Raw genomic sequence first — 56727 nt, 5'->3', positions numbered from 1 at the left:
AATCCAGCCCGCCGGGTACCTGGTGGTGAGCTGAGCCCAGCGGCTCGGGCTCCGCGGGACAGACCACCGGTCCTCGACCGTGGTGATCGGCGGCAGCGTCCGCCAGCCGGGGAAGCAGTGGTCGTGCGCGTCCTCCACCGCCTCGTTGTCACCGTCCCCGAACCCGCCGCCGGAGTGCACGGGGCCTTCCCACTCGCACGCGAGACACCCGCCGCGGAACTCCTGCTCGTCCCCCCGTCGGCCGGTCGGCCGGCTGCGGGAGAGCAGGGTCGGGGTGTGGTGTACGGGCGGGTCCAGCTCGTGGCCAAGGTCGCAGTACGCGCCGCCTGGGTGGCCGGGCTGGATGTGCCACGCCTGCCCGGCGCTCGCGGGCGATTGGCGCGTCCGCGCGTTGCGCACCCGCCAGTAGTACGTCTGCCGTGCCCGTGCTCCAGTCGGCTCGGCGACGGTGGCGGTCATGACTTCCTGCTTCCGGCGGCGAGGACTTCGCGGAGCGGGTCAGCGAGTACGGCCTGTTCGTCGGGGGCGTCGAGGAACCGGGGTCCGTACGCGCGGCGCACGGCCCGGCGGGCGTCCTGGTGGCGGTCGAGCTCCGGGTAGTACGGCGACCGGTCGAGCACGTCATAGCCGTGCTGGGTGAGCACGTCGGCGATGAGCGACCGGACCTGTACGGGGTCGAGGGCGGAGAGGTCGGTTTCCCCCGGGGCCGCGAGGAGTACGCGGATCAGCTCGGCCGCGCTGAGCCGGGGGTGGAGGGGAACGCTGAGCCGGTGGACGCCGTCCCGGCTGGGGGTGGCGGCTCCTCGGCGGCTCGGTGTCCTGGTGGTGCTGCGGTCTTCTGTCGTCTCGTCCATCGTGTGGGCCTTCGATGACTCGGGATGCTGGCGGGCGGCGGGGTCAGAACAGGGCGTGTTCCGCGCGGGCAGCGGCGGCGCGGAACGCGCGGGCAGCGTCGGCGGCGGTACGTCCGGGCACGGCGCTCCACCGGTCGATGGCCTCGCGGTGCCGGGCCTTGGCGGCGGCGGGGTCGTCGGCGTCGACGGGGTGACCGGTGAGGGCTTCCGCGAGGATGCCGTACGCCTGGTCACGGGCACGGTCGATGCGATCCCAGTCATACGCCCGGCCGGCGGCTCCCCGGCCGTGGCCGGCGGCGACTTCGAGGGCGCCGCGCGGCCAGCACGGCAACGTGGCGGTGCGGCCGGGACCGTCGAACAGGCGCGGGCCCCGGTGGATGCCGACGTGTTCGATGTGGCGGGCGGCCCATTCCAGGATCGCGGCGGGCGTGTCCGCGATGACGATGCTCTCGGGGGTGTGGCGGGTCGGCACGGTGCTGTCCTTCGGGAGAGCCGGGGGCGGCGGCGCGCTGCCGCCGCCCCCGGTCGGGCTGCTAGTGGTAGGCGGGGATCAGTCGGCGGACCCTGTCCTCCCCGATGCACCCGCCCTTATGGCGGCGCGCGCTCGGCGGCTCCCCGTTGCGCCCGCGCAAGTGCGACCAGAACTTCAGGCCCTCCCAGCCACACAATTCACAGTGCAGGTACCAGTGGTTATCGCTGCCAGGGAACCCGGTGAGAACCGCCCGCCAGAAGTGGGCCGCGAGTCCCGCGAACGCGATCTCGGCGCCCTCGGTGTTGCGGTCATTGACCGGCATCCGCGGGTGCAGGAGGGGCACCGGCCCGACCAGCGGCGTGGGGGCCTCGGCGAGCACCTGGTCCAGGGGGACGGCGCCGATCCGACCGGCGGCGTACTCCTCTGCGAGATGGGCGGCGGCCATGTCGGTGCCGGGGACGCCCTTGGGCGGGCGACGGAGATTGTGTTCGCCCTCGGTGGTGAGGACGAGCCAGTCGCGGTGCCACCTGTAGGCGCGGCCGATGACCTGGTCTTCGCCGACGATCACGGGGTATCGGCACTGGATGTCGGGGGCGCCGATGCGGTACCTCGGAACGGTGGAGGTGCCCTCGGTCGGGGGGACGATGAGCTTGCCCGCGTCGCTGTCGGGGATGGTGATGGTTGCGGGTCGTTCGAGAAGTTGCGTGGTCATGGTGGTGCCCTGTTCTGGTGAGAGAGGGGCCCGCCCCGGCGCGCTCGGCCGCCGGGGCGGGCGGTGGGGGCGTGGCTACGCGGCCTCGGCGGCGGCCTGCGAGGCGGCGGCCCAATCACGGTGCGGGGTGACGCCCAGGTCCGAAAGGACCGGGTCGAGACTCCCGTTGTCGGGCACCCATTCCCAGTCGGCACCTTCGATGCCGGGTCGGTCGGTCCAGGTGAGCATGTAGGAGCGGCCGGAGGTGCGGGGGTCGCCGCATACGGCCTGTGCCTCGCGGCGGGTCATCGCCCACAGAGCGCGCTTGCGGGAGCGGCGGGAGTTCTTCGAGGCGATGAGCACCAGCACCATGCCCTCCTGCCGGTCCGCCCCTGCGGCGGGGGCTGACGCGGGGGTCGGCGTCCCTTCGGGGGCGTGGTGGCCGTGAGCCCAGCGGCGTACTTCCGCGTGCCACTGGCTGGAGTGGCACATCGGACCCGTCTCGGCCGCCGCTACCGGCTCCGCGATCGGCGGGGACTGTTCGGCCTGCTCCTGGGGTTCGTCAGCCTCGGCCTGGGTCGGCTGCTGCATCTCGTCGGCGCTCTTGCGCCCGGATACGTCGTCGTAAGGGGCGGTCCAGGTCCAGTCGTCGTGCCGGTTGCCCGTGGCGCGGACGATGCGCTTGCCGGTGCCGTTGTGGATGTGCGGGATGGTGACCGACTTCGGGTTGACCCGCAGGACCTCGTACCAGGTGCCTCGGTAGAGCACGAAGTCCCCACGCTTGAAGTCCGCCTTCGACCAGACCTTGAAGCCCCTGGCTTCGGCGTCCTTGATGACCGCCTCCCAGTGCTCGATCTCCTCAGTCAGCTCCTGGTGCTCGATCTCCAACTCCGGGTCCGCCGGGTTACGGGAGAACCCCTTGGCGGACTCGCCCCGCTGCCACTTCTCGACCGCGCGGAGATCGGCCCTGAGCTTGTCGAGACGGCGGAGCGTGCGGCCGGGGTCCTTGCGGAACCGCTCATAGTTGGCGGCGGCTTCCTCGCGGTCGGCCCAGTGCTGGGCGCGGTCGCGCTCGCTGATGCTCTTGCGCATCGCGTCGTCCATCCGTGCGTGATCACGGCGGGCGCGGCCCTCGGAATGGTGACCGACGAGGATGGGCTGACCAAAGGCGAACCGCTCGGATATCTCGTGGCTCGACTTCCACGCGGCCTCCGAGTTCCGGGCGGCGGTGTCGGCGTATCCGCCGAACCTCTCCGCCCGACCCTCGGCCTTCTCCTCGCGCTCCTTCTCGGCGTCGGAGAACGAACGGCGGTCAGCGTTGTCGATGGTCAGCGTGACCTCGAAGCCTGCGTCTCGGAGTCGCTGCGCGAGGAGTTCGAGCGAGGGGGCGTAGGTGGCGTGGTCGCGGCTGTGGGGGAGGTACCAGCAGCCAAGGTTCCTGCTCCAGCGGAAGGGCTGGCGCCGGGTGCGGCCGTACTCGCGGAGTCGCAGGATCTCGGCCGATCCATCTCCCCGGCTGGTCCCCTCGATCAGGGTTCCTTCTCGGCGGGTGTGGGTGATCTCGATAGTCACTGAACTGGTCTTTTCTGGTGAGAGTTTGTGGTCCGGCCGCAGGGCGGACCGTGTGTTGGCAGCGGCGCTGCACCACCGGCGCGGGCCGTGAGGGACGATCGGCTCGCGGGTCGTCGCGCCCTGCGCGACGACAGGGGCTGTCGCGCCCCCGCGGGGCGCGTCCGCTGCGGTCCGGTGCCCGTCGTCGGTCGGCGGAGCCGCCTGCGGCGGAGTCGGCCGGCGGCGGTGAACGCACCGGACCTGTCCTGCCGCCCCGAAGGGGTGTCCGCTTGGGCGCTGGGGGCCTGCCGGTCCGGAGGTGTTGCCCTCCCCCGGACCGGCGGGGCCTGGTGTCAGCTGCGGTGGAGCGTGTGCCGGGCGGCCTGGTCGGCGTCGGCCAGTCCAGTCCGCTCGCGCCATGCCTGGCGGACGGCGGCGCGCAGTTCGTTTCCGTCGTCGTAGGCGAACCGTCCCCGGCGCAGACCGCACACGATGTCGCGGAAAACGTCCTGGTTCATCGTGGTGAGCGTGTCGTCAAGCGGCGTCAGCTCGTGAGGGTGCATCGCCTGGACGCTGTCGCCGGGCTGCGGGGCTCCGAGGGTGAAGAACCAGACGACCGCCATGGTGGCCTTGTCCGCGAACTCCGGACCGCCGAAGGGGCCAACGACGACGGCGGGGCGGGTGTCGAGCTGGCGGGCCCGGAACCAAGGTCCGGCCAGTACGAGCGTGGCGGTGGGGAAGTCCTGGGCGGTGGGCTTCTGGTCGGTGGTGAGCATGTCGTGTCCTGTCTGGTGAGAGGTTCCGCCGGGGCCGGTGGGCCCCGGCGGGGTGCCGGTCGGGGGGTTGCCCTCCCCCTTGCGACACCATTAATTAAACCATGTTCCTAGGTCTGGGTCAACCGGTCACGGCAAGTTCGCGGCGGCGTTCGGCGGCCGTCGTGACGGCGCGGGCGATGGCGCGGCCGGTCTCGATGACCCGGACGGCGGACTCGTGCACCGGGGGCTTCTTGTCCTGGGTGACGATGCCCGCGAGCGGCGGCATGACGGCGGGGCCCGGAGTGATCCCGAGGATGAGCGCGGCGACGTGTGCGGCTGAGGCGACTTCGGCGGTGTGCTGGCCGGGAAGGGGGGCGTCTGCCTCGGTGATGCGTCGCCACGCGTGGCCGTACAGCAGGATGCGGACGGCGTTGTCGGGGGCTTCCTGGGTGAAGTCGAACCCTCCGGCCTGCTCCGGGTCCTCGTTGTACTGGTCGCGGTACTGGTTCACCAGGACATCGCGGATGACCTCGGCGGCGAACGGGGCTGCGGCGGGCGGCTCGTAGGCGTCGCCGTCCGTCTGGCTGATGTCGAAGACCGGCCCGGCCTTGAAGCCGGAGACCCTGCGCCCCTGCCTCTCGGCGGCCTCGCCTGCGGCCTCTCGCTGCCCGCCGTCAGGGGCTGCGGCCGTAGCCTCCTGGGCATCCTCAGTCCGGCGCTTGATCGGCGTCCAGACGCGGAGGGAGTTGGACCCCTTGGCCGGGAAGCGTCCGACCTTTCGCCAGTCTCCGGAGCTGAGTACGTGGGTGGCGTTGGGGTGCTGGGCGGCGATGGCGATGCAGTTGGTGGGGCTGCGGTCGTCGCGGTCCGGGTGGGTCAGGTTCGCGGCCGTGCGCATGACGGTGGCCCAGAATTCTTCGCTGGCGACCATCGCGCCGTATGCGCGATCCATGACGGCTTCGAGTTCACCGCGCATCTTGGCGGAGTAGGCCCGGCGCTCTTCGTCGGTCATCTTCGGCTTACGGGGCATGTCGCGGTCCTCCTGGTGAGAGATCGTCCGGGGCCGGCTGGCCCACGGGGCCGGTCGGGGGGTTGCCCTCCCCCTTCCGACACCATTAATTAAACCATGTTTCTGGGTGATCGGCAACCCTTAGATCCAGTACAACCCCGCTTCGTTGCTCACGGCCCGGTATGCGGCAATGACCTCGTCTTCTATTTGTGTCCAGCGTTCAAGAATATCGGGGGCGGTCTTCTTATCGCTGGCCGCGCGCCTGGCCCTGCGCCAGTCAATGGCGATTTTGAGTGTGCGGAGTTGCGAACGGGTCAGTTCCCATCGGCCAGAGTCCGGGAGCTGATCACCGTAAGCCATCGCCACGGCGTTGTTGATGTGTTCTGTACCGGACCACACATTGTGTGCGGACTGGAGCGCAAGGGCGCGTTTGAGGGTGCACCGGAGGTGTGGGGCCTGCACGATCCATTGCGGTTCGATGATGAATATGTCGGCGCTCATCGCGGGGCCTTTCTGACCGGGGCGGCGCGCTACGGAAGCGCGCCGCCCTGAAACGTTGGTAATTAGAGGGCGTATCCGTCGACGTATTCGCCGTACTCGTCTTCGGGAGTCTGGACGCTGGGAAGAAAACGGCTCACCGCGAACACGACGGCGTCGGCGATAATCCGGGGCACGTCGTTAAGTACGAGGCTCACCGCGTCGCCGTCGAGTCCGATACGGACCTCTCCCGGTTCAAGGTTCATGTAAACGAAAGCGGATGTGCCGTCGACTCGGGTCCGGGCTCCGGGGAGGCGGGCGGAGAGATCGCGTGCGGCCTCCTCGACATCCCGCCGCGTCTCGGCCTGTGCGCGGTTGTGATCGGTCACCCGCTCGTGAACGTCACGGTGCGTGGGGATGAGGTCGGCGGCGATCCGGGCCGCGATGTCTGCCGGGTCCTCCGTCATGGAGACTCGGACGGTGTCGCGCTCGCCCCTGCGGAACGGGTAGTCGGTGGCGGGGAACGCACCTCGGATGTGCAGGTGGCCGGGGTCATCGAAACGCTCGGAGAGGTGAAGCTGTCGGCCGTCCAGGTGGGTGAAGGTCGCGGCGTGGTCCAGCTCCTGGACGCCGTGGCGCGCGGGCTGCGGCCGCCAGTTCCCGCCGAGTTCGAGTGCGATCGGATGGGCCAGCTCTGCGACGGTGAGAGGGGTGTTCATTCGTTCGTTCTCCTGGTGAGAGAGGTTGTCGGCGGCCGGTCGGCCTGCCGTTCGCCGGTCGGGGGTTGCCCTCCCCTTCCGACATCACTAATTAAACCACGTTCTAGGGGTTGGGTCAACCTGGATAGAGGCTCTGACCTGGCCTTTTCTCCCCACCATCGGCCCGCACCCGCTCGGCCGGGCTCGGCCACAACGGGCCTGGGCGGGGTTCCCTCCTCGGTCGGACAGCTCCGCCGTACCAGGGTTCCGGGCGCGGTGTCCTGGCTCGCGAAGCGACCGCGCAGCGGCTCGGCCTGGACGCCGTGTCCGGGTTCCTGGTACGCCCCCTGGGGTGTCCGGCCGAGGAGGGAACCCCGCCTTCACCACCCGCACCACGACGGCGCGGCACCCGACCAACAAGCCCCCACCCCCTCCGAGAGAGGACCCGCCGGAGGCAGCCTTTCGCCTTGGCCGGCACACCGTTCACCACAAGGTGGACTGCACGGCGGACTTCCCGCTCGACCATGACCTTGTCGGGGTCGAGGGCTGCTCGGCCGGGATGGCTGCCGCGTTCGGCACCTTAACCGCGGGGCAGTAGCCGCCTTCGTCTTCCCATCGGTCGGCGGCTTCGCGCTCGGCGCGTTCGTACTGTTCGGCAAGGGTGACCGGCCTCCGGTAGAGCTTCCGTGCGCTGGAGTCGAGCGGCGGGAGCAGGCGGGCCGCGGCTTTCTGGTCGTCGCGGCGCTTGTGGCGTCGCCGGACTTTGGCGAACCGCGCCTCGTAGGCTTCCCGGTCGGTCCTGTGCAGACCGGCCGGGTGGAGTCGCGCGAGTTCTAGGGCGACCTGGCCCATCGGGCTGGGGATCAAGGTGCGGGTGCCGTCGTCCTGGCGGACGGCGACGAGGAATCGGGCAGCGAACAGGCCCTGCGTCCGTTCGCGGCTGATCCGGCGGCCGCCGTCCCAGACGCCGTGTCGTGCTGCTTGCCGGGCTCGCCCGCCCCGCCAGTACAGGCGGCCGGATTCGGCGGCCTCCATCACGCGGACGTGTCCCGCCGTCCATCCGAGTTCGGCAACATGCCCTCGGGCCAGATACCGGTTCCTAGCCGCGCGGTCCCGGTTCTCCCGGTCCATGCCGGTGGCCGCCCGCTCCTCGGCTTCCTGCTCAGCCTCCTGCTGACGGCGGGTGCTTTCCTGCTCGGCGTACTCGGCCACCGTCAGCTTCCGCTCCAGCTCGGCCCGCAGGTCGGCGGCCGTCGTCTCGATTCCGGCGGCCGACTGAGCACGCACGGCGTGTTCGACGGCCTGACGGGCGCAATACAACGGGGCGCCGCTCGGCATCGCGGGGTCGTCGGCGTACTGCTCCGCGCGGTCGGCGTGCCGCTCGGCCTCGACGGCTTCCTTGTGCGCGGCGTGCATGACCGCCTCCAGGCGGGTGGTGGCGCCCGTTCGGCTGTGGCACACGGCGGTCATGGCGTCATCGGCGGCGGTGGCCGCGAGGAGCGCGGCCTGTCTGGCGACCTGGATGCACGTCTGGGGAGACGGTTCTCCTGCCGTGGCGGTCTGCGGACGGACGGCGCAAGCGTTCTGGGGCATGGGAGTGTTCCTCGGGTGTCTCAGTGGTGCAGTCGGCGGCGTGCCGTGGCCACGTCGTAGCGGTGCCGCCCGTGATCGCGCGGAGCGCGATGGACAGTGCCGTCGTGCCCGCAGGGCACGTCCTTCGGCCCGGCGTCCGGACGGGGCAGGAGGGCCGCCCGCGGCCCGGATGCTCCGGCCGGCTGCGAGCCGGGCCAGGCTGAGCCGTCCCGGAGGGACGCCCTTCTCCGTACGGGGGGCCGCCGACGCGAGCGGGCCCGGACGGCGGTGGGCGGAGCGTGGGGTGGGCGGCTCGATGCCGTCCACCCCACGGCCCGGCGGCGGGGGCCCGGCCGGGCGGTGGCTCCCGCCCGGCCGGGCCTTCTACGCAGCGACCGGTTCGCGCTCAGCGACCCGGCACCGGGTGAGTACGGTCTGTGCGGTCTCGCCATAGATGCTGTGGTCCTTGACCGTGCCGGTCAGCTCGACCTCGTCGCCCTGGTCGGGAACGTCGGCGGCGCTGCTGAACCAGACGAACACGTTGCCCTGCGGGTCCTGGAACTTCACCAGTCGGCGACGCTGGGTGTGGTAGCCGTACGTCCGGCCCTCCAGCTCGATCACGGTGGTGACGGTGGCGGTGGTGGTGATGCGCTCGCCCACCGTGCCCTGCGGCTTGCTGTTCTGCGCGGCCCGCTCGGCGGCTTCCTTCTCCTGGTCGCGGTACCAACCCGCGATGGCGGACACGAGCGTCGGCAGGTGGCGCGGGTCGACGGTCTCGCCCTTCGCCAACTGGCCCACCTTGTGGCGGTAGTCGGAGAGGCTGCCGTATCCCTGGACGGCCCATGCCCGGACGGCGGCGGCGGTGCTCGCCGCGTCGGGGTCGGCGTCGATGGCGGCCCGCCACTCCATCGGGGCCTTGCGGTCGAAGAAGTACGCTTCGACGCCGTCGGCGGTCGGCTGGGTGTTCTTCCACTGCTCGGACCGGCTGTAGAACCGGCCTTCGGCCTTCACGATGGCGGCGGTCACCCGCAGCACCTCGGTCACGGGGACGCGGAGATCGGCCGGGATGCCGCCCCCCTCACCATCCCAATCGGAGTCCTTCAGCGTGCCGAACCTCCACAGGGCCTCAAGGCCCTTGATCGGCAGACCGGTGTACGGCTCCACGCACGTCGTGCCCAACTGCCGCATCTCGCCGTTCTCGTGGCGCGCGAGGTAGGTGGCGGTGCGGTGACGGGACACGGCGCACCCGTGGCAGAAATTCTCGATAGCGCGGTACTGGCGCGCGGCCTCGGCGTCCTGCTCGGGCAGACCGGGGAACAGGCTGGTGATCGTCTCGCCCTCCTCGTCGTGGTCCAAGCGGGCGATGACGGTCCAGCCGTGGTGACGGGGGATGTCACCGGAGATCGTCACGGTGACGGTGGGGCGCTTACCGATCAGGCGGCCGTCGATGTCGTGGTAGTCGGCCAGGAACGGCGCGGAGATGTCGAGTGCGTACGCGGTGAGGTGGTGGACGGCGGCGCGGGCATTGGTGGCCTCGACAAGCTGACGGACGCGGGACTGGGCCGTGGCGGGGATGGAAAACCGCATGGCTGCGCTGGTCATCGTGGGTGCTCCTGCTGGTGAGAGAGGAATCGAGGGCCCGGCCGCGCGGGTTGCCCTCCGCGTGCGGCCGGGTCGGGCCAGATGACGGCCCGTGGTCTCGGAGGGGGGTTGCCCTCCCCCTCCGACACCATTAATTAAACCATGTTTTGCGGTGTGGGGCAAACGTCCCGGACGGGGATGTCGAGTGCGGCGCGGTCGCGCAGGAACGCGGCGAACAAGGCGGCGGTGTAGCTGTCGGCGGTGCCGTACGTGCGGCGGCAGTCCAACGCGCCGATGCGTTCGCCCCGGTGGTGGACGGGGAACGGCTGACCGGGGCCGGGGATGGCGAGTGCGTACAGTCCGCGCGGGGTGTCCACGCGCAGGACGACGGCGGCGGTCTGGTGGTCGTAGGCGGCCGACCAGCGGGCGGGCCCGATGCCGAACTCCGCGAGTCCGCCCGCGATGGCGCGGGCCTGCATGAGGTCGGCGGTGGTGCCGGGGTCGGGCTCGGCGGGGGCGGGAACGCATCCGCAACCGTGGTCGTCGGTGGGGGTCTCGAACAGAGCTGTACGGGTCACTGTGGGGCTCCTGGGGTGGCCGGGGGCGGGAGGTTTCCCGCCCCCGGCGTCGGGCGGCTGAAGTGATTAGGCGGCGGCTTCGTCGCTGGCCGGTTCGTCGGCCTCCGCTTCTGCCTCGGCCTCCGGCTCGCTCGACTCCTCGTCGGTGCCGGGCTCCTGCTCGGTCTCCGGCTCGCTGCCGGACGTGATCGCGGCGCGGGCCTTCTTCTTCGCCGGGTCGTAAGGCTCCTCGTCCACGACCGACTGCTCAATGGGCGTGAGCGGGTACCCCAGAGACTCCAGGACCTTGAACCAGCGGGCGGTGGGCTTCCGCGTCCACGGGGCGTGCTGGTCGTCGGTCCGCCACGCGGACCGGTTCGCGCACTTCTCGCGGACTGCGGCGATGGCCGCGAACTGGAGCTGCGGGGCCCGGCGCGGGTCCTTGGCAGCGTGCCCGGCAAAGCTCGTCCGGTCCTTGGCCTGCTGGGTGTTCAGCCCCAGGAAGGCGGCCAGAATCTCGGTGGTCGGCTCCTTGTTCAGGTCGTCGCAGATGCCCCAAGTGCCGCTGAGAAGTGCCTCGTTAACGTGGCCGATCAGGGCGTTGGTGGTGCTCTTCGGAAGATTGCGCCGCTTGATCAGGTCCGTGATCCACTTCCGGCGCACGGCTTCGGCCGCGTCCCAGTCGATGTTGCCCTTCTTGACGGCGGCGCGGGCGGCGCGCTCGGCCTCCCTCTGGGCGGTGGTCTTCGTGCCGCTACTGCTGCCGGTGCCCTCGGGCACCGTGTGCCCGTACAGGCCGGGGGCAGAGCAGTAGGGCTCGTACCGGTCCCCCCGCCGCTCATCGAACACCCACACAAGCCCCTTGCACTCGGCGTGCTCCTCGGCGCTGATGCCGCGCAGTCGCCACACGGGCATGGCCCGCTCGGACAGCTCCTCGGCGTCCCTGATCTTCTGCCCGGCCGCCTCCAGCTCCGCACGGTGGGCCTCGGCCTTGGCCCGCTTGTCGCGCTTGGTCCGCTCGATGGCGATGGCCCAGTCAACGTCTCCGGCGTCGGCGTCGTCCTCGGCGGCGGCCTCCGTGATTGCGGCGAGCGCTTCGGCGTCGTCGGCGAACTCCGAGAGCGCGGCCAAGTGCTCAAAGGTCCACTCGTAGCTGCCCGCGCCGCTGACGGCGGCGTTCAGCTTCTCGTCGGACCGGACCTTGACCAGAGTCTTGACGTCCTTCTGCCGCACGCCTGCGGCCTTGGCGATGCGGCCGACCTGCGCGCCCGCCTCGGCGGCGCTGAACATGGCCTGGTTCATCTCGGCCGTGGTGAGGCTCTTACGGTGGTGGGCGGTCGTGATCATGTCGAGGAACTGCCCGGCCTCGTCACGGTCGTCGTCCTCCCACTCGTACGGCAGGTGAGTCAAGCCCGCGTCCTGCGCACCGAAGTAGCGCCGGTTCCCGTCGTTGACCTGGAGGACTCCTCCGTCAAGACGCTGGATCTTGACGGGGATGCGGCACCCCTCGGCGCGGAGCGAGTCCACAAACGGCGCGTTGAGGTCGAGGTCTTCACGGGCGTTCTTCGGGTGCGGGGTGAGCGCGTCAACCCGGATGACGGGGCGGGGCGTGACCGGCACGGTCTCCAGCCCTGCGGCGATGGCGGCGGACAGTCGCTGGAACCCGTCGATGACCTGCGGCACGTCGCCGTGGGTGCGCACGACGTACAGCGGCTCCACTACGCCGTTGTCCTTCACGTCGGCCAACAGATCGGCCGGGGCCTCGATGTCGCGGACGTTGCCGGGGTGCGCGGCCAGCTCGGCGACCGTAAGGGTCGGCCACGGGGCAGGGGCAGTCCGGACGCCGGCCTGGGTCTTGGTGTTCGTCATCGGTCCTTCTTCTTCCTGGTGAGAGTTCTTCGGGCCGTTCGGCCCGAAGGGGCTGCCGGTCGGGGGGTTGCCCTCCCCCTTCCGACACCATTAATTAAACCATGTTCCTAACAGTAGGGCAACCGGGGGGTGCTGTGATCGCCGTCACTCGGGTGCAGGGCTGCGGCGGCGCGGATCATCGCGGCGGCCTCGACGGTGGTCCGCTCGGCCTTGTCCCCCCAGCACCAAAGCAGGGTGCGCCGGTAGGCGTCCTCCGTGAGCCGCAGCTTTCGCCACCGGACGCCGGACACTGGGCGGCCGTTGGCGTGGTTGCTGAGCACCACAAGGGAGTCGAACAGGGCTCGCTGGAAGACGTCCCACGGTTCACCGCGTACGGACCAGCGGGGCCGGACGGAACGCAGGCCACGTTCCCACGCGTGCAGCACGGTGCACGGGGCGGTGTCGCCCATCCGGCCGGGCTGCCAGAGGTGGTCACCCTGATAGAGCCCGACGCGTTCGATGTGGTCGGCGGCGGCCGTGAGGATGCGGGCGGGGGTGGCGTGCTGCGGCTTCCGGGACGGCATCGTTTCCTCCTGGCGGTGATCGGTGACGGTCAAGCGGTGCCGCGCTGGGCGGCCTTGGCCGTGATGGTGCACTCAACGCAGTGACACGGTGTCTGCCACTGCCACCCGGCCGCGCAGATGATCGAGTAGGCAAGGGCGGCAGCTTCGCTGATCCGGCCGGTGCCGGGCTCTTTCGGGGTCATGGCGGCCCACGTGTGGGGGAAGCTGTAGATCTGGAAGTAGTGGCGGCCGTTCTCATCGGCCTTGTGGAATCGGGCCCATTCCATGTACATGCGTGGCTCCTCGGCGCTTCGAGCGGGGCCGGGGCGGCGGGCTGCCGCCCCGGCAAGGACGGAGGTCAGACTGTGAGCGCCCCGGCGGTCTGGGCACCGATGCGGCGGGTGCCTCCAATGTCGGCGCGGCTGCCTGCGGCGGCCCCGTCGCCGTAACCGCTGCCGCTGTAAGAGCCGCGCGTGTGCCGGACGTGCGGGTGCTCCTCGCGGTAGAGGGCATCCACCATCGCGTCGCGGTCGGCCAGTACGAGTTCACCGCTGCGGCCGGTGGCCGACGTTTCTCCGCTGGCGGCGGCGCGGGCTGCCTGCTCGGTCGCCTTGAGCCGTTCGATGACGCGCTCGATGAATCCGATGGTCCACGAGTTGCGCCAGGCTCGCGCACTGCGGACGCCGTACGGGACAACCTGCGCCTTGAGCCCGCCGAGCATCTGAATCAGGAGGGAGGCGTACAGGACTTCGGCGCGCTGGATGTCGGACTCGTGGCCGACGATGTGAACGCGGCGCACATTGCCCCGCACGCCCATGTGCACGGCCTTGCAGCCGACGTTCTGCGCGATGAAGCAGATGAGGCGGACGCGGGACATGGACCACGGGTTGGGGAGGTCGACGTACTTCGCGGTGACCGCGTCCCGCGACGGCTGCCCGTCGCTCAGCATGGCCTCTTCGACGCCGTACTTCGCCATCATTTCGAATGCCCGCTTCCGGGCCAACTCCGCCTCCGACTCCGGCGTACGGGGGTCCTCCGCCGTGGCGAGCAGGGCGCGGATGGTGTCGAGCTTTCCGGGGGCCTTCGTGGTGCTCACGTTCGTTCTCCTGGTGAGAGAGGTTGTCGGCGGCCGGTCGGCCTGCCGTTCGCCGGTCGGGGGTTGCCCTCCCCTTCCGACATCACTAATTAAACCACGTTCTAGGGGTTGGGTCAACCTGGATAGAGGCTCTGACCTGGCCTTTTCTCCCCACCATCGGCCCGCACCCGCTCGGCCGGGCTCGGCCACAACGGGCCTGGGCGGGGTTCCCTCCTCGGTCGGACAGCTCCGCCGTACCAGGGTTCCGGGCGCGGTGTCCTGGCTCGCGAAGCGACCGCGCAGCGGCTCGGCCTGGACGCCGTGTCCGGGTTCCTGGTACGCCCCCTGGGGTGTCCGGCCGAGGAGGGAACCCCGCCTTCACCACCCGCACCACGACGGCGCGGCACCCGACCAACAAGCCCCCACCCCCTCCGAGAGAGGACCCGCCGGAGGCAAGGATCTCTGAGGCCGGCGCCGCTTGGCCGTCTGTGCCGAACGCTGCGGTTCCGAGCCGATCTTCCGCGCGTCGACCTGATACTGGGCCCATGACCGTCGAACCGAAGCTGATGACGACGGAGGAGGTCCGTGCGCTGGTCGTCGCCGCCGTCGCGGACCCCGCTGTCGACCTCGTTTTCCCCCTCTGCTTGTCGCTGGCCATGCGGGAGGGCCTGAAGTCCACGGTTCTCGCCACGCTGAACCGCGGGGACTACCACCCGGCGGTGGGCGACGCGCCGGGGAGCCTGACCTACCTTGACGGTGATCAGGTTCGGTCCGCCTCGCTCTCCCCGGAATCGGAACTACTGCTGGCCGCCTACCTGGGGCGATGAACGCCATAGCGAAGGAGAACCGCGGTACCCGGACGTCCCGGGATCTCCTGCTGCCGCCACGAGCGGACCGGTCTGTTGGTTCGAGATGTCCGCGGACCTGTGTCTACGGTGCGCGCGATGAGCAGTGATTTCGAACAGGACTGGGGGCACGGGTGAGCACGACTCCGGCAGCATCGGTGAGCGCGGCAGAGCTGCGGCGGCGGGTTCGCGCTGTCGAAGCGCTCCAGGCGAAGACACGGGAGATGGCCGCAGCGAACGTGTTGACCACGCGTGACACCGCAGCGAAGGCGGCGCGGGCGAAGGACGAGGCCGACGTCGCGGCCCGGGAAGCTGCTGCCGTAGCTCTGCGGCTGTTCGACAACGACGCAGAGCTCGTCGCGGATCTCCTGGGTGTGCCGGCGGAGGAACTGGAACGCGAGGCGAAGCCTGTTACCGCCGCTCGCGCGAAGGAGATCATCGAAGTGCTGCGGGCTCGCGCTGAGCGCCCGCGCTCCAGCCGCCCCCGTAAGCCTCGGACGGAAGCGTCGGCCCCGCCTCCCCCGGCCCCGGACACCACGGCCCCGGTCTTCACGCCGGACGGCAGCCGGGCCGATGCCGCCTGAGAACGACCTCGGGCCCGGACTCTTCCCGCTCGCGGCGGTGAACGGGTCCGGGCCCGCTCCCGTTGATGAGCAGCTTGCCCTCATCGGCGAACCAACCCCCGTACGGATACCGGCGGTTGAGTGGGCGATCTGGCTGGCCGACGAGTCCGTGCAGGCCCGCTATTGGGCCAAGGTCTACCGCACCCCGTCAACCGAGGACTGCTGGTTCTTCTTCGGCGGGATCTCCAGCACTGGTCACGCCAGCTTCAGGGCTGCCTCACGGCCGGGAAGGACACGACGCGGCACGGTGCCGGGCCACCTGTACGGGTACCAGCTCGCGCACGGCGTGATTCCGCGACTCGGGTGGGGGATCGACAGCCCGACGGTCTGCCACACGTGCGACAACCACTCCTGCCAGCAACCGACGCACCTCCGACTGGGCACCGCGGCGGAGAACCGGGCCGAATGGCTGGCCCGCCGCAGGGACCCGGGCAGCCCACTGGCAGACCTTCGTGGCCCGGCCGGACGCTCCCGCGAGATCGGTGCCGCCATCCGGGCCGGCCAAGCGGGCGGGGAGTCCACGGCGGAGATCGCCGCGCGCATCCGGGCGGCGATTGCGGCAGGGCGCCCACTCAGCCTCTGGTGACGACCGATCGCCACGAGACCAATCCACCTTGGGAGAGAACGTGACACCCACCGGACCGCACCGCGCCCTCGTGTACGTACAGGAAGGTCGCTGGCGCCTGATCGTTGCCCCACTCGACCCCGAAGCGCAGCAGGAGACCAGTATCGAGGACCCCAACCCCGTACGACTACTCGTCGCCCGGGACCTGGGTCCGGCGGACTTCGGCTTCGCCCCCGCGTCGTTCGGGCACCGTCTGATCGAGAACGGGTTCATCATCGACCCGCGGGAGCGAGGAAAGCGCGACACCGTCAACGGCTGGTCGCAGACCGACGAACCCGATCGGTGGCAGACCGTCTGCTACCCCACGTCGGAAGTCGTGGGTTGACGCCAACGACGGTTTTCCCCTGCGAAGCACATACGAGTTCGGCCCGCTCCCTCGACGGGGGCGGGCCGAACTCGTTGTGGTGAAGGACACACCCATCCGGGTGATGGGTGGGGCTACCGCGTCATGCCTGCGTGCTCGTGAGGCCGAGGTCTGGGTGCTGGGCGCACACCTCCAACGCCTCTACGCGGGCTTGCTCAAAGGCCCGGGTCACCGCCGACCTGTTGGTTCCCCGGGCGTGCGCCTCAGTGCTGCCGCCAGGTCGGAACTCGGTCCGGAACTCTGCGGCCCGCGTGGTGAAGCCGTCGCGATCGAACTCCCACGTCCACCGGCCGCCACTCACCGGAAGCGGCTCGTACGTCAGGGTGCCGTCGGCTTCGTACGACGCCAGAGCGGAATACACAAACTGCCTCTCTGGCATCCGGGTCCAGACGGAGCCGCCGCCGTTCCATCGCTCGCGTTGCTCCGGGCCGAGGGCTCCGCGGCGGGCTATCTTCTCCTCTGGCCAGCCATCTGCCCGCATGGCCGCGATCTCGTCCTCATGATCGTCGTTCCACTGATCAGCGACGTCCTGCGCGTGCTGTCGGTCCGCGAACGGCACCTCCTGGCCATCCAGTGTGACGACGAAGACCGGGGCATTCGCGCGCTCGGCACTCTCCTGCGGCATGTCGCTGGCGTCCTTCCAGGATTCTTGGGCCAGTCCGGAGTGCTGGCGTGGCACATGAGGGAGACCGTCTGTCGTGGATGCCAGGCCGGAGCGCTCCAAGAAGCCGGGCAGTGGGGCAGTCGGGTCCATGGCCCATTCGATGGCGGCCATGACCTCGTCGTCCAGGGCATCCAGGAGGTGGCCGTAGCGGTCCACGGTGGTGGTGATGGACTCGTGCCCAAGCCGCCCTTGGATGGCCGGCAGGGGCACCTTTGCCGCGATCAGCCACGACGCGTGGGAGTGGCGAAGGTCATGGATGCGCGGTCGCTTGAGCAGGCCGTACTTCTCTGCGGCCAGCGCGATCGCGGGCAACCAGCGGAGGCGGCGGAAGGTGCCGGGGTCCCACTTGCCCCCTTCGGGGCCGGTGAAGATCAGGGCATCGGGAGCTAGGCCCTGGGCGCGGCGCCGCAGCATCCGGTCCAGCTTGTGCGTGATGACGATGGTGCGGCGCGACTTCCGGGTCTTCGGGGGGCCGAGGATGGACTTGCCGTCTTCGTCCTTCTTCCATGCCCGCTGGACGCGGATGGCCGGGCGGCCGTTGCGTCGACGGAGATCGCGGGGCTGGAGGGCGGTTGCCTCGCCCCATCGGAAGCCGGTCTCTGCGATGGTCTCGGCAAGATCCTTGGCGTCGTCGGCGAGGCATTCGTAGATCCAGGCCCATTCCTCGCGTTCGAGAAAGACCATTTCCTCTTCGTCCTCGGCTGCGTCGAGCCGGGGCAAACGGGTCTTCGCGCAAGGGTTGGAGGCCCGCAGTGACGGTTCTGCGTCCACGGCGGACTGCATGATGGCGCTGAGGAGGCCGTGCTTGTTCTGGATGGTCTTCGGTGCGTACGCGGTACGGGGTTTCCGGTCGCGGGGGTCGAGCGGGGCAAGGCGACCCGCCTCCAGGTCGTTGACCCAGTCCTGAACCATGGTCCGGACGATGCTGCCCTCGCCGTCCTCCACAGAGTAGGGGCCGAACCAGGGAGTCATGTTCTCCCGTATTTCCTTTTTGTACTTGCTGCGCGTGTCGCCCTGGATACCGGTGAGTCGATCAACGTAGGCGAGCGCGAAGGGCTCGAACATCGTGTCCGCGCGCCGCCGATCCGCAACAAATCCGTGACCTCGGGTCCACCCCGGGGGCCACTGCTGGCCGTGGCCGTTCACCAGATCCCGGAAGCGCTCGGCGGCCGTCTCGTCCTCGAAAACCTCGGACTCCTGCTTGCCGCCGCGGGCCCCGCCGGCCCTCCACATGACGGTGAAGCTAGACGTTCCGTCCCGCTTGTCCCGTTTCTTGATGTACGCCATGGAGGGAACCGTAAATCAGACCGGTGCTGACACGGTGCTGACGTTATAAACACAGAGAGGTCCCCTGACCTGCGTTTCCGCAGGTCAGGGGACCTCTACTGATGTGGAGCCTAGGAGAGTCGAACCCCTGACATCTGCCATGCAAAGACAGCGCTCTACCAACTGAGCTAAGGCCCCGCGAGAGACACATCGAACCGGAGGAACCACGTCCCGGCGTGCATCGCAGACCAGAGTACCGGGTCACCCCCCCGATCTCGCAAAAGGATTGGGACTCCCGGTCCACGACCACGCTCCGTAAGATGCTCGACGTGGTTCGCGGCAGCGAACCACGGTCTTAGGGGAAGCGATGGGGAGACGCACATGGACGCCGCACAGCAGGACACCACCGCGAGAGCACGAGAGCTCCAGCGGAACTGGTACGGGGAGCCGCTGGGAGCGCTCTTCCGCCGCCTCATCGATGATCTGGGACTGAACCAGGCGCGCCTCGCCGGAGTCCTCGGCCTGTCCGCGCCCATGCTGTCCCAGCTGATGAGCGGCCAGCGCGCCAAGATCGGCAACCCCGCCGTCGTCCAGCGCGTCCAGCTCCTCCAGGAACTGGCGGGCCAGGTCGCGGACGGCAGCGTCAGCGCCGCCGAGGCCACCGACCGCATGGACGAGATCAAGAAGTCCCAGGGCGGCTCCGTCCTCACCAACACCGCGCAAACCGCGACCAGTTCGGGTGCTCCCACGGTGAAGCGCGTGGTGCGCGAGATCCAGTCGCTGCTGCGCTCCGTCGCGGCGGCCGGCGACATCATCGATGCCGCCGACTCTCTCGCCCCGACCCACCCGGAACTGGCAGAGTTCCTCCGGGTGTACGGCGCCGGGCGCACCGCGGACGCGGTCGCCCACTACGAGGCGCACCAGAGCTGAGCCGTCGACCGGGCCGCCGCGCGCGGCCCGGAAGGGGAGCGGAGCGCGACCATGGGTGAGGTCTTCGCCGGCCGGTACGAACTGGTCGACCCGATCGGACGCGGGGGAGTCGGAGCGGTCTGGCGCGCCTGGGACCACCGGCGACACCGGTACGTGGCCGCCAAGGTCCTGCAACAGAGCGACGCGCACTCCCTGTTGAGATTCGTACGGGAGCAGGCCCTGCGGATCGACCACCCTCATGTGCTCGCGCCCGCCAGCTGGGCCGCCGACGACGACAAGGTCCTGTTCACCATGGACCTGATCGGCGGCGGCTCACTGGCGCACGTGATCGGGGACTATGGCCCACTGCCACCCCGCTTCACCTGCGCCCTCCTCGACCAACTCCTCTCCGGCCTCGCGGCCGTCCACGCCGAAGGCGTCGTCCACCGCGACATCAAGCCCGCCAACATCCTGCTGGAGGCCACCGGCGCCGGACGCCCGCATCTGCGCCTGTCCGACTTCGGCATCTCGATGCGCAAGGGCGAGCCGCGACTGACCGAGACGGACTATGTGGTGGGGACGCCCGGCTACTTCGCCCCCGAGCAGATGCTGGGCGCCGAACCCGACTTCACCGCCGACCTCTTCGCCGTCGGCCTGGTCGCCCTGTACCTCCTGGAAGGCGCCAAGCCGGACGCCAAAGCGCTGATCGAGTACTTCGCCGAACACGGCACGCCGCAGGCCCCGCAGGGCGTGCCTGAGCCTCTCTGGCAGGTCATCGCCACCCTTCTCCAACCGCACCCCCAGTCGCGCTTCCGGACCGCCACGGGGGCGCGCAAGGCGCTGGCATCGGCCGCGGAGATGCTGCCCGAGCCGGGCCCGGACGACGAACTCATCGAGATCTTCGATCAACTACCCCCTCTGCCGACGGGTTTCGGCCCGGAGGGCCCTCTCACTGCCACACCGCGCCCGGGCTCCGCACCTCGCCATGCGCGCCCCACGCCTGCGGCCCGGCCACCTGGCACGGCATCGACACCACCGCCGCCTCCCCCGCAGCCTCCCCAGCCATCCACTCCCCCCACTCCGATGCCCCTACAGGCACCTGCGCCCGACCCCACCGTCACGTCCTCGCCCCCACGCGCTCACGTTCACGCTTCTACTTATCTGTACACCGCTCACGCCGCCCAGGTTCCGCCCCCGAACCACCCACTTCCCCAGTTCCAACCCGCGGCCGCCTCCACTCCGCTGAAGCCCCCTGGGCCGCCCGCGAAGGTAGCGGTGCCGATGCTGCTCATAGCGCTGGTCTGCCTCACGATCGGCGTCTGGGCACTCACGCAGCTTTGACGCAAACTGCTTTGACGCAAGCAGCTCTGAAGATCGAGGCGAGGCCCGGTGACCCGCCCTTACCAGCCCCGTGGCGGTCCGAACTGCCCGGACTGCGCAGCCACGGGTGCCGACGCTTCCGCCGACGTCGATGCCGATGCCGATGCCGATTCCGCTTCCGATGCCCTCGCCGCCCTGCGCCGCGCGAGCAGCGTCCACAAGCCGAGGACCCCGAGCAGGGCCACCCCGGTCCCGATCCCCCCGGCGGCGATGACCACCATCAGCCCGTCGTCGTCCCCACCAGCACTCGCACCGGTTCCGGTCGCTGTCTCCCCGCGCTCCGCCGCCTCCGTGTCCCGCTCCGTGACGCCGAAGTTCTCGGCGGGCTCGGGCGTTCCCGCGTACGAGGGTCCGGGCCGCGGTGACCCGTCGACGTCCACCCGTAGCGTCAGTTCCAGCGGGGCGGCGCCGAACTTCTCCGCGACGTCCGGGCTCAGGTGGACCGCCACGTAGTACCAGCCGGCAAAGCGCATGGCGGCGACTTCGTCGGTGAGGGCGAAGCGGTTCTCGTACGCGACCGGCGGCAGCGGGTCCAGGACCGTCGACTTCTGCCTGCCGTCGAACGCCGTGTCAGCGTCGTCGACCTGGGCACGCACCGGGTTGGACAGGGACACGACCAACGCGGACGAGACGTACCCCGAGTCCCGAGCCACCCCACGACCGGCTCCACCCGAACTGCCGGACTCCGAACTGCCCAGCCCCGAACTGCCGAGCCGCGAACTGCCCAGCTCCGCGGCGACCGACAGTTGCTGCCCCCAGTCGACCGGGACGCGGTAGAAGAGGGTCTCCCCGGGCACGATGTCGGCCCCCCACACCCCTTTCTCCAGCCCCCGGGCCGTGTTGAAGCTCGTGCCGCCCCCGCGATGCTTCCGCTCTCCCGAGGGCAGTACAGGCGCCGCGGAGTTCCACGACTCCGGCGGAGCGGTCGCGCTCCCCGCCCGCAGCGCGGGTTCTGACGCCACGTGAAGTTCCAGGTCCCAGTTCTCCAGAGCGGCACTGGAAGCTCTGGCCCGCTCGACCAGCACGTAATACGTACCGGCGCCCCTACAGCTCTTCTCGTCGGGGCCGGCCCTGCGCGCTGCCGTGGCCGTGATCGGACGCGGGCTCTCCGAAGAGCCGAACCGTGCCTCTTCCGCCTCCAGAGGGCTGCAGTTGTTGCCGTCGGCGTCCTGTACGGACACTTCGACCCCGTCGGCGTAGGAAACCCTGGTACCGGGCTTCGGAACAGCCGTGACCGAGACGTACGCACTGTCCTCCGCCCCGAGCTCCAGGCGGTAAAAACGCTGCCCCACGCGCGGGAGGGAGCTTTTGTACGTCTTACCGGGGCTGAGCCGAGGCCCATCGACGTTGCTCGCAGCACCCTCGACCGTCTCGGCGCCCTCGGCAAAGGCGTACGGGCCGGGTGACGGCCCCGCAGCCACGCCCTGCCCTGCGGCCCCGGCCTGCCCCGTGGCCCCGGCCTGCCCGGAACCCCCAGCCACCACGCACAACACCGCGACCACAGCCGCAGCCGAGCCTCCGCTCAGCCTCCGCCTCCGCCGCCCCATCCCGCGTCACCCCTCGCCGCGAACCTAGCCGTCCCGCCCATCCCGACCGTCCTGCCCGCCGACTGCCGCGCGGACACCACCACGAGCCCACCACCGACGCAACCGCGCCACCCTCGCATTTGCATACGCAAGCGTTTAATTAACGGACGCGAACAACACAAAGCCCCGGCCGCAAAAGCGACCGGGGCCTGCAAGTGACTGTTGTCGATGACTCACGAACCCGTGGGCACGGAGTCAGTCGCCTCCGTCCACAGATCCTGCTCGGCGCGATCCGCCTGGATCTGGCGGTACACGAGGAGCCCGCCGATGGCGGCCAGTGCGACCAGGAGAAGCTTCTTCACCGCGCGACCTCGTCTTTCCTTGACGTAGGGGACTTCTGGCGCCCGACTATACACACCGAGCGATATCGATCGGTGACCTGGATCTGCCTCAACTCCCGCCCTGAACAGCGCAGTCGAAACGGACCTCAGAACTTCGCACAGTTCCCGTCCCCGCTGTGACTTTCGCCGCTTTGCCCCTTTCTCGGCACCCTTGCGGCCATCCGGGTGGTGTTCATCTGAACATCCACGCGCCACGAGCGTCGGTCCGCCACTCTCAGCCCCACATACACATCATGAGGAAAGTACGCAAATCGCCCAACCCGAATTGAGGGGCCATGACCGGCAACAAGGCCATGAAGCTGTGGACCACGATCGTCACCGCCTTCCTCGCGCTCTTCGCCGCGCTGGGACTCACCACGACGGCCACCGCGGCCACGGCGGTACAGGAGACCACGAACGCACGCAACGCCACAGCGTGCGTGAGCGCGCCGATGACGGCCCTCTGGGCGGCAGCGTACGAACGGTCCCTGCCCCCGACGATGAAGCAGCGCATCCGCGCCGAGGCCCACGGCTCGTCCCCCAGTTGCCGGCACCTGCCGCCCACGGACGTGGACGCGGACACCGAGACGGAGTCCCCCGCGCATGAGCCGGTCCTCGCCTCAGAGCCGTAACCCCGGCCTCGCGCCCAGGGCACACGCCCTCGTAAACCTCGGAAGACCCCCGGCCACGACAGGCCGGGGGTCTTCTTCTTGGCTGCTGTCTTGGCTGCCCGACGAGAGCCCCCAAGGGGGCCCCGGTCGGACCCCTGCAGAGCGCAGGAAGAGCACAGGAAGAGCACAGAAGGAGCTCAGAAGCCCCCGGAAACGCCAGAACCCCCAACCGCAACCGGTTGGGGGTTCTGTGCTGGTGGGGCTAACAGGATTTGAACCTGTGGCCTCATCCTTATCAGGGATGCGCTCTAACCAACTGAGCTATAGCCCCGCCGCGCTGCGGTGTATGTCCCGCGCGCTGACCTCTGAAGATTAGCGCACCTGGGCGCCAGTCCCAAAATCGATGCCCACGCGCGTGGAGGACGGCCGCGCCAGACGCAGCTGCGAGAGAACTACTCGTCCTCGGCCAGGGTCAGCTCGACGCCGCCCACGAAGCCCGCGGAGAGGTTGTAGATGAAGGCGCCCAGCGTCGCCAGAGCCGTCGCGAGGACGACGTCGATGACCGCGATGATCGACGTGAACATCAGGACGCGCGGCAGCGACAGGAAGGACTGCAGGTCGAAGCCGTTGGACTCGTTCGAGCCCGTCGCCTCGGAGATCGTGCCGCCGACCGTGGAGAAGACGCCCATCGCGTCCATGACCATCCACAGGACGGCCGCCGCGACGATCGTGCAGATGCCGAGCGCGATGGAGAGCAGGAAGCTGACCTTCATCACCGACCAGGGGTCGGCCTTGGCCACCCGGAGCCGCGCCTTGCGCGTGCGCGGCATGGTGCGCGCCCCGGTGCGCGGCTTGCGCGCACCACCGGCCTGCGCGCCCTGCTGATACGCCTGCGGCGGGTGGTACGGCTGGGACGACTGCTGCTGGGGCTGTCGCTCACCCGGCAGCGCGCCGCCCGCCTTCTTCTTGTTCTTGCCCTTGCCCGCCGGGTACGAGGCGTCGTACTGGTCAGCGGCCTGACCAGCGGTCTCTGGCCCTCGGGTGTCCGTCACAGTCCCCCCCTGGGATCCATGAGACTCGTCTGAGTCGTGTGCATCAGTGGCGGAGCCACGGGCACCTTCCGTGCCGGTAGTGCCGGTCCGATTCGCCCCGGCGCCCGTGGCTCCACTCACGATGACTCACTCCTCGCGCTACTCGGCCGAGGAGTCCGTGCCCTCGTCCGTACCGGCGGCCGGTTCGGCACCGTCCGATTCGTCGACGACGATGTCCCCGTCGACTTCTTCGGCCTCGCGTCCGGCCTCGGCGTTACGAGCGATACCGACCACGGCATCGCGCTTGCCCAGGTTGATCAGTTGGACGCCCATGGTGTCACGGCCCGTCTCCCTGATCTCGTTGACTCGCGTACGAATCACACCGCCGGACAGCGTGATGGCGAGGATCTCATCGGTCTCCTCGACCACCAGGGCGCCGACGAGCGAGCCGCGGTCCTCCACGATCTTGGCGGCCTTGATGCCGAGGCCACCGCGACCCTGGACGCGGTACTCGTCGACGTTGGTCCGCTTCGCGTACCCACCGTCGGTGGCGGTGAACACGAACGTACCTGGACGAACGACATTCATCGAGAGCAGTTCGTCGCCGTCGCGGAAACTCATTCCCTTGACGCCCGAAGTGGCGCGGCCCATCGGGCGCAGCGCGTCGTCCGTTGCGGTGAACCGGATCGACTGGGCCTTCTTGCTGATGAGCAGCAGGTCGTCCTCGGCCGAGACGAGCTCGGCGCCGATCAGTTCGTCGTCCGAACCGTCCTCCGTCTCACGGAGATTGATGGCGATGACGCCACCCGACCGCGGCGAGTCGTAGTCCTTCAGAGAGGTCTTCTTGACCAGGCCGCCCTTGGTGGCGAGCACCAGGTAGGGCACCGCTTCGTAGTCGCGGATCGCGAGGATCTCGGCGATCTGCTCGTCCGGCTGGAAGGCGAGGAGGTTGGCGACGTGCTGGCCGCGGGCCTCGCGGCCGGCATCGGGCAGCTCGTACGCCTTCGCGCGGTAGACGCGGCCCTTGTTCGTGAAGAACAGCAGCCAGTGGTGCGTCGTCGACACGAAGAAGTGGTCGACGATGTCGTCCTGCTTCAGCTTCGTGCCGCGCACGCCCTTGCCGCCGCGCTTCTGCGAGCGGTAGTCCTCCGTCTTGGTGCGCTTGATGTAGCCGCCGCGCGTGATGGTGACGACGATGTCCTCTTCGGCGATCAGGTCCTCCATGGACATGTCGCCGTCGAAGGGCACCAGGGCGGAGCGACGGTCCTCGCCGAACTTGTCGACGATCGCCGCGAGCTCGTCGCTGATGATCTGGCGCTGCTTCTGGGGGGAGGCCAGGATCGAGTTGTACTCGTTGATCTTCGCCTGGAGCTCGTCGTGCTCGGCGACGATCTTCTGGCGCTCCAGGGCGGCGAGCCGGCGCAGCTGCATCTCGAGGATGGCGTTGGCCTGGATCTCGTCGATCGAGAGGAGGCCCATGAGGCCCTCGCGCGCGATGTCGACGGTCTGGCTGCCGCGGATGAGCGCGATGACCTCGTCGATGGCGTCCAGGGCCTTGAGGAGGCCGCGCAGGATGTGCGCCCGCTCCTCGGCCTTGCGCAGCCGGAACTTCGTGCGCCGGACGATGACCTCGACCTGGTGCGTCACCCAGTGGCGGATGAACGCGTCCAGCGAGAGGGTGCGCGGCACACCGTCGACCAGGGCCAGCATGTTGGCGCTGAAGTTCGACTGCAGGTCGGTGTGCTTGTAGAGGTTGTTCAGGACGACCTTGGCGACCGCGTCACGCTTCAGGACGATGACGAGGCGCTGGCCGGTGCGCGAGGACGACTCGTCGCGGACGTCGGCGATGCCGCCGACCTTGCCGTCCTTGACCAGGTCGGCGATCTTCTGCGCGAGGTTGTCGGGGTTGGTCTGGTAGGGGAGTTCGGTGACCACCAGGCACTGGCGGTTCTGGATCTCCTCGACCGCGACGACCGCGCGCATCGTGATGGAGCCACGGCCCGTGCGGTACGCCTCCTCGATGCCCTTGCGGCCCACTACCAGGGCACCGGTCGGGAAGTCGGGGCCCTTGATGCGCTCGATGAGGGCGTCGAGCAGCTCCTCGTGCGTGGCGTCGGGGTGCTCCAGGGCCCACTGCGCGCCCGCCGCGACCTCGCGGAGGTTGTGCGGCGGGATGTTGGTGGCCATGCCGACCGCGATGCCCGCCGAGCCGTTGATCAGCAGGTTCGGGAAGCGCGCCGGCAGGACCGTCGGCTCCTGGTTGCGGCCGTCGTAGTTGTCCGTGAAGTCGACGGTCTCCTCGTCGATGTCACGGACCATCTCCATGGCCAGCGGCGCCATCTTGCACTCGGTGTACCGCATGGCGGCCGCCGGGTCGTTGCCCGGGGAGCCGAAGTTGCCGTTGGAGTCCACCAGCGGCATCCGCATCGACCAGTGCTGGGCGAGGCGCACCAGGGCGTCGTAGATGGAGGAGTCGCCGTGCGGGTGGTAGGTGCCCATGACGTCGCCGACGACGCGGGCGCACTTGTAGAAGCCCTTCTCGGGGCGGTAGCCGCCGTCGTACATCGCGTACAGGACGCGGCGGTGGACGGGCTTCAGACCGTCGCGTACGTCGGGCAGCGCGCGGGACACGATGACGGACATCGCGTAATCCAGGTACGAGCGCTGCATCTCCGTTTCGAGCCCGACGGGCTCGACACGCATGCCCACACCGGGAACGGCGGGTTCCTCTTCGGGCGTCACAGGGGTGTTCTCGTCGGCCATTGCTGGTCAAAGTCCTTTCGAGGTGCGGCTTGTACGGGCCGACTCAGATGTCGAGGAAACGGACGTCCTTGGCATTGCGCTGGATGAACGAGCGCCGTGCCTCGACGTCCTCTCCCATCAGCACCGAGAAGAGGTCGTCGGCCTGTGCCGCGTCGTCCAGGGTCACCTGGCCGAGCACGCGGTGCTCCTGGTCCATCGTCGTGATGCGGAGCTCCTCGGCGTTCATCTCGCCGAGACCCTTGAAGCGCTGGACCGAGTCGTCCCTGATGCGCTTGCCGGCCTGGCGGCCGAGCTCCACCAGGGCGTCGCGCTCTCGGTCGGAGTACGCGTACTGGAAGTCGTCCCGCGACCACTTGATCTTGTAGAGCGGCGGGCGCGACAGGTAGATGTGCCCGTGCTCGACCAGCGGCCGCATGAAGCGGAAGAGGAACGTCAGGAGCAGCGTGTTGATGTGCTGGCCGTCGACGTCGGCGTCCGCCATCAGGATGATCTTGTGATAGCGGAGCTTCTCGATGTCGAAGTCCTCGTGCACACCGGTGCCGAAGGCCGAGATGAGGGCCTGGACTTCCTGGTTGTGCAGGATCTTGTCGACGCGCGCCTTCTCGACGTTCAGGATCTTGCCTCGGATGGGCAGGATCGCCTGGTACATCGGGTCGCGGCCGGACTTCGCCGAACCACCGGCGGAGTCACCCTCGACGATGAAGATCTCGCACTTGGTGGGGTCGTTCGACTGGCAGTCGCTGAGCTTGCCGGGCAGCGACGCCGTCTCCAGGAGGCCCTTGCGGCGGGTCAGGTCGCGCGCCTTGCGGGCGGCCACGCGCGCGGTGGCGGCCTGGATGCCCTTGCGGATGATGTCCGCGGCCTCGTTGGGGTTCCGGTCGAACCAGTCCGTGAGATGCTCGTGGACGACCTTCTGGACGAAGGTCTTCGCCTCGGTGTTGCCCAGCTTGGTCTTCGTCTGGCCCTCGAACTGGGGCTCGCCGAGCTTGACCGAGATGATCGCGGTCAGACCCTCGCGGATGTCCTCACCCGTGAGGTTGTCGTCCTTCTCGCGGAGGAGCTTCTTCTCGCGCGCATAGCGGTTCACCAGGCCCGTCAGTGCGGCCCTGAAGCCCTCTTCGTGCGTACCGCCCTCGTGCGTGTGGATCGTGTTCGCGAAGGAGTACACGCCCTCGGTGTACTGCGAGTTCCACTGCATCGCGATCTCGACCGAGAGCAGGCGCTCCTTGTCCTCGGCCTCGACGTCGATGACGGTCGGGTGGACGACCTCGCCCTTGCGGGAGTTGAGGTACTTCACGAAGTCGACGATGCCGCCTTCGTAGTGGTACGTGACCGTGCGGGCCTCGGCGGCCTCGTCGTCGGTCGCCTCGGCCGAGTCGGCACCGGCCGTGGCCTTCGCCGAGTCACGCTCATCAGTGAGTTTGATCGTCAAACCCTTGTTGAGGAACGCCATCTCCTGGAAACGCCGCGCCAGCGTCTCGAAGGAGTACTCGGTCGTCTCGAAGACGTCCGGGTCGGCCCAGAAGGTGACCGTGGTGCCCGACTCCTCGACCCGCTCGTGCTTGGCGAGCGGGGCCGTCGGCACACCCAGCTTGTAGTCCTGGGTCCAGCGGTAGCCGTCGCGCTTGATGTCGACGGCGAGCTTGGTCGAGAGGGCGTTCACCACGGAGACGCCGACGCCGTGCAGACCACCGGAGACGGCGTAGCCACCGCCGCCGAACTTGCCGCCCGCGTGCAACACGGTCAGGACGACCTCGACGGCGGGCTTCTTCTCCACGGGGTGCATGTCGACCGGAATGCCTCGGCCGTTGTCCACCACGCGCACGCCGCCGTCCGCGAGGATCGTGACGTCGATCGTGTCCGCGTGGCCGGCGAGGGCCTCGTCCACGGAGTTGTCCACGACTTCCTGCACGAGGTGGTGCAGGCCGCGCTCACCGGTCGAACCGATGTACATGCCGGGTCGCTTGCGGACCGCGTCCAGACCCTCGAGGACGGTGATCGCGCTGGCGTCGTACGAGGGCGGTGCCTCGACGTTCTCGCCGGCGGCGGTGGACGGGATGTTCTCGTTGGGGTTGCCGGAATCGGCCACGAAGCGCCCTTTCTGGCACAGCACAAGCCAAGCTCCCGGCGGTGGCCGGAGCGGCTGCGTCGTTCAGCGATAGTCAGCGTTGCTCGGTGCGTCCCACAAGTGGGGCGGGATTAGCTTCCAGTCTACCGGTAGCGCTGACAGTGATGGGGGTTTGCCGGTACCTGAGTCCTCATGTGCCGCCCTGAACCGGCCTCGGCCGACTCCCCATATGCGGCCCAGGGCTCCAGAACGCTCACAGCGGCACTCAGCGCTTCGAGCCGTCAACCGCCAGCAACCGTCACCGACGGGCTCAGCCGTAGGTGTCGCCGGGGCCCGTGCTGCCCGGTGCGCGCAAGGGTCCGAAGCGGCGCGGGGGGCCTCCGGGGCCGAGGACCTTGATGAGGCGCACGGTGCCGTGGCCCAGGTCTTCGTTGAGCCGTGCGACCAGCTGGGGGGCCATGAGACGCAGCTGCGTGGCCCACGCCGTGGAGTCGCACTGCACGGTCAGGACGCGCTCGTCCTCGTCGTACCGCTGGGGTACGCAGTGGTTGGCCAGGTCGTCGCCGACGATCTGCGGCCAGCGGCCCATCACGCCGCCCACCGCGGCCGGCGTCTCCCAGCCGCGCTCGGTGATCAGACGGTTGATCGCGGAACCGAGCGGCAGCGGGTCGCGCCCGTCGGAGCGCGCGCCGGACCGCAGCCCGCCGCGCCGGGCCTGCTTCTTCTGCTGTGCGGCGTCCCCACGCGCGCGTGCCTGTTCCTTGGCGGCACGCAGGGCGACCCTGGCGAGGTCGACGCCGGAGGGCTCGGGTTTCTTCGGGGTCCCCGCTGCGGTGTTCTCGGGGGCGCCCTCGGCAGACTCTCCGGAGCTCATACGCGCTCCACCGCGCCGTCCGACACCGTGTACCGCGTGCCGGTGAGCACTCCCGGGACGTCGTCGTCGACCGCGGCGGTGACCAGCACCTGCTCGCCGGGGGCCACCAGCTCCGCGAGCCGCTCCCTGCGGCGGCTGTCCAGCTCCGCGAAGACGTCGTCGAGGACGAGCACCGGTTCGTTGCCCTCGGCCCTGAGCAGGTCGTACGAGGCCAGGCGCAGCGACAGGGCGTACGACCAGGACTCGCCGTGGCTCGCGTACCCCTTCGCGGGGAGCTGGCCCAGCTTGAGCAGCAGGTCGTCGCGGTGAGGGCCGATCAGGGTGACGCCCCGCTCGATCTCCTGTTTGCGGGCCTCTTCGAGGGCGGCGATCAGCTGCTCGTAGAGCGCCTCACGGGTGTGTCCTTCGCCGGGTGCCGACGGCTTGTACTCCAGAGAGACGGGGCCGCCGCCGGGTGCCAGCTGTTCGTACGCCTTGTCGGCCAGCGGCTGCAGCGCCGCGATCAGGTCGAGCCGCTGGGCGAGCAGCTCGGCTCCCGCGCGCGCGAGGTGCTGGTCCCAGACGTCGAGCGTGGACAGGTCCATGGAGCGACCGCCGTGCCGACGGGCGAGTGCGGCGGACTTCAGGAGGGTGTTGCGCTGCTTCAGGACCCGGTCGTAGTCGGAGCGGACCCCGGCCATGCGCGGGGAGCGCGCGGTGATCAGCTCGTCGAGGAAGCGCCGACGCTCACCGGGGTCGCCCTTGATCAGCGCGAGGTCCTCGGGCGCGAACAGCACCGTGCGGACGATGCCCAGCACGTCGCGCGGCTTGACCTGGGAAGACCTGTTGATGCGGGCGCGGTTGGCGCGGCCGGGGTTGAGCTCGAGCTCGACCAGCTGGGAGCGCTCGCCCTGGGTGACGGCGGCCCGGATGACGGCCCGCTCCGCGCCCATGCGGACGAGGGGGGCGTCCGAGGAGACCCGGTGGCTGCCGAGCGTGGCGAGATAGCCGACGGCCTCGACGAGGTTGGTCTTGCCCTGCCCGTTCGGGCCCACGAACGCGGTGACGCCCGGGTCGAGCGGGACCTCGACCCGGGCGTACGAGCGGAAGTCGGCCAGCGAGAGATGCGTGACGTGCATGGTGTGCGCCGACCTCCCCCGGCCTACTTCACTTGCTGAGAGGCCTGTGCACAACGGCTGCCGTTGCGCACAGGCTGTGGATCAGTGCTCGCTCTTGGACTCCACCGCGTGGCCACCGAACTGGTTGCGCAGCGCGGCGATCATCTTCATCTGCGGGGAGTCGTCCTGGCGCGAGGCGAACCGGGCGAAGAGCGAGGCCGTGATCGCGGGCAGCGGCACGGCGTTGTCGATGGCGGCCTCGACCGTCCACCGGCCCTCCCCGGAGTCCTGCGCGAAGCCGCGCAGCTTCTCCAGGTGCTCGTCGTCGTCCAGGGCGTTGACCGCGAGGTCGAGCAGCCAGGAACGGATGACCGTGCCCTCCTGCCAGGAGCGGAAGACCTCACGGACGTCCGTGACCGAGTCGACCTTCTCCAGGAGCTCCCAGCCCTCGGCGTAGGCCTGCATCATCGCGTACTCGATGCCGTTGTGGACCATCTTCGCGAAGTGGCCCGCACCGACCTTGCCCGCGTGCACCGAGCCGAAGTCACCCTCCGGCTTCAGGGCGTCGAAGATGGGCTGCACCTTGGCGACGTCGTCCTCGTCGCCGCCGTACATCAGGGCGTAGCCGTTCTTGAGGCCCCAGACGCCGCCGGAGACGCCGCAGTCGACGAAGCCGATGCCCTTGGCCTTGAGCTCCTCGGCGTGCTTCTCGTCGTCGGTCCAGCGGGAGTTGCCGCCGTCCACGACGACGTCACCGGGCTGCAGCAGCTCGGAGAGTTCGTCGATGGTGGCCTGGGTCGCGGCCCCTGCCGGGACCATCACCCACACCACCCGCGGGCCCTTGAGTTTGCCCACAAGCTCTTCGAGGCTGGGGACATCCGCGAGGTCCGGGTTGCGGTCGTATCCGATGACGGTGTGACCTGCGCGGCGGATGCGCTCGCGCATGTTGCCGCCCATCTTGCCGAGGCCGACGAGACCGAGCTCCATCAGAGGTTCCTTCACTAGCGAGGTGGCGTTACGGCACTTTCGTACCTGCGTCCGAGCCTACGCCCGGACGCACGCACACACCTGTGGGCTCAGCCGCTCAGACGTACAGGCATGATCAGGTACTTGTAGGCCTCGTCCGCCTCGGCGTCCACGGCCGGCTTGCCGCTCAGCAGAGCGGGCTTTGTCGACGTGGTGAAGGAGAGCTGGGCGACCGGCGAGTCGATCGCGCTGAGGCCGTCGAGCAGGAACGTCGGGTTGAAGGCGATGGAGATGTCGTCGCCGTCCAGCTGGGCGTCGACCCTTTCCACAGCCTGTGCGTCGTCGCTGGAGCCCGCCTCCAGGATCAGCACGCCCTGCTCGAAGCTGAGCCGCACCGGAGTGTTGCGCTCGGCGACCAGGGCCACGCGCTTGACGGCCTCTACGAAGGGGGCGGTTTCGATCACCGCGACCGAGTTGAACTCGGTGGGGAACAGCGTGCGGTACTTCGGCAGGTCGCCCTCGAGGAGACGCGTGGTCGTACGCCGGCCGGCGCCCTCGAAGCCGATGAGGCCCTCGCCGGCACCGGAGCCGGACAGGGCCAGGGTGACCGTGTCGCCGCTCGTGAGGGCCTTGGCGGTGTCCAGGAGCGTCTTGGCGGGCACCAGGGCCACCGCGGACGCCTCGGGGTTCTCCGGCTTCCACAGGAACTCACGGACCGCGAAGCGGTAGCGGTCGGTGGAGGCCAGGGTGACCGTGTCGCCCTCGATCTCGATGCGCACACCGGTCAGCACCGGCAGCGTGTCGTCGCGGCCCGCGGCGATGGCCACCTGGGAGGCGGCGGAGGCGAAGACCTCACCGGGGACGGTGCCCGTGGCGGTCGGCATCTGCGGCAGCGCGGGGTACTCCTCCACAGGAAGCGTGTGGAGTGTGAAGCGCGAGGAGCCGCAGACGACCGTCGCCCGTACACCGTCTGTGGAGATCTCCACCGGGCGGTTGGGGAGGGCGCGGCAGATGTCCGCGAGCAGTCGGCCCGACACGAGGACGGTGCCTTCCTCGTCGATCTCGGCGTCCACCGAGACGCGTGCCGAGACCTCGTAGTCGAAGCTCGACAGGCTCAGTGCGCCTTCCTCGGCCTTCAGCAGCAGGCCTGCGAGGACGGGCGCAGGCGGCCGGGCCGGGAGGCTGCGCGCCGCCCAGGCCACCGCCTCCGCGAGTACGTCGCGTTCAACCCGGATCTTCACCTAAGCCGCCCTCCTGCTGTTGCTGGCTGCTCTCGCCCGCTGGGCCTGTGGCCCTCGTCGTCTGACTCGGTGTCTCTCAGCCATGCCGTGGGAAGGACACCGGGGACCAGTCTGACGCACTGCACTGACAGTCGTTGCCTGTCGGGGTCAAGTCGTGGCGAGCGGTGTCGGAGCTCCGGAGCGAGAGTTGTGCACAGCCCCAGCTTCGAAACCATTTCCCCGGTCTCTCTAGTTGGGAGTAGTAGTAGGGGCTGTGGAAACCGTGGATAACCGCGAAAGCGCTGGTCAGGCCCGGTTTTTTATCCACTGACCCTGTGGGCGGTGCCGGTGGACAACCAGGTGTTTCTGTGGACGGGCGAAAGTTCTGCACACCCGGTGCACAGGCAGGGGCCACTTCTCCCCAGCGCTGTCCCCAGCTTTACCCAGCTTCCCCACAGGCCAACCGACCACCTTGGTGTGACGCCTTTCACTCGACCCGGTGAGAAGGCGCGTCGCGTTGCCGAACAGTGGACAGGCGTGTGGAGAAGCTGGGGAAAGCTGGGGACAACGAGCTCAAGTCTGTGGGCCGCCGGTGGACAACTTCATGCACAGCCTGTGGACGAGATTTTTCTCCACAGGCTGTGGAGAGTCTCCGTCCACGAATCCACAGACACCTGACCTGGCCTGATGATCTCTCAGCAGCGTCCCCTGTGGACAGCGTCTGGACAACTTCCCCCTCCCCAGGGTGTGGAAGGGAAAAAGTCGGCAGATCTGTGGAGAACAGCCGCCTGAGCAGGGGAAATCGAACAGCGAAGAACCGCACGGGCGTGTGCGAAGACCTCCACGCGCGCGTGCCGACAGCAAAAAGGCGCCCCAGGAGGAGTCCTGGAGCGCCCTCAGCGACGTACTGGAGTGGCTGTCAGCCGTTCTTGATGCGGTTGGTGAGCTCGGTGACCTGGTTGTAGATGGAGCGCCGCTCAGCCATCAGCGCGCGGATCTTGCGGTCCGCGTGCATGACCGTCGTGTGGTCGCGGCCGCCGAACTGCGCGCCGATCTTCGGCAAGGAGAGGTCGGTCAGCTCCCGGCACAGGTACATGGCGATCTGGCGCGCCGTCACGAGCACGCGGCTGCGCGAGGATCCGCACAGGTCGTCCACCGTCAGCCCGAAGTAGTCGGCCGTCGCCGCCATGATGGCCGGCGCGGTGATCTCCGGAGCCGCGTCCTCACCGCCCGGGATGAGGTCCTTGAGGACGATCTCCGTGAGCCCCAGGTCCACGGGCTGCCGATTGAGCGACGCGAACGCGGTGACCCGGATCAGCGCGCCCTCCAGCTCACGGATGTTCCGCGAGATCCGTGACGCGATGAACTCGAGCACCTCCGGCGGGGCGTTGAGCTGCTCCTGCACCGCCTTCTTACGGAGGATCGCGATACGCGTCTCCAGCTCCGGCGGCTGGACGTCGGTGATCAGTCCCCACTCGAAGCGGTTGCGCAGCCGGTCCTCGAGAGTGACCAGCTGCTTGGGCGGCCGGTCACTGGAGAGCACGATCTGCTTGTTCGCGTTGTGGAGCGTGTTGAAGGTGTGGAAGAACTCCTCCTGCGTCGACTCCTTGTCCGCCAGGAACTGGATGTCGTCGACGAGCAGGATGTCCATCTCGCGGTACCGCTTGCGGAAGCTGTCGCCCTTGCCGTCGCGGATGGAGTTGATGAACTCGTTGGTGAACTCCTCCGAGCTCACGTAGCGCACGCGCGTGCCGGGGTACAGGCTGCGGGCGTAGTGCCCGATCGCGTGCAGCAGATGCGTTTTGCCGAGGCCCGACTCTCCGTAGATGAAGAGGGGGTTGTACGCCTTCGCGGGCGCCTCCGCGACGGCTACCGCGGCCGCGTGCGCGAAGCGGTTCGACGCACCGATGACGAAGGTGTCGAAGAGGTACTTCGGGTTGAGGCGCGCGGTGGGCTCGCCGGGGCCCGTCGCGGGCGCCGGCTGCGCCGCAAGCGGCCCGGGGGCGCCGCTCGACGAGGTGGGGCCGACCGGCCCGCCCCGGTGGACACCGCCGCCGCGTGGCCCGCCGTGCGGCTCGGACATGTCGTGACGCTCGCGCCTGTCCTGCGGCTCGGGGCGCCGCTGCTCGTACGGCGAACGATCCTGCGGAGGCTGCGAGCGGTAGTCGTGCTGCGGCTGCTGGACCGGGTTCGCGTACGGATCACGGTCGGGGAAGCCGAGCCGCGGCTGCTGCCAGCCGTAGTCGTCCTGCGGCTGCTGCTGGGGCCAGGCGCCGGGGCGCTGGTACTCCGGGTAGGCCGGGCGCGCGGTCGGCATCTGGTCGGACCGGGAGTCGCCCTGGTGCTCGTCCCCTGGACGCCGTCCGTAGTTCTCGTACGTCTCACGCCCCTGACCGGAGGAGGGCGGCAGCTCCGGCTCTTCGTAGCGCTGCTGCTGGTTGTGCTGTTGCTGCTGTGTGTGCTGGTGCTGCATGGGCGGCGCCGGCGGGCCCGCGGGTTCACCCACGGAGTCGTCGACGGTGATGGCGATGCGGATCGGCCGCCCGCATTCGCGGCTCAGCGTCTCGCTGACCACCGGGGCCAGCCGGCCTTCCAGTACGCCCTTGGCGAATTCGTTCGGAACGGCGAGCAGGGCGGTGTCGGCGACGAGTGCCAGGGGCTGGCAGCTCCGGAGCCACCGCTCGTCCTTCGCCTCGACTCCCTGCCCGCGGCCCTCACCCAGCAGATGTTCCAGAACTCGTGGCCACACTGCGGCAAGATCGGCAGGTACGTCAGCCACAGGGCACGCTCTCTCACGGGGTCCCACGAACGTGTGGTTCGCGGGACGGAAATCGGGATGGGGAGGGGGAAGGGAACGAATCGGAGTTCCGTCACGGTAGTCAGGGCGACGGCTGCGGTTCAAGTTGTTGTCCACAGGCTGTGCACAGTGTCTCCCCTCGATGGCCGGTTTGACCGGATGGCGTAGCCCCGCGTACCGTGACCAGGTCGAGTTGTCGATGGCTGCTGCCGCCTGCCTCCGATGGGCAAAGATCACGATCTGTGATTGTGAAGCGGTGCACTCGGTGCGTATTCGCGAGCTTCTCGTGGGCGCACGGTGACAGCCAGGCGATGTCCCGCCACCAACGAATCATTTCTGGAGCCCCCGAGTGAGCAAGCGCACCTTCCAGCCGAACAACCGTCGTCGCGCCAAGACCCACGGCTTCCGGCTGCGCATGCGCACCCGTGCCGGCCGCGCGATTCTCGCGTCCCGCCGTGGCAAGGGTCGCGCCCGCCTGTCCGCCTGATCCCGATCAGGTCATGACGTCGTGCTGCCTACCGAGCATCGGCTGAGGCGGCGCGAAGACTTCGCGACCGCGGTACGCCGAGGACGACGGGCCGGTCGCCCGCTTCTCGTCGTCCATCTACGTAGCGGTGCAACGGACCCGCACGTGCCAGGGGAGAACCTTCCCCCGACACGTGCGGGTTTCGTCGTGAGCAAGGCCGTGGGTGGAGCGGTCGTCCGCAACACCGTGAAGCGCAGACTCCGTCACCTCATGCGCGACCGGGTGGCCCTGGTGCCCCCCGGTAGCCTGGTAGTAGTACGAGCGCTGCCCGGAGCGGGTGACGCCGACCATGCACAGCTGGCCCGAGACCTGGACGCCGCCTTGCAGCGGCTGCTGGGAGGGGGCGCGCGATGAAGTACCCGCTGCTGGCTCTGATCAAGCTGTACCAGTGGACGATCAGTCCGCTTCTGGGCCCGGTGTGCAAGTACTACCCATCGTGTTCCCGTTACGGCTACCTGGCCATCGACCGGCACGGTGCGATCAAGGGAACGGCGCTCACCGGCTGGCGCATCCTGCGGTGCAATCCGTGGTCGCTCGGTGGTGTCGACCATGTCCCGCCGCGCAAGCGTCCGCGGTGGCACGAGATGCTGCGCGCCGCCTGGCGCGAACGCAAGGGCGGGCCCTCCGCCGCAAGCGCGCCGACCGGGGAGATCCCCCCGGGGTCGGCCGCCGAGACCGAGACCCCGTCCCATGCTCAAGGAGCCTGATTAGTGGACACGATTGCCAGTCTCTTCAGCTTTATCACGACACCAGTCTCGTGGATCATCGTCCAGTTCCACTCGGTGTACGGGAAGCTCTTCGGCCCCGACACGGGCTGGGCCTGGGGCCTGTCCATCGTGTCCCTGGTGATCCTGATCCGGATCTGCCTGATCCCGCTCTTCGTGAAGCAGATCAAGGCCACTCGGGCGATGCAGACGCTGCAGCCCGAGATGAAGAAGATCCAGGAGCGCTACAAGAGCGACAAGCAGCGCCAGTCCGAAGAGATGATGAAGCTGTACAAGGAGTCGGGTACCAACCCGCTCTCCTCGTGCCTTCCCATCCTGGCGCAGTCGCCGTTCTTCTTCGCCCTGTACCACGTGCTCAACGGCATCGCGACGGGCAAGGAGATCGGCGTCATCGACGGCGATCTCCTGGAGAGCGCGCGTAAGGCGCACATCTTCGGCGCCCCGCTGGCCGCGAAGTTCATGGACAGCGCCGACAAGGTCGCCTCGCTCGGCGCCACGCTGACCGACGTCCGCGTCGTCACCGCCCTCATGATCGTCCTGATGTCGGCCTCGCAGTTCTTCACCCAGCGCCAGCTGATGACGAAGAACGTCGACACCACGGTCAAGACGCCGTTCATGCAGCAGCAGAAGATGCTGATGTACGTCTTCCCGATCATGTTCGCCATCTTCGGCATCAACTTCCCCGTCGGTGTCCTCGTCTACTGGCTGACCACCAACGTGTGGACCATGGGTCAGCAGATGTTCGTGATCCGCCGGAACCCCACCCCCGGCTCCAAGGCCCAGGCCGCCTTCCTGGAGCGTCTGCAGAAGCAGGTCACGCACAGCAAGAAGGTGCGCGGGCGTGGCAACACGAACGTGGTCAAGGCGATCGTCGCCAAGGGCCGGGACCGCAACGAGTTCGAGCGGAAGTTCATCAACGGTCTGACCAAGGCGGGTCTCGCGGCCCAGGCCGACGGCACCGTGGTGGAGAGCGACAACTCCGTCGTGACCGAGACCGAGGACGGCACGACCGTGGGCGGCGCCCCGAAGCGCCAGCAGCCCAAGCGGCAGAGCAAGTCCAAGCGTCAGGCCGCCCCCACGCAGGCCGCTGGCGGTGCCACCAAGGCGGAGGAACCCGCCGACGCGAAGACGTCGCTGGAGAAGACCACGGCCGAGCCCGCGGGCGATTCCGACGTCTCCCCCCAGACCAAGCAGGCCGGTGGCAACAACAAGCAGGGCAACAAGCCCGGCTCCGGTCAGCGCAGCCGTGCCAAGTCGGGACAGCAGCGCAAGGGCCAGCAGCGGCCCAAGCACCCGTCCTCCAAGAAGTAGAAGGAGCCCATCCCGTGACGGAAGGCACCACCACCTCCGCCGCAGCCGAGGCCGGCGACACCCTCACCCGCCTCGAGCAGGAGGGGGAGATCGCGGCGGACTACCTCGAGGGTCTGCTGGACATCGCCGACCTCGACGGCGACATCGACATGGATGTCGAGGCCGACCGCGCCGCTGTGTCGATCATCAGCGACAGCGACAGCCGTGACCTGCAGAAGCTGGTCGGCCGTGACGGTGAGGTTCTGGAGGCCCTCCAGGAGCTCACGCGTCTCGCCGTGCACCGTGAGACCGGTGACCGCAGCCGCCTGATGCTGGACATCGGGGGGTACCGCGCCAAGAAGCGCGAGGAGCTCTCGGAGCTGGGCGCCAAGGCCGCGGCCGACGTGAAGAGCAGCGGTGAGCCGGCCAGGCTCGAGCCGATGACGCCGTTCGAGCGCAAGGTCGTGCACGACGCGGTCAAGGCCGCCGGCCTGCGCAGCGAGTCCGAGGGCGAGGAGCCGCAGCGCTTCGTCGTCGTACTCCCCGCCTGATCGCGCCCCAGCGTTTTCCGGCCCCGTCTGTTCGCAGGCGGGGCCGGTCTTTGTCAGCCTGATAGACAGCCCCCGACAGACAGCAACCCCAGTGCGGTACGGAAGGACGGTCCCCGTGACGGAGGCAGCGGAGCTCCCCCCGGCGCCGGAAGAAGCCCGGACGGTATTCGGTGATCGCTTCTCGGACGCGGTCCGCTACGCGGAACTGCTGGCCGACGCGGGGGTCCAGCGCGGCCTGATCGGTCCTCGCGAAGTGCCGCGGCTGTGGGAGCGGCACCTGCTGAACTGCGCCGTTCTGTCCGAGGTCGTGCCCGAGGGCGTCACGGTGTGCGATGTCGGCTCCGGTGCCGGGCTGCCGGGCATCCCGCTGGCCCTTGTCCGGCCGGACCTGAAGATCACGCTCCTCGAGCCGTTGCTGCGGCGCACGAACTTCCTCACCGAAGTCGTCGAGCTGCTCGGTCTCGACCATGTGACGGTCGTGCGAGGCCGGGCCGAGGAAGTGCTCGGCAAGCTCCCTCCCGTCCACGTGGTGACCGCGCGGGCCGTGGCACCGCTGGACCGCCTGGCGGCCTGGGGCGTCCCGCTGCTGCGTCCGTACGGGGAGATGCTGCTCCTCAAGGGAGACACCGCCGAGGAAGAGGTCAAGGCGGCAGGCGCCGCCCTGAGCAAGCTCGGCGCCGTGGACACCTCTGTGCTGCACGTCGGTGAGGGAGTGGTGGACCCGCTGTCCACCGTCGTACGGGTCGAGGTCGGGGAGAGCCCCGGCGGTGTGCGCTTCGCGGCGAAGCGGGCCAAGGCCGCTCGCACCGGCCGCACGCGCCGTCGCCGCTGAGCCTTCGCGGCCAGCGGTCACTGAACTGTGCTGCCCCTTGTTCGTGCCGTCATTGATCCGTCCTGACGACGAGCCGTACTCCACAAAAGCTGTCAAACGTACGCATACCGGGGTGTCGCACCAGCGGCACCCCGGCTTCCGTGCATCGTGTTTCACGTGAAACGTCGCTCACTGCTGCATGGCATCATCAATCGCGGCCGCGCTGCGGAACCTCGCGACCGTCGACCACTCGGTTCCCTCGATAAGGGCACGGAGTTGTCCACAGAGGTGGATTCATCCACAGAAGACCGGGCCTCGCTGGTTCACGACCCTGAAAGCATGGGAGGCTCTGTTCACTGCGAGCCTGATGTCGAGGAGAGTGAATCGTTGCGGTCCGACGCCAACATCGCGGGACCGATGACCGATCCGGTCCCCGGTCCCCGTACCGAATCGGCGGGGGAGGATGTTTCACGTGAAACACCGCCTCCGATGGACGACACACCCATTGGTCGCGCTGCCCAACTGGCGGTGGAAGCACTCGGCCGCGCAGGCGAGGGCCTGCCCCGCCCCGAGCAGACCCGCGTCATGGTGGTCGCCAACCAGAAGGGCGGGGTAGGAAAGACGACGACCACCGTCAATCTCGCCGCCTCGCTCGCCCTGCATGGCGCCCGCGTCCTGGTGATCGACCTCGACCCGCAGGGCAACGCCTCTACAGCTCTCGGTATCGACCACCACGCCGAAGTGCCGTCCATCTACGACGTACTGGTCGAGAGCAAGCCGCTCGCCGGGGTCGTTCAGCCGGTGCCCGATGTCGAGGGTCTCTTCTGCGCCCCGGCCACCATCGATCTCGCCGGTGCGGAGATCGAGCTCGTGTCGCTTGTCGCACGGGAGAGCCGACTGCAGAGGGCGATCCAGGCGTACGAGCAGCCGCTGGACTACATCCTCATCGACTGCCCGCCGTCGCTGGGCCTGCTGACGGTCAACGCCATGGTGGCCGGCGCGGAGGTGCTGATCCCCATCCAGTGCGAGTACTACGCACTGGAAGGGCTCGGCCAGCTCCTGCGCAACGTCGACCTGGTGCGGGGGCACCTCAACCCGAACCTGCATGTGTCGACGATCCTGCTCACCATGTACGACGGCAGGACCCGGCTCGCCTCGCAGGTGGCGGACGAGGTGCGCAACCACTTCGGCGACGAGGTCCTGCGGACGAGCATCCCGCGGTCGGTCCGTATCTCCGAGGCCCCGAGCTACGGCCAGACGGTGCTCACCTACGATCCAGGATCGAGCGGCGCCCTCTCGTACTTCGAAGCAGCACGCGAGATCGCGCTGCGCGGAGTCGGAGTGCGCTACGACGTCCAGCACGCCCACATGGGCGCTCAGAACGACCAGCACAGCATGACGGAGGGGATGCAGTGAGTGAGCGACGCAGAGGACTGGGGCGAGGCCTCGGTGCCTTGATCCCTGCAGCCCCGACGGAGAAGCAGGCCCCGCAGAGTGCGAGTGGAGCCTCCACGTCTCCCTCGGCGGTGCCGGTGCTGACGGCCGAGCGAGGGGTGGCGGCCGCGAAGGTGACGGCACTCCCGCAGAGCTCTGTTTCACGTGAAACAGTGGAGCAGCCGCAGCAAGCCGCGGAGACGCCGGAGAGCCAGTCAGTGGCCGGCGCGTACTTCGCCGAGCTGCCGCTCGACTCCATCTCCCCCAACCCGCAGCAGCCGCGAGTGGTCTTCGATGAGGACGCTCTCGCCGAGCTGGTGACCTCCATCAAGGAGGTCGGCCTTCTCCAGCCGGTCGTCGTACGGCAGCTGGGCCCCGCGCGCTACGAGCTCATCATGGGCGAGCGGCGCTGGCGGGCCTGCCGGGAGGCGGGCCTGGAGCGCATCCCCGCCATCGTGCGGGCCACGGATGACGAGAAGCTCCTCCTGGACGCGTTGCTGGAGAACCTGCACCGCGCCCAGCTGAACCCGCTGGAAGAGGCCGCCGCTTACGACCAGCTGCTCAAGGACTTCAACTGCACGCACGACCAGCTGGCGGACCGCATCGGCCGGTCCCGCCCGCAGGTCTCCAACACCCTGCGTCTGCTGAAGCTTTCGCCGACGGTGCAGAACCGGGTCGCGGCCGGAATTCTCTCCGCGGGGCACGCCCGAGCGCTGCTTTCCGTCGAGGACTCGGAGGAGCAGGACCGGCTCGCCCACCGGATCGTGGCCGAGGGGCTCTCGGTGCGTGCCGTCGAGGAGATCGTGACCCTCATGGGGTCGCGGCCGCAGCGCGCTCCGAAGGCGAAGGGGCCGCGTGCCGGTGCCCGGCTGTCGCCGGCGCTGAGCACCCTCGCCACCCGGCTCTCCGACCGGTTCGAGACCAGGGTGAGGGTGGACCTGGGCCAGAAGAAGGGGAAGATCGTCGTTGACTTCGCCTCTCTCGAGGACCTGGAGCGCATCCTCAGCACGCTGGCTCCGGGCGAGGGCCCGGTCCTGAAGAACGGGCTGGCCGAAGACGATTCGGACGAGGCCGCCGAGGGCGACAAGGCCTGACCCGCAGAGGCAGCAGCGCCGCGAAAGCGGGCCGTGTCCGGTCTGTACCGGAACACGGCCCGCTCTTTGCTTTCTGGCGGTTTCGATGCAATCTCATCGTGGATACGATGCGTTCAGGTATGGCGCATCCACCTGACGGCACCTCATTGGGGAGGCGGGGGCCATGCGATCGATGAGCCGCACCGGACTGATGACAGCGGGCCTCGGGCTGGGAGCGGTCGGCGGCTTCGTCGGCAGCCTGCTCAGGGAACGCAGCGCGCTCACAGCCGCCCGCAGTGCGGCGGCCGATGGAAGTGAGGAACCGCCTTCATGGGGCGTCGGCTCGTACCGCTCACACTGGACAACCTCCCGGACCTTCCCGAGCGTTGCCGGACCTGCGTCTTCTGGGAGCTGGACCCGGTCAGTGGCGAAGCGGCGGTAAAGGCAGGAACTCCGGACCTGGAGAAGGAGGCGTGGATCTCCGCCGTCCTCCTGGAGTGGGGCTCCTGCGGTCGTGTCGTCTACGTGGACGACGTACCGGTGGGCTTCGTGCTCTACGCGCCTCCGGCGTACGTCCCCCGCTCCACGGCGTTCCCCACGAGCCCCGTGTCGCCGGATGCCGTTCAGCTGATGACAGCGTCGATCATGCCCGGCTACCAAGGTCAGGGGCTCGGGCGGGTGATCGTGCAGACCGTCGCGAAGGATCTGCTGCGCAGAGGGTTCAAGGCGATCGAGGCCTTCGGGGACGCGCGGTGGGAGAAGCCGGCGTGCGTGCTGCCCGCGGATCATCTGCTGGCCGTGGGCTTCAAGACGGTCCGCCCACACCCCTCCTATCCGCGGCTGAGGCTCGAACTGCGAACGACGCTCTCCTGGAAGGAAGACGTCGAGCTGGCCCTCGACCGGCTGCTGGGAGCGGTGCAGAAGGAGCCCGTGCTCCGGCCACTGTGAACCGAGAACGTCAGGCAGGCGTCCCGTAGTGCGTGGCCATCGCGGCGGCCCGCTCGCGCAAGGTCGTGCGCAACGACTCGGGGGCCAGGGCTTCCGCGTCCGCGCCGGCCTGCCACAGCGCCCATTCGGCGTGACGTGCGTCCTGGTAGGTCACCCTCAGCCGCAGCCAGCCGTCCGCTTCGGGTTCTTCCGCGCGGATGGCCAGTGCGGTGTCCACCAACTCGTCGTGCCGGGCTGGGTGCACCCGCACCAGCACGGTGACGTGGTCGCTGTCGGCGAGGAACCGGGCAGAACGGTCTCGCCAGATCCGGTCCAGGTCGACCTGCTCCGGTCGCTGTGCGGTTTCGGGGAGCTCCTCGGCGGCCGAGATCCGTGACAGCCGGTAGGTGCGGTCCGCGCCGGATCTCGTGGCCAGCAGATAGGCCCGGTCGCGAACGGTGACCAGGCCGATCGGGTCCACCGTGCGCCACTGGGGCGCCTGGCCGGTGGCCGCGTACTGGATGCGCAGCTTGCGCCCTGCGAGCACCGCACGCCGAACCTGGATCATCGTGCTGCCGGCCACCTCCTCGGAGACCAGCCGCCGTGAGAGCAGGTCGGTCTCGGGGTCCACGAGGAAGCGCTGGGCCGCGTCACTCGCAGCGGTCCGGTGGCCTTCGGGCAGTGCGTCGACCACCTTCCGCATGGCCGAGGCGAGCGCCGAGCTGAGGCCGAACACCTGCTCACCGCGCCCCGAACCGGCCGTCAGCAAGGCAAGGGCCTCATCGTGGTTGAGACCGGTGAGCTCGGTCCGGAAGCCGGGTGACAGAGCGAAACCGCCGTGCCGACCGCGCTCGGCGTAGACCGGGACGCCGGCCGTGGACAGCGCCTCGATGTCGCGCAGCACAGTGCGGGTGGATACCTCCAGCTCGCGGGCGAGCGTGTCCGCGGTCAGCCGACCTCGCTGACGCAGCAGCAGCACCAGCGAGACCAACCGGTCGGCGCGCATGCGGGAACGTTATCGAAATACGTGACTGAGGGTGTCATGAATTGTTGCGAGGCTCTGTGGCACGACGTCGAAGCCGACGGCTGACGAGCCGATGGCCGTACGTACTCCCGTGATGCGAATGGAGTTGCCGTGGCAATGGAACGAACGGCGATCAACCCGGTGACGTGGTCGGTCGAGATGGGGTTCAACCAGGGGGAAGCCGTCTTCGGGCACACTCGGACGCTGTTCATCTCGGGGCAGACCGCGATGAGTGGCGAAGGCAAGCCCCAGCATGAGGGCGACATGGCGGCACAGTTGGCGCTGAGCGTCGACAACCTGGAGGCGGTGCTCGGCGAGGCTGGCATGTCTCTCGCGAACCTCGTCCGGCTCAACGTCTACACGACCGACGTCGACCTGCTCTTCCAGCATTACGGCGTACTGGCAGGGCGGCTGGGAGCCGCCGCGGTGGCACCGACCACCACCATGCTCGGAGTGGTTCGGCTGGCGATCCCGGGCCAGCTGGTCGAGCTTGAGGGGACAGCCGTCGCGTGATGCGACATCGCCGAGGATCCGGCCGCTGAAAGGCGAATGGACCAGCCCCGCGGGGACTGGTCCATTCGTGTTTCACGTGAAACATCGCCACCGACTACTCGGCGATGAAGTCCGCCAGATCCCTCTCGATGGCCGCCTTCGGCTTGGCGCCGACGATGGTCTTGGCGACCTCGCCGCCCTGGTAGACGTTCAGGGTCGGGATCGACATGACGCCGTACTTGGCGGCCGTGCCGGGGTTCTCGTCGATGTTGAGCTTGACGATCTTGATCTTGTCGCCGTGCTCAGCGGCGATCGCCTCCAGGGAGGGGGCGATCTGACGGCACGGGCCGCACCAGGCGGCCCAGAAGTCCACCAACACGGGCTTGTCGCTCTTGAGGACGTCTTCCTCGAAGGAGGCGTCCGTCACGTTTTCCAGGTTGCCGGCCACTGCGGGCTCCTCTTTTCTCGGGGTGGTGCGGGGTGGAGTGAAGATCAGACGCTGGCGATCGGCGTCTTCTCGGGCTCAGGGGCCTCGGCGTCGGACAGCGCCGCCAGGAAGCGCTCGGCGTCGAGAGCGGCGGAGCAGCCGGTACCAGCCGCGGTGATCGCCTGACGGTAGGTGTGGTCGACCACGTCACCGGCGCCGAAGACACCGGTCAGGTTCGTCCGGGTCGAGGGCGCGTCGACCTTCAGGTAGCCCTCGTCGTCCAGCTGCAGCTGACCCTTGAAGAGCTCCGTGCGCGGGTCGTGGCCGATCGCGATGAACAGGCCCGTCACCGGCAGCTCGGACGTCTCGCCCGTCTTCAGGTTGCGGAGCGTCAGACCGGAGAGCTTCTGCTCGCCCTTGATCTCGGCGATCTCGCTGTCCCAGATGAACTTGATCTTCGGGTCGGCGAAGGCACGCTCCTGCATCGCCTTGGAGGCGCGGAGGGTGTCGCGGCGGTGCACGATCGTCACGGACTTGGCGAAGCGCGAGAGGAAGGTGGCCTCCTCCATCGCGGTGTCACCGCCGCCGATCACGGCGATGTCCTGGTCCTTGAAGAAGAACCCGTCGCAGGTGGCGCACCAGGAGACGCCGCGTCCGGAGAGGGCGTCCTCGTTCGGCAGGCCGAGCTTGCGGTGCTGGGAGCCGGTGGTGACGATGACGGTCTTCGCGCGGTGCACGGTGCCGGCGGTGTCCGTCACGGTCTTGATCTCACCGGTGAGGTCGACGGCGACGATGTCGTCGGGCACGAGCTCGGCGCCGAAGCGCTCGGCCTGGGCCCGCATGTTGTCCATGAGCTCGGGGCCCATGACACCGTCCTGGAAGCCGGGGAAGTTCTCCACCTCGGTGGTGTTCATCAGCGCACCGCCGGCGGTGACGGCGCCCTCGAACACCAGCGGCTTCAGCGACGCGCGCGCGGTGTAGAGCGCCGCCGTGTAGCCGGCGGGCCCGGAGCCGATGATGATCACGTTACGGACGTCGGTCACGGCTTGATTCCTCGTCTCTGGGGACTGCTGCGTACTGCTGGCGGGTGCCTGTCTCAGGACTCTCACCCCACCCAACGGATCCTACGGGGCTTGCATTCCCGGACGTGTCCGAGCGCACGGAAGTGTGTCAGGACGAGGAGTGCCATGGGCCACAAGACGGTCGGCCGCGGTGTCAGCTCTGCGGGTAGGCGTGTGTCGCGAGGACCTTGCCCGCGGTGGGCGAGGACTTGCCCACGCAGGCGGCGTCGACGACGTACGCGGACACCTTGTTGCTGTCCGAGTCATGGGGCACCACGACGAGGTAGGCACGCTTGCCCTCGTACGAGCCCTCTTCGGCGGCGAGTGGTGTCTTGGCCCCGATGCCGCGCTGGATGCAGTCCGGCACCTGGGCCGCTCGCAGCGGGGCGGGCTTCTTGGGGGACTGCGGGCTGGAGCGGGTGTCGATCTCCCCGGTCTCCTTGACGGAGTTCTTCTTGAGGAGATCCGCGACGCGGCCTTCGAGCTTTCCTTCGGAGAAGGAGTTCGCCGTGTCCCGCCGCTCCGGAGGCGTTCCGGCCGTGCCTCCGGAGTCGCCGCCCATGGTCTGGATCAGCAGGGTGCCGAGGCCGATGGCGGCCGCGGTGAAGACGGCGCCGAGCACGGCGGTGCGTCGACGTGTGGGACGCAGGCGGCTGCCGCGCCCCGGACCGGTGGCCGCACGGGAATGTCCTGAGGGGCGGTCTCCGGCTCCGGGCCGGGTGGAAGTGGGCGTTGTTTCACGTGAAACATGCGCGGCGGCGGGCGCCGACTGGGAAGGGGACGAAGAAGCAGCGACGGCCACGGGCTCGGACACCGGGTCCTCGGAAGAAAGGCCTTCGGGGCTGGTGGAGTCCAGCAGCGCTTCGGCGGCCAGTGCCGCGTCGATGCGTCCGGCGACATCGTCGGGCATGCGCGGCGGGCCCGGCAGCGTGCCGAGCATGCTTCGGATCTCCTCCAGAGAGGCGTAGACGTCGGCACAGAGCTCGCAGCTGTCCAGGTGCCGTCGCACGTCGCTCGTGCGTGCAGGGGGGAGCAGGCCTTCGGTCAGATCGGAGATCTCGGCGACGTCCGGGTGCCCGCCCGCCGAGTCGGTCGCGGTTGTCACGCTCGCCCACCTCCGCCCTTCACGGCAGCTGAATCGCTTGGTCCTGTGTCGCGTGGCCCTGCTGCCGGTGGGACGGATGCCCCCTGCGTCCGGTTCCTTCCCGAGCCGGGCTTCTCGCTCCCCTCTTCGGCGCCGCCGTTCTCGTCGCGTGGAGGCGGCCCCGCACGCAGATGAGTGAGCAGTGGCAAGAGTCTGGCTCTGCCGCGCGCGCAGCGGCTCTTGACCGTGCCCGTGGGGATGTCGAGGACGCGGGCGGCCTCGGCCACGGGGTAGCCCTGCATGTCGACCAGTACGAGAGCGGCGCGCTGGTCGTGAGGGAGGGTGCCGAGGGCCTCCAGGAGCTCCCGGTGGAGGTCGCCCCGCTCGACCGGAGCCGCAGCCGACTCCTCCGGCTCCAGGAGCTGCTCGAGGCGCTCGGTGTCGTCGATCGGCGAGGTCTTGCGCGAGGCGGCCTTGCGCGCCCTGTCGAGGCAGGCGTTCACGGTGATGCGGTGCAGCCACGTCGTCACGGCGGACTGGCCCCGGAACGTGTGCGCCGCGCGGTAGGCGGAGACCAAGGCGTCCTGCACCGCGTCAGCGGCCTCCTCGCGGTCCCCGAGCGTGCGCAGCGCGACGGCCCACAGCCGGTCGCGGTGGCGCCGCACCAGCACGCCGAAGGCGTCCTTGTCGCCGGCGACATGAGCGGCGAGGAGGTCCTGATCGCTCAGGTCACCGTGCGCGGCACTGTCCACCGTCGAACCCCCTCCCCCAGTGAGCTGTGGCGGGCCGATCCCTCAGCCCTTGAGCTGCACGTCCTTGATGGCTTGCTTGTACCCCGCCCCGATGTACCCGTCGACGCCGGAGTACGGGACCTCGGTCACCCAGAGGAGCACGTACTGCGACTTCACGGCCTTCTTGGCCTTGATCTTCGCGGTGGTGCCGGACGTGGTGGCGGTGCCGATCTTCTTCATGGACTTGATGTCCGTCGAGGGCGACAGCGAATCCGTGGCGTACAGCGAGACCGTGGTGCGGTCGCCGCCGTACAGAAGGGATACGGACGCCTCGGAGACCTCTTGCTCCGAGCCGAGGTCGTAGACGATACCGACACCCGGCTTGTACGGGGCGAGCGGCGGCCCCTCCTTGAAGGTCTTCGTGCGCCAGAGCGAGGCACTGTTCTTGTCGAAGGTACGGGTGACGTTCTCCGGGTCCTGGGCGTAACCCTCCAGGACGAGCTCCTGGCCGTGCTTGATACTGATCGGCTTCTTGGGCTTGGGCTGTCCCTTGTCGCCGCCCGTCGTGGTGTTCGTCTTGCCCGGGTCGCTGGACTTCTCGCGCTCCATCAGGGCGTCCGCCAGCTGCCAGCTGCCGAGGCCGAGCGCGGCGATGAGCAGCGCGGAGACGCCCCACTTGAGGACCCTGCCGGTACGGCTCTGCAGCGGGGGCGGCGGGGTGGGCACGGGCTGAGTGATCCCGGGGTGTGCCGCGGGGCGGCCGTAGGTGCCCTGCTGGTACGTGGTGCGCTGGTACTCGGGCGGTGCGGTGAACGCGGGCTCCGGCGGGCGGATGCGGGGCATCTCACCGATGGCCTTCACCAGTTCCTCCGGCGTGGTGCACGGAGGTTCCTGGCGTGAAGCGGTCGCGCCGTCGTTGACGAGCGCGCGCATGGCGAGCTCCGACAGGCCCCGGTGGACGCCGGCGCGCACCTGGTCGGGGGCGATGAGCCCGACGCCCTTGGGCAGTCCGGAGAGGCCGTACGCGTCGTCCTCGTACGGCCAGCGCTGGGTCAGGGCGGCGTACAGGAGAGCGCCGATCGCCTCCGTGTCCGTGCGCTGCGGGGTCTCGGAGCTGATGCCGCGCAGCGCGGCGTTCACGGCGAGGCCGCGGATGCGGTACTGGCCCGTGGAGGTGCGCAGCACGGCGCTCGGAGTGAGCCGCAGATGCGCGAGGCCCTCACGGTGCGCGGCGGCCATGGCCTGGGAGACCTGGCTGACGAGCTGGTAGGCGTCGTGTGCCTCGAGCGGGCTCGCGGCGAGGACCGCGGTGAGCTCCGTGGCGTCCGGGAGCCACTCGTGGACGACGTAGACGAGTTCGTTCTCCTCGACGGCGTCCAGTACCTGTACGAAGCGCGGGTCGCCGAGCAGCGCCGACGAACGGGCCGCCGCGAGGACCGAGCGGGCCCGCGGATGGTCGGCGGGCAGGAGGTGCACGCCGACAGCCCGGCGCAGCTTCTCGTCGACCGCACGCCAACTGCTGAAACCGTCCAGACGGGTGACGCACTCTTCGAGCCGATAGCGTCTGGCGAGCTTGTGGCCACTGTGCAGTTCTGGGGGTGAGGACGCCCTCGGGCTCGTGGACCTGTCTGTCTCCGCCGCCTCTTCGTCTGCTGCCGTGTCCCGCTCCCGGGTCTGGGCCTCCCCGTCGGCCGTGGGCTGCTCCGCCTTGGCGGTCAGCGGCTCGTCACCGCTGTTGTCTGCCACGTCGACGGCAGCCGTGCTCCGTTCTGCCACCGTCGTTCCTGCCTCCCCATCCATTGCGCTTCGTCGGACGCCAAAGCCAATTGTGCCCACAGTCCGGCGCTATGCACGACACACGGTCGCCGACGATGGTTGTGCGAGCCTGCCGATCTCACCGACCGAGACGGCCGCGGACCATGCCGACCATGGAGTTGAGCTCCTCGATACGCATGCGCTTCGCGGCGACGAAGTAGACACCGAGCAGGACGACACCGCCCGCGACCAGTGCGGCCAGCGAACCGACCACTCCCTGTCCGAGGGCCTGCGTGATCGCGTACGCGGCACCGCCGCCGAGGAGCGCCGCGGGCAGCGAGGCGATACCGAGCCTGGCATACGTACGCAGGACGCGAGAGCCGTCCAGGTCGCCGCCGAGCCGCTTCCGCAGCCGCCGCCATGCGACGCCCACGCCGATGGCGTACGCGAGGCCGTAGACGGCCGCCATGCCGGTGACGGCCCAGCGGGTCGGCAGAACGAAGTAGCAGGCCGCGGAGGCGGCGGCGTTCACGGCGGCGACGATGACCGTGTTGTAGAACGGCGTCCGCGTGTCCTCGTAGGCGTAGAAGGCACGCAGCACGACGTACTGCACGGAGTAGGGGATCAGGCCGAGGCCGAACGCCATCAGCATGAAGCCCATGTTGGTGGCCTGCGGGCTGCCCGAGGAGCCGAAGATCAGGGTGCACATCGGGATGCCGAGCGCGACGAACCCGAAGGCGATCGGCACGATCGCGACAGCCGTCGTGCGCAGTCCCTGGGAGATGTCGTCACGGACGGAGCCGGTGTCACCGTCGTTCGCGGAGCGGGACAGCCTCGGCAGCAGGGCCGCCATCAGGGAGACCGTGATGATGGCCTGCGGGAGCCCCCAGATGAGCTGGGCGTTGGCGTAGGCGGAGAAACCGATGCCGCTCGTCGAGGGAAGGTCGACCGTGGCTGCGGTGGCCAGCTGGGTGACGACGAGGGCGCCGGCCTGGTTCGCCAGCACGAACAGGATGGTCCACTTGGCGAGCTTGGCGGCCTTGCCCAGGCCCTGGCCCTTCCAGTCGAAGCGCGGACGCAGCTTGAAGCCGGTCTCCCGCAGGTACGGGATCATCGCCAGGGCCTGCACGACGAGACCGAGCAGGACACCGAAGCCGAGGAGGCGCTCGGCCTCCGGCGGGATGCTCCTGACGTTCATGCCGGACGTCTCGGCCGTGCCGTAGACCCAGATGAACATGCCGAGCGTGGCGATGATGACGATGTTGTTGAGGACCGGCGTCCACATCATCGCGCCGAATTTCCCGCGGACGTTGAGGATCTGGCCCATCACCACGTGGATGCCCATGAAGAAGATCGAGGGCAGGAAGTAGCGCAGCAGGGTGGTGCCGACGTCGGTCGCCGCCGCATTGTCGGCGACCGGTACCGACATCACCCGCACGAGTTGCGGGGCCAGCACGATGCCGAGGACGGTGAGCGCGGCGAGCGCCACCGTGACGAGGGTCAGCAGGCGGTTGGCGTACGCCTCGCCGCCGTCCTCGTCCTCCTTCATGGAGCGCACCAGCTGCGGCACGAACACCGAGTTGAGGCCGCCGCCCACGGTGAGGATGTAGATCATCGTGGGGATCTGGTAGACGACCTGGAACGTGTCGCCGAGCAGACCGACGCCGAGCGCCGAGACGATCAGGGCGGAGCGGATGAAGCCGGTGAGCCGCGAGACCAGGGTGCCCGCGGCCATGAGCGCGCTGGACTTCAGCAGGCTCGCCGCGCGGCCGCCGGACTTGGCGGCGGGCGCCGGCGCGGCCGCCTGGGCGGGAGCGGGTGCGGGTGCGGGAGCGGCTGCCGGGCCCGGTACGAGCGGCTGCTCGGCGGCGGGCGGGTAACCCCCGTCGACGGGCTGCTGGTAGCCGTTGCCCTGCTGGTAGTCGTCCCCCTGCTGATAGCCGTGGCCCTGTTGGTAGGCGTTTCCCTGGGGGTAGCCGGCGCCCTGTTGGTAGCCGCTCTGCTGATAGCCGCCTTGCTGGTACTCGCCCTGCGGGTGCTGGCCCTGGGGGTACTCGCCCTGCGGGTACTGGCCTTGTTGGTAGCCGCCCTGCTGATAGCCGCTCTGCTGGTACTCGTCCTGCTGGTAGGCGCCCTGCTGACCGCCGTAGCCACTGGCCTGCTGGTCGCGGAAGAGGTGAGCGAAGGCGTCCGGCTCGTGGTACTCCTCGCCGGCCTGGGTGACCAGGTCGTCGACGCCCACGAACTGCGTCGTGCGGGCGTCGTCGCCGTAAGGGAGATGCCGGGTCGGCCCCTCCGGCTCGGGGGCCGGGGGCTGGGCCCACACGCGCGGGTCGGGGGCGTGCTCCGGGGTGGGCGGCTGGGCGTAGAGCGGCTGCTGCTGATAGGTGCCGGGCGGTGGCGGGGGATGCGCCGCGCGGTCGTAGAGCGCCTCGGTCACCGGGTCCTGGGCCGAGAGGTCCTGCGCCCGGTAGGGGTCCTGGTCGTAGGCGTCCTGGAGATACACGTCCGGCGCCGGCTGCGGCGGCACCTGCCCGTGCTCGGGGGAGCCGGGCGGCGGGCCTTCGGACGAGGCGGAACCGCCCGCGCCCTGGCCACGGTCACCGTCGTACGGCGCGTTCATGGTTACCCCACCTCATCGTCCCCGGGCCCACCGGCCACGACATCGCTCAACGGTCCACTCTCTCACCCGTGCCCGACGGGCCGGTGCTTTCGGGAGCGGTGTCCGGCGTCGGGTCACTCGGCTGCTCGGGGTCGGCCGCCGCGGGTCCGCTGCCGGACTCGCCGTCGGGGCCCGCCTCCGGGTCTTCACCCGACTCCTGCTCGGGATCCTGGCCCGGGCCTTCCTGGGCCTGCTTGCGGGCCGCCCGCTTGCGCTGGGTGTACATCCGGAACCCGGCGAGCACGAGCAGTAGGAGACCGCCCGCGATGACGAGCATCACGGTGAGGGTGACCTCGGTGACGTTGACGTCGAAGCGCACGACGTCTCCGTAGGGCTTGCCGTCCTCCGTGTAGAGACGCGCGTACACCGGGACGGGGCCGTTGGCGTTGGCGGTGGTCGTGAACTTCACGGACTGGGAGTGGCCGCCCGCGATCTTGATCGGCTTCTCTTCGAACTGCCCGCCGCCGATCTTCAGGCGTGTGGGGTTCTGCGAGTACAACCGCAGAACGAGATGGTCGACGCCCTGCACGAGGTTGTTCTGCACCGATACGGGGATGGTGGCGCTGCGGCCGGACAGCTTCGCGTCGGACCTCCTGATCAGGCTCACCTGCTTGGTGAGATTCCTCAGGTAGCTCTTGACGCTGTCCTGGTAGGCCGTCGCCTCCACCGCGTGACCCCGCCAGGAGGTCGACATCCCCCGGTCTATGGCCCGCCCGAAGGGGGTCACCACGCGGTCCTTCTCGGTGAGGATGACCTGGAAGCTCTCCAGCTGACTCTGGGTGGCCTGGATGGTCGCGAAGGACTTGCGCGGCAGCTCCTGCTTGCGCAGCGAGGCGGGATACGACCCGGCCGACGGCACCTGGGTGGTCGCCTGCGGGTCCGGCTTGGCCTTGGCGGCGGCGGTCAGACTCTCGGACTGCGACCACTTTCCGTCGGAGAGGGCGCTCAGCGCCTTCTCCATGGCCTGGGCCTGGCTGACGGAGGGCATGCGCTGCGGCGCGACGACGATGCTCCGCTGGTTGTCCGGGTCCTGCAGGTTGATCATGAGGCTCTGGGCGAGGAACTCCTGGACGGCGAGCGTGGAGTTCCCGGCGTCCGTCATGTCGCCCTGGAAAGCGGTGGAGAGGCGGGAGTCGGCCACCACGGCAGTCGTGCCGCCGCCGATGGGCCGGGCCGCGGTCGGCGAGTACGACAGGCCGCCGGTCTCACGAAGGCTGTCGCTGCGGGCGATCACCGTATGAGCGCCCGCGGACGTGGCGACGTCGACGATCGACGGATCGACCGCCCCGTCGGCGGGCCACGCGAAGTCCGTGGTGGGCTTCACCTGAAGGATCGTCTTCACCGTGCTGGCGCCGACCTCGGTGGCTTCCTTGAGGTGCCCGAGAGAGCCACCGACCGCCTTGCCGGTGTGGGCGAGGGACGCGAGGTCGGGGTCGGCGAAGGGCAGCGCGACGACCTTCTTGCCCTTGACGGCGGCCTGGAGGTCGTTGAGCCACTGATTGGCGACGGACTGGTGCTTGCCCGCCCTGCTCGTCTTCCCGTCGGGGTTCTCGATCCGGTAGCTCTTCGTCATGGCCTCGACCGAGGCGAGCAGGTCCGGATCGATGACCCACGTGACGTCATGGCGGCTGCCGAGGGACAGGAGCTGCTCCAGGCGACCGCCCGGGGCGAGCTCGTCGGCCAGGTCGTCGTTCTTGAAGACGGGCGTCTGCTGGTCGTCGGACCCGGTCTTCGCCGTGAGGTGGGTGGAGGTGGTGAGCGGCCACAGATACGTGGTCTTCGTCTTTGTGCCGGCGGCGTCGGGCTGCCACGGCAGGAAAGTGCGCTCGATGCCGAGCACCTGGGGGTAGGGCTGGGCGGCGCTCTGCCCGGTGAGGGCGACACCCAGCTGGTACACGCCGTGGGTGCCGAGGGACAGTGCCTTCACCGGTACGGAGATGCTGAAGTCCTGCCGCACCCCCGGTGCGAGCCTGGAGATCTTCTCGACGTACTTCCCGCCGATCTCCCTGCCCTCGGCCCCCGGCTGGAAGCCCGTGCGCTTCGCCGCGCTGTCGATGGCGCTGCGGCTGTTGAGCGGAGTGCCGACGCGCAGGCCGACCTGGGCGCCGGTCACCGTCTGCCTGCCGTTGTTGGTGACGGTGCCCGAAACGGTGAGGGTGTCGCCCTCGCCGGGAGCGGTGGGAGTGAGCGAGTCCAGGGACACGTCGACGGTACGAGAGCCGGTGGCGTCGGCCTTGGCGCTCTGCACGGCCGTGCCTGCCGGTGTGCCCGGCGCGGCGGCCTGCGCCACGGGCCCTGCCGGGGCCTGCAGGAGGCCGGCCAGCAATGGGGTACCCACCAGCAGTGCTGCGGTGCGCCGCAGCCACCGGCGGGCAGGTGAGGGGCTTGTCCCCGGGAAGTCTGCCGCCTCGGCCACGCGTTCGCCCGTCCCTCGTCGTCAGTGGTCGTCGGTTGTGCGTCCACGCATGGTAACGATGCGCGCTGTGGCGAAGTGCCGCGGACTGCTCCACGTGATCAGAAGCGGGCCGCTCCAAGTGATCAGAAGCGCACCGCTCCATGTCAGGAGGCGGGCGGAAGCGGCGGTACGAGCCCTGTGGGGCCGGGCGGGAATCGGGTCGGCCGCGGGCGCCCGGGGCACGTACCCTTTTCTGTTGTGCCGAACGCCAATGAAGAGAACCCCAGCGCACTGAGCCAGGTGCAGCGCCGCGCGGTCAGCGAACTGCTCCGTGTGTCCCCGGTCGCGGACGACCTCGCCCGCCGTTTCCAGGAGGCCGGGTTCTCCCTCGCCTTGGTCGGCGGTTCGGTCAGGGACGCCCTTCTGGGCCGGCTCGGCAACGACCTGGACTTCACGACCGACGCCCGCCCCGAGGACGTACTGAAGATCGTCCGGCCGTGGGCCGACGCGGTGTGGGAGGTCGGGATCGCCTTCGGCACGGTCGGCAGCCAGAAGGACGCCCGCGTCGGAGACGCCGATCTGAGCTTCCAGGTCGAGGTCACGACGTACCGCTCGGAGGCGTACGACAGGACCTCGCGCAAGCCCGAGGTGTCCTACGGCGACTCCATCGAGGAAGACCTCGTGCGCCGTGACTTCACGGTGAACGCGATGGCCGTGGCGCTCCCCGAGAAGGAGTTCGTCGACCCGCACGGTGGTCTCGAGGACCTGGCGGAGCGTGTCCTGCGCACCCCCGGCACCCCCGAGGAGTCCTTCTCGGACGACCCGCTGCGCATGCTGCGGGCCGCACGGTTCGCCGCTCAGCTGGACTTCGAGGTGGCGCCGGACGTCGTCGCCGCGATGAAGGCGATGGCCGAGCGCATCGACATCGTCTCCGCGGAGCGGGTCCGCGACGAATTGAACAAACTGATCCTCTCCGCACACCCGCGCAAGGGCCTCGCCCTCCTCGTGGAGACGGGCCTCGCCGAGCGGGTCCTGCCCGAGCTGCCGGCGCTGCGTCTGGAGCGGGACGAGCACCACCGCCACAAGGACGTGTACGACCACTCGCTGATCGTCCTCGAGCAGGCGATGGCCCTGGAGACGGACGGCCCCGACCTGACGCTGCGGCTCGCTGCGTTGCTGCACGACATCGGCAAGCCGCGGACACGGCGCTTCGAGAGTGACGGCCGCGTCTCCTTCCACCACCACGAGGTGGTCGGCGCCAAGATGGTCAAGAAGCGGATGACCGCGCTCAAGTACTCCAACGAGCTCGTGAAGGACGTCTCACGCCTGGTCGAGCTCCACCTGCGCTTCCACGGCTACGGCACCGGAGAGTGGACGGACTCGGCCGTACGCCGCTACGTACGCGACGCGGGCCCGCTCCTGGAACGCCTGCACAAGCTGACCCGCTCGGACTGCACGACACGCAACAAGCGCAAGGCGAACGCCCTGTCGCGTGCGTACGACGGCCTGGAGGAGCGCATCGCCCGCCTCCAGGAGCAGGAGGAGCTGGACTCCATCCGCCCCGACCTCGACGGCAACGCCATCATGGAGATCCTGGACGTGGGCCCGGGCCCGGTGATCGGCAAGGCCTACAAGTTCCTGCTGGAGCTGCGCTTGGAGAACGGGCCGATGGAGCGGGAGGCGGCGGCTGCGGCGCTCAAGGAGTGGTGGGCCGCGCAGGACTGAGACGGGTCGCAGGTCTGAGACGGGTCGGCGGGTGCTTCACGGTTTCACGTGAAACATCCGCGAGCCCGCACCGCGCATACGCCGAGGGGCGTTGTTTCACGTGAAACCGTGAAACAACGCCCCTCGGCGGTCTGTTACTAGGCCTTCTTCAGGCAGAGCACGACGTCGTGGCCCTTGCCCTGCTGGTAGTAGGCGATCTCGGAGGTCTTGACGGCCTCGCACTTGGTGCTGTCGCTGGTGCCGTCGAACTTCTCGACGACCTTGAACTCGGAGTCGCTCGAGGAGCAGTCGACCTCCTTGAGCTCCGGCGAGAACTGCGTGC

General features: G+C 69.2%; 54 protein-coding genes and 2 tRNA genes (2 of these 56 cut by a window edge). 18 read left to right on the top strand and 38 right to left on the bottom strand.

Going from position 1 to position 56727, the window contains the following annotated elements; all coding sequences use genetic code 11:
• The 16 genes from ACZ56E_RS27510 to ACZ56E_RS27435 all read right to left on the bottom strand — a co-directional run.
• Positions 1 to 459, bottom strand: partial view of a DUF6349 family protein gene (locus ACZ56E_RS27510; protein WP_471218194.1) — the 5' portion only. Its footprint begins 150 nt before the window's first position; 459 of the gene's 609 nt are visible here — the first part of the coding sequence; it begins with the start codon at positions 457 to 459; its stop codon lies beyond the left edge, outside the window.
• Positions 456 to 854, bottom strand: coding sequence for a DUF6181 family protein (locus ACZ56E_RS27505; protein ID WP_471218193.1), 399 nt, complete (start codon positions 852 to 854; stop codon positions 456 to 458). Before ACZ56E_RS27505 ends, ACZ56E_RS27510 begins: the two co-directional genes overlap by 4 nt.
• Before the next feature lie 43 nt (positions 855 to 897).
• On the bottom strand, positions 898 to 1326 hold the full coding sequence (locus ACZ56E_RS27500) for a DUF6197 family protein (RefSeq protein WP_471218191.1): 429 nt from the start codon (positions 1324 to 1326) through the stop codon (positions 898 to 900).
• A gap of 61 nt (positions 1327 to 1387) precedes the next feature.
• Complete coding sequence (locus ACZ56E_RS27495) at positions 1388 to 2038, bottom strand: hypothetical protein (RefSeq protein ID WP_471218188.1); 651 nt, start codon at positions 2036 to 2038, stop codon at positions 1388 to 1390.
• A gap of 75 nt (positions 2039 to 2113) precedes the next feature.
• Entirely contained in the window at positions 2114 to 3589 is a 1476-nt protein-coding gene (locus ACZ56E_RS27490) for a DUF3560 domain-containing protein (RefSeq protein WP_471218186.1), read from the bottom strand.
• Between the two features lie 332 nt (positions 3590 to 3921).
• Positions 3922 to 4344 (bottom strand): DUF6409 family protein, encoded by a 423-nt coding sequence (locus tag ACZ56E_RS27485; RefSeq protein WP_469927153.1) that lies wholly within the window; start codon positions 4342 to 4344, stop codon positions 3922 to 3924.
• Positions 4345 to 4462: 118 nt separating this feature from the next.
• Positions 4463 to 5353 carry a hypothetical protein gene (locus ACZ56E_RS27480; protein ID WP_471218184.1) on the bottom strand — a complete coding sequence of 297 codons (891 nt, stop codon included), beginning with the start codon at positions 5351 to 5353 and terminating at the stop codon, positions 4463 to 4465.
• Between the two features lie 120 nt (positions 5354 to 5473).
• Positions 5474 to 5833 (bottom strand): hypothetical protein, encoded by a 360-nt coding sequence (locus ACZ56E_RS27475; protein ID WP_471218182.1) that lies wholly within the window; start codon positions 5831 to 5833, stop codon positions 5474 to 5476.
• Positions 5834 to 5895: 62 nt separating this feature from the next.
• The gene (locus tag ACZ56E_RS27470) at positions 5896 to 6528 is read right to left on the bottom strand and encodes a hypothetical protein (RefSeq protein WP_471218180.1); all 633 of its coding nucleotides are present in this window, start codon (positions 6526 to 6528) and stop codon (positions 5896 to 5898) included.
• A gap of 462 nt (positions 6529 to 6990) precedes the next feature.
• Positions 6991 to 8100 (bottom strand): hypothetical protein, encoded by a 1110-nt coding sequence (locus tag ACZ56E_RS27465; protein ID WP_471218178.1) that lies wholly within the window; start codon positions 8098 to 8100, stop codon positions 6991 to 6993.
• A 363-nt stretch (positions 8101 to 8463) separates the two neighbouring features.
• Complete coding sequence (locus ACZ56E_RS27460; protein ID WP_471218177.1) at positions 8464 to 9681, bottom strand: hypothetical protein; 1218 nt, start codon at positions 9679 to 9681, stop codon at positions 8464 to 8466.
• A gap of 134 nt (positions 9682 to 9815) precedes the next feature.
• Positions 9816 to 10238 carry a hypothetical protein gene (locus tag ACZ56E_RS27455; RefSeq protein WP_471218176.1) on the bottom strand — a complete coding sequence of 141 codons (423 nt, stop codon included), beginning with the start codon at positions 10236 to 10238 and terminating at the stop codon, positions 9816 to 9818.
• A gap of 66 nt (positions 10239 to 10304) precedes the next feature.
• A complete protein-coding gene (locus ACZ56E_RS27450) occupies positions 10305 to 12086 on the bottom strand; it encodes a ParB/RepB/Spo0J family partition protein (RefSeq protein WP_471218174.1) in 1782 nt (593 codons plus the stop codon).
• Between the two features lie 107 nt (positions 12087 to 12193).
• A complete protein-coding gene (locus tag ACZ56E_RS27445) occupies positions 12194 to 12649 on the bottom strand; it encodes a DUF6197 family protein (RefSeq protein WP_471218172.1) in 456 nt (151 codons plus the stop codon).
• A 29-nt stretch (positions 12650 to 12678) separates the two neighbouring features.
• Positions 12679 to 12921: a hypothetical protein gene (locus ACZ56E_RS27440; RefSeq protein ID WP_471218170.1), complete on the bottom strand. Its 243-nt coding sequence runs from the start codon at positions 12919 to 12921 to the stop codon at positions 12679 to 12681.
• Between the two features lie 65 nt (positions 12922 to 12986).
• Entirely contained in the window at positions 12987 to 13724 is a 738-nt protein-coding gene (locus tag ACZ56E_RS27435) for a DUF2786 domain-containing protein (RefSeq protein ID WP_471218169.1), read from the bottom strand.
• A 524-nt stretch (positions 13725 to 14248) separates the two neighbouring features.
• On the opposite strand from ACZ56E_RS27435, the gene ACZ56E_RS27430 reads away from it, so the two are divergent.
• The 4 genes from ACZ56E_RS27430 (at position 14249) to ACZ56E_RS27415 (ending at position 16121) form a co-directional block, all read left to right on the top strand.
• Complete coding sequence (locus ACZ56E_RS27430) at positions 14249 to 14530, top strand: hypothetical protein (RefSeq protein ID WP_471218167.1); 282 nt, start codon at positions 14249 to 14251, stop codon at positions 14528 to 14530.
• 152 nt (positions 14531 to 14682) lie between these two features.
• Positions 14683 to 15132, top strand: coding sequence for a hypothetical protein (locus ACZ56E_RS27425; protein WP_471218165.1), 450 nt, complete (start codon positions 14683 to 14685; stop codon positions 15130 to 15132).
• Positions 15122 to 15757, top strand: coding sequence for an HNH endonuclease family protein (locus ACZ56E_RS27420; RefSeq protein WP_471218163.1), 636 nt, complete (start codon positions 15122 to 15124; stop codon positions 15755 to 15757). Before ACZ56E_RS27425 ends, ACZ56E_RS27420 begins: the two co-directional genes overlap by 11 nt.
• A 40-nt stretch (positions 15758 to 15797) precedes the next feature.
• A complete protein-coding gene (locus ACZ56E_RS27415; protein WP_471218161.1) occupies positions 15798 to 16121 on the top strand; it encodes a hypothetical protein in 324 nt (107 codons plus the stop codon).
• 121 nt (positions 16122 to 16242) lie between these two features.
• Here ACZ56E_RS27415 and ACZ56E_RS27410 read toward each other — a convergent pair whose 3' ends face one another.
• Both ACZ56E_RS27410 and ACZ56E_RS27405 read right to left on the bottom strand, forming a co-directional pair.
• A complete protein-coding gene (locus ACZ56E_RS27410; protein ID WP_471218159.1) occupies positions 16243 to 18111 on the bottom strand; it encodes a tyrosine-type recombinase/integrase in 1869 nt (622 codons plus the stop codon).
• Positions 18112 to 18215: 104 nt separating this feature from the next.
• Positions 18216 to 18288: transfer RNA gene (locus ACZ56E_RS27405), tRNA-Ala, on the bottom strand.
• A 183-nt stretch (positions 18289 to 18471) separates the two neighbouring features.
• On the opposite strand from ACZ56E_RS27405, the gene ACZ56E_RS27400 reads away from it, so the two are divergent.
• The gene (locus ACZ56E_RS27400; RefSeq protein ID WP_055527494.1) at positions 18472 to 19020 is read left to right on the top strand and encodes a helix-turn-helix domain-containing protein; all 549 of its coding nucleotides are present in this window, start codon (positions 18472 to 18474) and stop codon (positions 19018 to 19020) included.
• Positions 19021 to 19071: 51 nt separating this feature from the next.
• Positions 19072 to 20340, top strand: coding sequence for a serine/threonine-protein kinase (locus ACZ56E_RS27395; RefSeq protein WP_471218157.1), 1269 nt, complete (start codon positions 19072 to 19074; stop codon positions 20338 to 20340).
• A 59-nt stretch (positions 20341 to 20399) separates the two neighbouring features.
• Here the strand turns inward: ACZ56E_RS27395 and ACZ56E_RS27390 are convergent, their stop codons facing one another.
• Positions 20400 to 21671 (bottom strand): hypothetical protein, encoded by a 1272-nt coding sequence (locus tag ACZ56E_RS27390; protein WP_471218155.1) that lies wholly within the window; start codon positions 21669 to 21671, stop codon positions 20400 to 20402.
• A gap of 467 nt (positions 21672 to 22138) precedes the next feature.
• Entirely contained in the window at positions 22139 to 22267 is a 129-nt protein-coding gene (locus tag ACZ56E_RS27385) for a DLW-39 family protein (RefSeq protein ID WP_003999697.1), read from the bottom strand.
• A gap of 314 nt (positions 22268 to 22581) precedes the next feature.
• Here ACZ56E_RS27385 and ACZ56E_RS27380 point away from each other — a divergent pair, with 314 nt between their 5' ends.
• A complete protein-coding gene (locus ACZ56E_RS27380) occupies positions 22582 to 22917 on the top strand; it encodes a DUF6344 domain-containing protein (protein ID WP_471218153.1) in 336 nt (111 codons plus the stop codon).
• Positions 22918 to 23150: 233 nt separating this feature from the next.
• On the opposite strand, the gene ACZ56E_RS27375 is transcribed toward ACZ56E_RS27380, so the two are convergent.
• The 9 genes from ACZ56E_RS27375 to dnaA form a co-directional block, all read right to left on the bottom strand.
• Positions 23151 to 23227, bottom strand: a tRNA-Ile gene (locus tag ACZ56E_RS27375).
• Between the two features lie 121 nt (positions 23228 to 23348).
• The gene (locus ACZ56E_RS27370; protein ID WP_471218151.1) at positions 23349 to 24068 is read right to left on the bottom strand and encodes a DUF3566 domain-containing protein; all 720 of its coding nucleotides are present in this window, start codon (positions 24066 to 24068) and stop codon (positions 23349 to 23351) included.
• Between the two features lie 18 nt (positions 24069 to 24086).
• A complete protein-coding gene (gyrA, locus tag ACZ56E_RS27365; protein ID WP_471218148.1) occupies positions 24087 to 26690 on the bottom strand; it encodes a DNA gyrase subunit A in 2604 nt (867 codons plus the stop codon).
• Positions 26691 to 26733: 43 nt separating this feature from the next.
• On the bottom strand, positions 26734 to 28803 hold the full coding sequence (gene gyrB, locus ACZ56E_RS27360; RefSeq protein ID WP_398301865.1) for a DNA topoisomerase (ATP-hydrolyzing) subunit B: 2070 nt from the start codon (positions 28801 to 28803) through the stop codon (positions 26734 to 26736).
• Between the two features lie 265 nt (positions 28804 to 29068).
• Positions 29069 to 29632 carry a DciA family protein gene (locus ACZ56E_RS27355; RefSeq protein ID WP_471218146.1) on the bottom strand — a complete coding sequence of 188 codons (564 nt, stop codon included), beginning with the start codon at positions 29630 to 29632 and terminating at the stop codon, positions 29069 to 29071.
• Positions 29629 to 30750, bottom strand: a complete 1122-nt coding sequence (gene recF, locus ACZ56E_RS27350) for a DNA replication/repair protein RecF (RefSeq protein ID WP_471218144.1) — start codon at positions 30748 to 30750, stop codon at positions 29629 to 29631. Before recF ends, ACZ56E_RS27355 begins: the two co-directional genes overlap by 4 nt.
• 81 nt (positions 30751 to 30831) lie before the next feature.
• Positions 30832 to 31716: a phosphogluconate dehydrogenase (NAD(+)-dependent, decarboxylating) gene (gene gnd / locus ACZ56E_RS27345; RefSeq protein ID WP_468607287.1), complete on the bottom strand. Its 885-nt coding sequence runs from the start codon at positions 31714 to 31716 to the stop codon at positions 30832 to 30834.
• Between the two features lie 89 nt (positions 31717 to 31805).
• Positions 31806 to 32936 (bottom strand): DNA polymerase III subunit beta, encoded by a 1131-nt coding sequence (dnaN, locus tag ACZ56E_RS27340; RefSeq protein WP_150169944.1) that lies wholly within the window; start codon positions 32934 to 32936, stop codon positions 31806 to 31808.
• Between the two features lie 898 nt (positions 32937 to 33834).
• Complete coding sequence (gene dnaA / locus ACZ56E_RS27335; RefSeq protein ID WP_471218142.1) at positions 33835 to 35694, bottom strand: chromosomal replication initiator protein DnaA; 1860 nt, start codon at positions 35692 to 35694, stop codon at positions 33835 to 33837.
• 367 nt (positions 35695 to 36061) lie between these two features.
• Here dnaA and rpmH point away from each other — a divergent pair, with 367 nt between their 5' ends.
• The 9 genes from rpmH to ACZ56E_RS27290 all read left to right on the top strand — a co-directional run bounded on the left by rpmH (position 36062) and on the right by ACZ56E_RS27290 (position 43070).
• A complete protein-coding gene (rpmH, locus tag ACZ56E_RS27330; RefSeq protein ID WP_003949374.1) occupies positions 36062 to 36199 on the top strand; it encodes a 50S ribosomal protein L34 in 138 nt (45 codons plus the stop codon).
• A gap of 21 nt (positions 36200 to 36220) precedes the next feature.
• Positions 36221 to 36592 carry a ribonuclease P protein component gene (rnpA, locus tag ACZ56E_RS27325; RefSeq protein WP_468607283.1) on the top strand — a complete coding sequence of 124 codons (372 nt, stop codon included), beginning with the start codon at positions 36221 to 36223 and terminating at the stop codon, positions 36590 to 36592.
• Positions 36589 to 36945, top strand: coding sequence for a membrane protein insertion efficiency factor YidD (gene yidD / locus ACZ56E_RS27320; protein ID WP_362988237.1), 357 nt, complete (start codon positions 36589 to 36591; stop codon positions 36943 to 36945). The genes rnpA and yidD overlap by 4 nt, the downstream gene beginning before the upstream one ends.
• 3 nt (positions 36946 to 36948) lie before the next feature.
• Positions 36949 to 38274 (top strand): membrane protein insertase YidC, encoded by a 1326-nt coding sequence (gene yidC, locus ACZ56E_RS27315; RefSeq protein ID WP_471218139.1) that lies wholly within the window; start codon positions 36949 to 36951, stop codon positions 38272 to 38274.
• 14 nt (positions 38275 to 38288) lie between these two features.
• Positions 38289 to 38804 carry a Jag family protein gene (locus ACZ56E_RS27310; protein ID WP_468607277.1) on the top strand — a complete coding sequence of 172 codons (516 nt, stop codon included), beginning with the start codon at positions 38289 to 38291 and terminating at the stop codon, positions 38802 to 38804.
• 115 nt (positions 38805 to 38919) lie between these two features.
• Complete coding sequence (rsmG, locus tag ACZ56E_RS27305; protein WP_362988243.1) at positions 38920 to 39636, top strand: 16S rRNA (guanine(527)-N(7))-methyltransferase RsmG; 717 nt, start codon at positions 38920 to 38922, stop codon at positions 39634 to 39636.
• Between the two features lie 318 nt (positions 39637 to 39954).
• A complete protein-coding gene (locus ACZ56E_RS27300; RefSeq protein WP_468607273.1) occupies positions 39955 to 41031 on the top strand; it encodes a ParA family protein in 1077 nt (358 codons plus the stop codon).
• Positions 41028 to 42143: a ParB/RepB/Spo0J family partition protein gene (locus ACZ56E_RS27295; protein ID WP_471218136.1), complete on the top strand. Its 1116-nt coding sequence runs from the start codon at positions 41028 to 41030 to the stop codon at positions 42141 to 42143. The genes ACZ56E_RS27300 and ACZ56E_RS27295 overlap by 4 nt, the downstream gene beginning before the upstream one ends.
• 309 nt (positions 42144 to 42452) lie before the next feature.
• Positions 42453 to 43070 (top strand): GNAT family N-acetyltransferase, encoded by a 618-nt coding sequence (locus ACZ56E_RS27290; RefSeq protein ID WP_468607269.1) that lies wholly within the window; start codon positions 42453 to 42455, stop codon positions 43068 to 43070.
• 10 nt (positions 43071 to 43080) lie between these two features.
• On the opposite strand, the gene ACZ56E_RS27285 is transcribed toward ACZ56E_RS27290, so the two are convergent.
• Positions 43081 to 44055, bottom strand: a complete 975-nt coding sequence (locus ACZ56E_RS27285) for a helix-turn-helix transcriptional regulator (protein WP_471218134.1) — start codon at positions 44053 to 44055, stop codon at positions 43081 to 43083.
• A 135-nt stretch (positions 44056 to 44190) separates the two neighbouring features.
• On the opposite strand from ACZ56E_RS27285, the gene ACZ56E_RS27280 reads away from it, so the two are divergent.
• Entirely contained in the window at positions 44191 to 44586 is a 396-nt protein-coding gene (locus ACZ56E_RS27280; protein ID WP_471218395.1) for a RidA family protein, read from the top strand.
• A gap of 94 nt (positions 44587 to 44680) precedes the next feature.
• Here ACZ56E_RS27280 and trxA read toward each other — a convergent pair whose 3' ends face one another.
• From trxA to ACZ56E_RS27245, 7 genes are all read right to left on the bottom strand, one after another.
• Entirely contained in the window at positions 44681 to 45013 is a 333-nt protein-coding gene (gene trxA, locus ACZ56E_RS27275) for a thioredoxin (RefSeq protein WP_471218132.1), read from the bottom strand.
• A 44-nt stretch (positions 45014 to 45057) separates the two neighbouring features.
• Entirely contained in the window at positions 45058 to 46035 is a 978-nt protein-coding gene (gene trxB / locus ACZ56E_RS27270; RefSeq protein ID WP_471218130.1) for a thioredoxin-disulfide reductase, read from the bottom strand.
• Positions 46036 to 46207: 172 nt separating this feature from the next.
• Positions 46208 to 47158, bottom strand: coding sequence for an anti-sigma factor family protein (locus ACZ56E_RS27265; protein ID WP_471218128.1), 951 nt, complete (start codon positions 47156 to 47158; stop codon positions 46208 to 46210).
• A complete protein-coding gene (sigM, locus tag ACZ56E_RS27260) occupies positions 47155 to 47889 on the bottom strand; it encodes an RNA polymerase sigma factor SigM (RefSeq protein ID WP_471218126.1) in 735 nt (244 codons plus the stop codon). Before sigM ends, ACZ56E_RS27265 begins: the two co-directional genes overlap by 4 nt.
• A 42-nt stretch (positions 47890 to 47931) precedes the next feature.
• Positions 47932 to 49644, bottom strand: a complete 1713-nt coding sequence (locus tag ACZ56E_RS27255) for a protein kinase family protein (RefSeq protein WP_471218124.1) — start codon at positions 49642 to 49644, stop codon at positions 47932 to 47934.
• A 118-nt stretch (positions 49645 to 49762) separates the two neighbouring features.
• Entirely contained in the window at positions 49763 to 52246 is a 2484-nt protein-coding gene (gene murJ, locus ACZ56E_RS27250) for a murein biosynthesis integral membrane protein MurJ (RefSeq protein ID WP_471218123.1), read from the bottom strand.
• A 46-nt stretch (positions 52247 to 52292) separates the two neighbouring features.
• Positions 52293 to 54701 (bottom strand): DUF6049 family protein, encoded by a 2409-nt coding sequence (locus tag ACZ56E_RS27245; protein WP_471218121.1) that lies wholly within the window; start codon positions 54699 to 54701, stop codon positions 52293 to 52295.
• Between the two features lie 237 nt (positions 54702 to 54938).
• Between ACZ56E_RS27245 and ACZ56E_RS27240 the strand changes: the two genes are divergently transcribed.
• The gene (locus tag ACZ56E_RS27240; RefSeq protein ID WP_471218119.1) at positions 54939 to 56405 is read left to right on the top strand and encodes a CCA tRNA nucleotidyltransferase; all 1467 of its coding nucleotides are present in this window, start codon (positions 54939 to 54941) and stop codon (positions 56403 to 56405) included.
• Positions 56406 to 56542: 137 nt separating this feature from the next.
• Here the strand turns inward: ACZ56E_RS27240 and ACZ56E_RS27235 are convergent, their stop codons facing one another.
• Positions 56543 to 56727: the end of an LppU/SCO3897 family protein gene (locus ACZ56E_RS27235; protein ID WP_471218117.1), read on the bottom strand. The gene runs 310 nt beyond the window's last position; 185 of the gene's 495 nt are visible here — the last part of the coding sequence; the start codon falls outside the window, past its right edge; its stop codon occupies positions 56543 to 56545.

Source organism: Streptomyces sp. NPDC039480 (assembly GCF_055597165.1).
The sequence above is the reverse complement of the archived record's forward strand: the minus strand, read 5'-3'. Positions and strand labels throughout refer to the sequence as shown.

What these genes read in the sequence shown, in the direction of transcription:
- ACZ56E_RS27410 (WP_471218159.1), bottom strand. Translation starts at nt 18,111, where the DNA reads ATGGCGTACATCAAGAAACGGGACAAGCGGGACGGAACGTCTAGCTTC.
- ACZ56E_RS27465 (WP_471218178.1), bottom strand. Translation starts at nt 8,100, where the DNA reads ATGCCCCAGAACGCTTGCGCCGTCCGTCCGCAGACCGCCACGGCAGGA.
- yidD (WP_362988237.1), top strand. Translation starts at nt 36,589, where the DNA reads ATGAAGTACCCGCTGCTGGCTCTGATCAAGCTGTACCAGTGGACGATC.
- ACZ56E_RS27400 (WP_055527494.1), top strand. Translation starts at nt 18,472, where the DNA reads ATGGACGCCGCACAGCAGGACACCACCGCGAGAGCACGAGAGCTCCAG.
- ACZ56E_RS27440 (WP_471218170.1), bottom strand. Translation starts at nt 12,921, where the DNA reads ATGTACATGGAATGGGCCCGATTCCACAAGGCCGATGAGAACGGCCGC.
- ACZ56E_RS27285 (WP_471218134.1), bottom strand. Translation starts at nt 44,055, where the DNA reads ATGCGCGCCGACCGGTTGGTCTCGCTGGTGCTGCTGCTGCGTCAGCGA.
- ACZ56E_RS27420 (WP_471218163.1), top strand. Translation starts at nt 15,122, where the DNA reads ATGCCGCCTGAGAACGACCTCGGGCCCGGACTCTTCCCGCTCGCGGCG.
- ACZ56E_RS27470 (WP_471218180.1), bottom strand. Translation starts at nt 6,528, where the DNA reads ATGAACACCCCTCTCACCGTCGCAGAGCTGGCCCATCCGATCGCACTC.
- ACZ56E_RS27485 (WP_469927153.1), bottom strand. Translation starts at nt 4,344, where the DNA reads ATGCTCACCACCGACCAGAAGCCCACCGCCCAGGACTTCCCCACCGCC.
- recF (WP_471218144.1), bottom strand. Translation starts at nt 30,750, where the DNA reads ATGCACGTCACGCATCTCTCGCTGGCCGACTTCCGCTCGTACGCCCGG.
- ACZ56E_RS27495 (WP_471218188.1), bottom strand. Translation starts at nt 2,038, where the DNA reads ATGACCACGCAACTTCTCGAACGACCCGCAACCATCACCATCCCCGAC.
- ACZ56E_RS27300 (WP_468607273.1), top strand. Translation starts at nt 39,955, where the DNA reads ATGGGAGGCTCTGTTCACTGCGAGCCTGATGTCGAGGAGAGTGAATCG.
- ACZ56E_RS27505 (WP_471218193.1), bottom strand. Translation starts at nt 854, where the DNA reads ATGGACGAGACGACAGAAGACCGCAGCACCACCAGGACACCGAGCCGC.
- ACZ56E_RS27460 (WP_471218177.1), bottom strand. Translation starts at nt 9,681, where the DNA reads ATGACCAGCGCAGCCATGCGGTTTTCCATCCCCGCCACGGCCCAGTCC.
- ACZ56E_RS27280 (WP_471218395.1), top strand. Translation starts at nt 44,191, where the DNA reads ATGGAACGAACGGCGATCAACCCGGTGACGTGGTCGGTCGAGATGGGG.
- gyrA (WP_471218148.1), bottom strand. Translation starts at nt 26,690, where the DNA reads ATGGCCGACGAGAACACCCCTGTGACGCCCGAAGAGGAACCCGCCGTT.
- ACZ56E_RS27450 (WP_471218174.1), bottom strand. Translation starts at nt 12,086, where the DNA reads ATGACGAACACCAAGACCCAGGCCGGCGTCCGGACTGCCCCTGCCCCG.
- ACZ56E_RS27355 (WP_471218146.1), bottom strand. Translation starts at nt 29,632, where the DNA reads ATGAGCTCCGGAGAGTCTGCCGAGGGCGCCCCCGAGAACACCGCAGCG.
- ACZ56E_RS27290 (WP_468607269.1), top strand. Translation starts at nt 42,453, where the DNA reads ATGGGGCGTCGGCTCGTACCGCTCACACTGGACAACCTCCCGGACCTT.
- ACZ56E_RS27380 (WP_471218153.1), top strand. Translation starts at nt 22,582, where the DNA reads ATGACCGGCAACAAGGCCATGAAGCTGTGGACCACGATCGTCACCGCC.
- ACZ56E_RS27475 (WP_471218182.1), bottom strand. Translation starts at nt 5,833, where the DNA reads ATGAGCGCCGACATATTCATCATCGAACCGCAATGGATCGTGCAGGCC.
- ACZ56E_RS27430 (WP_471218167.1), top strand. Translation starts at nt 14,249, where the DNA reads ATGACCGTCGAACCGAAGCTGATGACGACGGAGGAGGTCCGTGCGCTG.
- ACZ56E_RS27445 (WP_471218172.1), bottom strand. Translation starts at nt 12,649, where the DNA reads ATGCCGTCCCGGAAGCCGCAGCACGCCACCCCCGCCCGCATCCTCACG.
- ACZ56E_RS27480 (WP_471218184.1), bottom strand. Translation starts at nt 5,353, where the DNA reads ATGCCCCGTAAGCCGAAGATGACCGACGAAGAGCGCCGGGCCTACTCC.
- murJ (WP_471218123.1), bottom strand. Translation starts at nt 52,246, where the DNA reads ATGAACGCGCCGTACGACGGTGACCGTGGCCAGGGCGCGGGCGGTTCC.
- gnd (WP_468607287.1), bottom strand. Translation starts at nt 31,716, where the DNA reads ATGGAGCTCGGTCTCGTCGGCCTCGGCAAGATGGGCGGCAACATGCGC.
- ACZ56E_RS27395 (WP_471218157.1), top strand. Translation starts at nt 19,072, where the DNA reads ATGGGTGAGGTCTTCGCCGGCCGGTACGAACTGGTCGACCCGATCGGA.